At 70.1% G+C, this 57,671-nt stretch carries 46 protein-coding genes; 30 read left to right on the top strand and 16 right to left on the bottom strand.

Translation table 11 applies throughout. The features are described 5' to 3' along the window. Window positions 1–202 precede the first annotated feature (202 nt). From ACWCPY_RS31630 to ACWCPY_RS31610, 5 genes are all read left to right on the top strand, one after another. A complete protein-coding gene (locus ACWCPY_RS31630; RefSeq protein WP_362438627.1) occupies window positions 203–955 on the top strand; it encodes a GntR family transcriptional regulator in 753 nt (250 codons plus the stop codon). A 433-nt stretch (window positions 956–1,388) separates the two neighbouring features. Beyond that, entirely contained in the window at window positions 1,389–1,571 is a 183-nt protein-coding gene (locus ACWCPY_RS31625) for an SPOR domain-containing protein (protein ID WP_451270722.1), read from the top strand. A gap of 129 nt (window positions 1,572–1,700) precedes the next feature. Further along, entirely contained in the window at window positions 1,701–2,105 is a 405-nt protein-coding gene (locus ACWCPY_RS31620; RefSeq protein ID WP_451270758.1) for an NUDIX hydrolase, read from the top strand. 418 nt (window positions 2,106–2,523) lie between these two features. After that, window positions 2,524–2,952: an ATP-binding protein gene (locus ACWCPY_RS31615; protein ID WP_451270720.1), complete on the top strand. Its 429-nt coding sequence runs from the start codon at window positions 2,524–2,526 to the stop codon at window positions 2,950–2,952. A gap of 193 nt (window positions 2,953–3,145) precedes the next feature. Further along, window positions 3,146–5,677 carry a SpoIIE family protein phosphatase gene (locus tag ACWCPY_RS31610; protein WP_451270756.1) on the top strand — a complete coding sequence of 844 codons (2,532 nt, stop codon included), beginning with the start codon at window positions 3,146–3,148 and terminating at the stop codon, window positions 5,675–5,677. A 29-nt stretch (window positions 5,678–5,706) separates the two neighbouring features. Here ACWCPY_RS31610 and ACWCPY_RS31605 read toward each other — a convergent pair whose 3' ends face one another. Continuing rightward, window positions 5,707–6,420, bottom strand: a complete 714-nt coding sequence (locus tag ACWCPY_RS31605) for a PspA/IM30 family protein (protein WP_451270718.1) — start codon at window positions 6,418–6,420, stop codon at window positions 5,707–5,709. Between the two features lie 92 nt (window positions 6,421–6,512). Next, entirely contained in the window at window positions 6,513–8,627 is a 2,115-nt protein-coding gene (locus ACWCPY_RS31600) for a TPM domain-containing protein (RefSeq protein WP_451270716.1), read from the bottom strand. 196 nt (window positions 8,628–8,823) lie between these two features. Here ACWCPY_RS31600 and ACWCPY_RS31595 point away from each other — a divergent pair, with 196 nt between their 5' ends. After that, window positions 8,824–9,861 (top strand): hypothetical protein, encoded by a 1,038-nt coding sequence (locus ACWCPY_RS31595; RefSeq protein WP_451270754.1) that lies wholly within the window; start codon window positions 8,824–8,826, stop codon window positions 9,859–9,861. 76 nt (window positions 9,862–9,937) lie between these two features. Here ACWCPY_RS31595 and ACWCPY_RS31590 read toward each other — a convergent pair whose 3' ends face one another. The 5 genes from ACWCPY_RS31590 to ACWCPY_RS31570 form a co-directional block, all read right to left on the bottom strand. Further along, a complete protein-coding gene (locus ACWCPY_RS31590) occupies window positions 9,938–11,410 on the bottom strand; it encodes a glucoamylase family protein (protein ID WP_451270714.1) in 1,473 nt (490 codons plus the stop codon). Between the two features lie 284 nt (window positions 11,411–11,694). Continuing rightward, on the bottom strand, window positions 11,695–12,897 hold the full coding sequence (locus ACWCPY_RS31585; protein WP_451270712.1) for a glycoside hydrolase family 1 protein: 1,203 nt from the start codon (window positions 12,895–12,897) through the stop codon (window positions 11,695–11,697). 104 nt (window positions 12,898–13,001) lie between these two features. After that, window positions 13,002–13,910 (bottom strand): carbohydrate ABC transporter permease, encoded by a 909-nt coding sequence (locus ACWCPY_RS31580; RefSeq protein ID WP_451270710.1) that lies wholly within the window; start codon window positions 13,908–13,910, stop codon window positions 13,002–13,004. Continuing rightward, window positions 13,907–14,896: a carbohydrate ABC transporter permease gene (locus ACWCPY_RS31575; protein WP_451270708.1), complete on the bottom strand. Its 990-nt coding sequence runs from the start codon at window positions 14,894–14,896 to the stop codon at window positions 13,907–13,909. Before ACWCPY_RS31575 ends, ACWCPY_RS31580 begins: the two co-directional genes overlap by 4 nt. A 5-nt stretch (window positions 14,897–14,901) precedes the next feature. After that, window positions 14,902–16,152 carry a sugar ABC transporter substrate-binding protein gene (locus ACWCPY_RS31570; RefSeq protein WP_451270706.1) on the bottom strand — a complete coding sequence of 417 codons (1,251 nt, stop codon included), beginning with the start codon at window positions 16,150–16,152 and terminating at the stop codon, window positions 14,902–14,904. 250 nt (window positions 16,153–16,402) lie between these two features. Between ACWCPY_RS31570 and ACWCPY_RS31565 the strand changes: the two genes are divergently transcribed. After that, window positions 16,403–17,398 carry an acetylxylan esterase gene (locus tag ACWCPY_RS31565; RefSeq protein WP_451270704.1) on the top strand — a complete coding sequence of 332 codons (996 nt, stop codon included), beginning with the start codon at window positions 16,403–16,405 and terminating at the stop codon, window positions 17,396–17,398. Between the two features lie 38 nt (window positions 17,399–17,436). Here the strand turns inward: ACWCPY_RS31565 and ACWCPY_RS31560 are convergent, their stop codons facing one another. Then, on the bottom strand, window positions 17,437–18,492 hold the full coding sequence (locus tag ACWCPY_RS31560; RefSeq protein WP_451270702.1) for a LacI family DNA-binding transcriptional regulator: 1,056 nt from the start codon (window positions 18,490–18,492) through the stop codon (window positions 17,437–17,439). A 171-nt stretch (window positions 18,493–18,663) separates the two neighbouring features. Here ACWCPY_RS31560 and ACWCPY_RS31555 point away from each other — a divergent pair, with 171 nt between their 5' ends. From ACWCPY_RS31555 to ACWCPY_RS31515, 9 genes are all read left to right on the top strand, one after another. Then, window positions 18,664–19,143 (top strand): MarR family winged helix-turn-helix transcriptional regulator, encoded by a 480-nt coding sequence (locus ACWCPY_RS31555; RefSeq protein WP_451270700.1) that lies wholly within the window; start codon window positions 18,664–18,666, stop codon window positions 19,141–19,143. An 86-nt stretch (window positions 19,144–19,229) separates the two neighbouring features. Continuing rightward, the gene (locus ACWCPY_RS31550; RefSeq protein WP_451270698.1) at window positions 19,230–19,787 is read left to right on the top strand and encodes an isochorismatase family protein; all 558 of its coding nucleotides are present in this window, start codon (window positions 19,230–19,232) and stop codon (window positions 19,785–19,787) included. Window positions 19,788–20,051: 264 nt separating this feature from the next. Continuing rightward, window positions 20,052–22,496 carry an ABC transporter family substrate-binding protein gene (locus tag ACWCPY_RS31545; protein WP_451270696.1) on the top strand — a complete coding sequence of 815 codons (2,445 nt, stop codon included), beginning with the start codon at window positions 20,052–20,054 and terminating at the stop codon, window positions 22,494–22,496. A 577-nt stretch (window positions 22,497–23,073) separates the two neighbouring features. After that, window positions 23,074–24,945, top strand: a complete 1,872-nt coding sequence (gene typA / locus ACWCPY_RS31540; RefSeq protein ID WP_403768427.1) for a translational GTPase TypA — start codon at window positions 23,074–23,076, stop codon at window positions 24,943–24,945. Window positions 24,946–25,474: 529 nt separating this feature from the next. Then, a complete protein-coding gene (locus ACWCPY_RS31535; RefSeq protein WP_451270693.1) occupies window positions 25,475–27,118 on the top strand; it encodes a peptide ABC transporter substrate-binding protein in 1,644 nt (547 codons plus the stop codon). A gap of 150 nt (window positions 27,119–27,268) precedes the next feature. After that, window positions 27,269–28,195: an ABC transporter permease gene (locus ACWCPY_RS31530; protein WP_266414763.1), complete on the top strand. Its 927-nt coding sequence runs from the start codon at window positions 27,269–27,271 to the stop codon at window positions 28,193–28,195. Continuing rightward, window positions 28,188–29,138: an ABC transporter permease gene (locus ACWCPY_RS31525; protein ID WP_451270691.1), complete on the top strand. Its 951-nt coding sequence runs from the start codon at window positions 28,188–28,190 to the stop codon at window positions 29,136–29,138. Before ACWCPY_RS31530 ends, ACWCPY_RS31525 begins: the two co-directional genes overlap by 8 nt. 14 nt (window positions 29,139–29,152) lie before the next feature. After that, the gene (locus tag ACWCPY_RS31520) at window positions 29,153–30,211 is read left to right on the top strand and encodes an ABC transporter ATP-binding protein (RefSeq protein WP_451270689.1); all 1,059 of its coding nucleotides are present in this window, start codon (window positions 29,153–29,155) and stop codon (window positions 30,209–30,211) included. Next, window positions 30,204–31,355, top strand: a complete 1,152-nt coding sequence (locus ACWCPY_RS31515; RefSeq protein ID WP_451270687.1) for an ABC transporter ATP-binding protein — start codon at window positions 30,204–30,206, stop codon at window positions 31,353–31,355. Before ACWCPY_RS31520 ends, ACWCPY_RS31515 begins: the two co-directional genes overlap by 8 nt. A 191-nt stretch (window positions 31,356–31,546) precedes the next feature. On the opposite strand, the gene ACWCPY_RS31510 is transcribed toward ACWCPY_RS31515, so the two are convergent. The 5 genes from ACWCPY_RS31510 to ACWCPY_RS31490 all read right to left on the bottom strand — a co-directional run bounded on the left by ACWCPY_RS31510 (window position 31,547) and on the right by ACWCPY_RS31490 (window position 37,648). Beyond that, entirely contained in the window at window positions 31,547–32,632 is a 1,086-nt protein-coding gene (locus ACWCPY_RS31510; RefSeq protein WP_451270685.1) for an ABC transporter ATP-binding protein, read from the bottom strand. A gap of 26 nt (window positions 32,633–32,658) precedes the next feature. Further along, the gene (locus tag ACWCPY_RS31505) at window positions 32,659–33,624 is read right to left on the bottom strand and encodes an ABC transporter ATP-binding protein (protein ID WP_451270752.1); all 966 of its coding nucleotides are present in this window, start codon (window positions 33,622–33,624) and stop codon (window positions 32,659–32,661) included. A 71-nt stretch (window positions 33,625–33,695) separates the two neighbouring features. Continuing rightward, window positions 33,696–34,676 carry an ABC transporter permease gene (locus ACWCPY_RS31500; RefSeq protein ID WP_451270683.1) on the bottom strand — a complete coding sequence of 327 codons (981 nt, stop codon included), beginning with the start codon at window positions 34,674–34,676 and terminating at the stop codon, window positions 33,696–33,698. 87 nt (window positions 34,677–34,763) lie between these two features. Continuing rightward, window positions 34,764–36,545, bottom strand: a complete 1,782-nt coding sequence (locus ACWCPY_RS31495; RefSeq protein WP_451270681.1) for an ABC transporter substrate-binding protein — start codon at window positions 36,543–36,545, stop codon at window positions 34,764–34,766. 74 nt (window positions 36,546–36,619) lie between these two features. Continuing rightward, window positions 36,620–37,648 carry an ABC transporter permease gene (locus ACWCPY_RS31490; protein ID WP_451270679.1) on the bottom strand — a complete coding sequence of 343 codons (1,029 nt, stop codon included), beginning with the start codon at window positions 37,646–37,648 and terminating at the stop codon, window positions 36,620–36,622. A 471-nt stretch (window positions 37,649–38,119) separates the two neighbouring features. On the opposite strand from ACWCPY_RS31490, the gene ACWCPY_RS31485 reads away from it, so the two are divergent. The 6 genes from ACWCPY_RS31485 (at window position 38,120) to ACWCPY_RS31460 (ending at window position 45,193) form a co-directional block, all read left to right on the top strand. Then, window positions 38,120–39,751: a peptide ABC transporter substrate-binding protein gene (locus ACWCPY_RS31485; RefSeq protein WP_451270677.1), complete on the top strand. Its 1,632-nt coding sequence runs from the start codon at window positions 38,120–38,122 to the stop codon at window positions 39,749–39,751. A 116-nt stretch (window positions 39,752–39,867) separates the two neighbouring features. Continuing rightward, window positions 39,868–40,791 carry an ABC transporter permease gene (locus tag ACWCPY_RS31480; protein ID WP_451270675.1) on the top strand — a complete coding sequence of 308 codons (924 nt, stop codon included), beginning with the start codon at window positions 39,868–39,870 and terminating at the stop codon, window positions 40,789–40,791. Next, window positions 40,784–41,758, top strand: a complete 975-nt coding sequence (locus tag ACWCPY_RS31475; RefSeq protein ID WP_451270673.1) for an ABC transporter permease — start codon at window positions 40,784–40,786, stop codon at window positions 41,756–41,758. Before ACWCPY_RS31480 ends, ACWCPY_RS31475 begins: the two co-directional genes overlap by 8 nt. 13 nt (window positions 41,759–41,771) lie before the next feature. Further along, the gene (locus ACWCPY_RS31470; protein ID WP_451270671.1) at window positions 41,772–42,749 is read left to right on the top strand and encodes an ABC transporter ATP-binding protein; all 978 of its coding nucleotides are present in this window, start codon (window positions 41,772–41,774) and stop codon (window positions 42,747–42,749) included. Continuing rightward, complete coding sequence (locus ACWCPY_RS31465; protein WP_451270669.1) at window positions 42,739–43,968, top strand: ABC transporter ATP-binding protein; 1,230 nt, start codon at window positions 42,739–42,741, stop codon at window positions 43,966–43,968. The genes ACWCPY_RS31470 and ACWCPY_RS31465 overlap by 11 nt, the downstream gene beginning before the upstream one ends. Window positions 43,969–44,164: 196 nt before the next feature. Beyond that, on the top strand, window positions 44,165–45,193 hold the full coding sequence (locus tag ACWCPY_RS31460) for a hypothetical protein (RefSeq protein WP_451270667.1): 1,029 nt from the start codon (window positions 44,165–44,167) through the stop codon (window positions 45,191–45,193). A 17-nt stretch (window positions 45,194–45,210) separates the two neighbouring features. On the opposite strand, the gene ACWCPY_RS31455 is transcribed toward ACWCPY_RS31460, so the two are convergent. Then, window positions 45,211–47,343 (bottom strand): alpha/beta fold hydrolase, encoded by a 2,133-nt coding sequence (locus tag ACWCPY_RS31455; protein WP_451270665.1) that lies wholly within the window; start codon window positions 47,341–47,343, stop codon window positions 45,211–45,213. 166 nt (window positions 47,344–47,509) lie between these two features. Here ACWCPY_RS31455 and ACWCPY_RS31450 point away from each other — a divergent pair, with 166 nt between their 5' ends. The 8 genes from ACWCPY_RS31450 to ACWCPY_RS31415 all read left to right on the top strand — a co-directional run bounded on the left by ACWCPY_RS31450 (window position 47,510) and on the right by ACWCPY_RS31415 (window position 55,099). Continuing rightward, window positions 47,510–47,704, top strand: a complete 195-nt coding sequence (locus ACWCPY_RS31450; RefSeq protein WP_329818050.1) for a hypothetical protein — start codon at window positions 47,510–47,512, stop codon at window positions 47,702–47,704. 66 nt (window positions 47,705–47,770) lie between these two features. After that, complete coding sequence (gene mshB, locus ACWCPY_RS31445; RefSeq protein WP_451270663.1) at window positions 47,771–48,670, top strand: N-acetyl-1-D-myo-inositol-2-amino-2-deoxy-alpha-D-glucopyranoside deacetylase; 900 nt, start codon at window positions 47,771–47,773, stop codon at window positions 48,668–48,670. Then, window positions 48,667–49,104: a DUF6113 family protein gene (locus ACWCPY_RS31440; protein ID WP_451270661.1), complete on the top strand. Its 438-nt coding sequence runs from the start codon at window positions 48,667–48,669 to the stop codon at window positions 49,102–49,104. The genes mshB and ACWCPY_RS31440 overlap by 4 nt, the downstream gene beginning before the upstream one ends. Window positions 49,105–49,444: 340 nt before the next feature. Continuing rightward, window positions 49,445–51,457 (top strand): peptidoglycan binding domain-containing protein, encoded by a 2,013-nt coding sequence (locus tag ACWCPY_RS31435; protein ID WP_451270659.1) that lies wholly within the window; start codon window positions 49,445–49,447, stop codon window positions 51,455–51,457. A gap of 180 nt (window positions 51,458–51,637) precedes the next feature. Next, on the top strand, window positions 51,638–52,573 hold the full coding sequence (locus ACWCPY_RS31430; protein ID WP_451270657.1) for an ABC transporter ATP-binding protein: 936 nt from the start codon (window positions 51,638–51,640) through the stop codon (window positions 52,571–52,573). Further along, window positions 52,570–53,310, top strand: a complete 741-nt coding sequence (locus ACWCPY_RS31425) for an ABC transporter permease (protein WP_329818045.1) — start codon at window positions 52,570–52,572, stop codon at window positions 53,308–53,310. Before ACWCPY_RS31430 ends, ACWCPY_RS31425 begins: the two co-directional genes overlap by 4 nt. Further along, a complete protein-coding gene (locus ACWCPY_RS31420) occupies window positions 53,307–54,491 on the top strand; it encodes a sensor histidine kinase (protein WP_451270655.1) in 1,185 nt (394 codons plus the stop codon). Before ACWCPY_RS31425 ends, ACWCPY_RS31420 begins: the two co-directional genes overlap by 4 nt. Continuing rightward, complete coding sequence (locus tag ACWCPY_RS31415; protein WP_451270653.1) at window positions 54,488–55,099, top strand: response regulator; 612 nt, start codon at window positions 54,488–54,490, stop codon at window positions 55,097–55,099. Before ACWCPY_RS31420 ends, ACWCPY_RS31415 begins: the two co-directional genes overlap by 4 nt. A 37-nt stretch (window positions 55,100–55,136) precedes the next feature. Here the strand turns inward: ACWCPY_RS31415 and ACWCPY_RS31410 are convergent, their stop codons facing one another. Next, complete coding sequence (locus ACWCPY_RS31410; RefSeq protein ID WP_451270651.1) at window positions 55,137–56,648, bottom strand: FG-GAP-like repeat-containing protein; 1,512 nt, start codon at window positions 56,646–56,648, stop codon at window positions 55,137–55,139. 121 nt (window positions 56,649–56,769) lie between these two features. Further along, a complete protein-coding gene (locus ACWCPY_RS31405) occupies window positions 56,770–57,489 on the bottom strand; it encodes a class F sortase (protein WP_451270649.1) in 720 nt (239 codons plus the stop codon). Between the last annotated feature and the right edge of the window lie 182 nt (window positions 57,490–57,671).

The following is a 57,671-nucleotide window of genomic DNA, read 5'->3' as shown; positions in this document are numbered from 1 at the left end:
GTGCGGGAGGGAAGAACGGTCGCGGTGAACCGGGGGAGGGGGCGGCACGTGAGAAGGGCTGAGATCCCTCTGGTGGCCGATGGCCGGATATGCATGGGGGCAGGACGAATCATCACTTCGGGTGAATCTTTGGCCTGTGCTTGCGGTACACAACCGACGGTTGTCAGGCTGTTGCAGACTGTCAACCTGTTGGGAGTGGCCTGTGACTTTCGGTGAGCAGCCCGCGTATCTGCGCGTTGCAAGCGATCTGAGAGAGAAGATCGTCAACGGTTCGCTGCCGCCGCATACGCGCCTGCCTTCGCAGGCCCGTATCCGCGAGGAGTACGGAGTCTCGGACACCGTCGCGCTGGAGGCGCGGAAGGTGCTGATGGCCGAGGGCCTGGTGGAGGGGCGCTCGGGCTCCGGTACCTATGTGCGCGAGCGCCCGGTCCCGCGGCGGATCGCCCGCTCCGGTTACCGGTCCGCGGCCGGCGCCAGTCCGTTCCGCCAGGAGCAGACGGCGGAGGGGGTGCACGGGACATGGGAGTCCCGCAGCGAACAGGAGGGGGCGAGCGCGGAGATCGCCGAGCGCCTGGGCATCGAGCCCGGCGACCGGGTGATGCGCACGGGGTACACCTTCCGCGAGGCCGGGGAGCCGATGATGCTCTCCACCTCCTGGGAACCGCTCGCCGTGACGGGGCGTACGCCGGTGATGCTGCCGGAGGAGGGCCCGCTGGGTGGCTGTGGGGTGGTCGAGCGGATGGCCGCGATCGACGTCGTCGTGGACAACGTGGCCGAGCAGGTCGGCGCGCGCCCGGGGCTGGCGGAGGAGCTCCTGGCGCTCGGCGGTGTGCCGGGGCATGTGGTGATGGTGATCGAGCGGACGTACTACGCCTCGGGCCGCCCGGTCGAGACGGCGGACGTGGTGGTGCCCGCCGACCGCTTCCGGGTCGCCTATCACCTCCCGGTCCGGTGACCGGCATGCGGGGAGCACCGTCCGGCGGGGGTGATGTCGCGTCGACGCCCGGCCGGTTCCCGTGACCGACGGGCGGTCACCGACTGTATGAGGTTGTCATGTCCCGCTCCTGTTGTCCGGTCCGCAGTCGCACACCGGGCGAGGGGCGGGTGACGGCGGGCGGCGGAGGCGGTGGGCCCGGCCCGGTCCGGCGCGATGACGCGTGCGGCGGCGCCGGACGCGGGGCAGCGGCAGCGGCGCCACGGGCGCAGGGGGCGCATCCAGTCGGATGCGCCCCTTCTTGTCGACCGGATCGGTATCTCTTTGTGTAATTACGTATCCGTTGAGTGAAGGTCAGGCGTACGCTCGGGCATATGCGTACTGCGGTTTCCTGGGGATCTTTAGTCACGTGCACGACGTTCGAGGGAGGGGCGCGATGCTGGGGAGGGACACGATGAGCGACAGTGCGGCCGCTCTTCCGTGGCTGGTGATAAGGCAGGACGACAACGGCAATCGCTACCGCGTCGGCAGGTACGCCACGCAGGGCGAGGCCCAGAAGATCGCCGACAAGCTCGATGAGCACGGACACAAGCAGCTCTACTGGGTGGAGCAGGCCGGGCGGAGCACCCGGCCGTAGCGCGGCGACGAGGAGTGCGGCGGGGGCGGCGGTCGCGCGCCGGCGCGTGACCGGGGGTGCGTCCGCCGGGCCGGTCGCCCCGCCCCGCTAAGGTCCTGTCCGTCCGGGTTGCACATGAACGAAGGCGGAATGATGTCGGTCCTGATCGACACGGTGGCATGGGTGCGGGTGGAGAACGGCAGGATCCTCTGCGCGCGGCCACGGGGCAAGGACGTCTTCTACATCCCGGGCGGCAAGCGGGAGGGCGCGGAGACCGACCTGCAGACCCTGCTGCGCGAGGTCGAGGAGGAGCTCGCCGTGGCCATCCTCCCGGCGACCGTCTCCCACATGGGTACGTACGAGGCGCAGGCGCACGGCCATCCGGACGGCGTGGTCGTGCGCATGAGCTGCTACGCCGGTGAGTACCGCGGGACGCTGGCCGTCAGCAGCGAGATCGAGGAGATGGCGTGGTTCTCCTACGCCGACCGGCCGCTCGTCCCGCCGGTCGACCAGTTGCTCTTCGACGACCTCAAGGCCGCGGGCGCGCTGGTCTGAGCCGGTTCCGGCCGTGACTTCCGCCGCCAAGTGACCCGGGGGCCGGGGCACTTCACCGGTGGCGCCGCCGGTCGCCGGTGATCCGCCCGGTCGCCGGCTCTCGTCGCGTGGCCGTCATGCGTACCTCAACTGCTCACGGCCCGAAGCGACTTCGGAGCCGGTTCGGCCGTCCGTGCGGCACTGCCGGAGCACCGGCGCGCGGCGGGGCGCCGGGGAGGTGGTTGAGCGGGGCAAACGCCGTGGTGGCGGCGCGTGCCGTTCGGCTCGTGCGCCCCTTCTTCTGATGCACATCTGTTCGTGTGCGCGGCCGTACACCCGTACGCCCCACGTGTCGATCCTGGCGGTAGTTCACCCGGAATATCGGGTATGTGCTGAATAACCGTTGTGAACGAGTGTTCCCCGCTGCCGGCCCTGGGAAGTGATCGGCGTGATCGACAGTGAAGGCGACTGCGCCGAGTGGACCTTTCCGGCTGTGCCGGGCGCCGTGCGATCCGCGCGGCATGCCGTCCATGAGGCGTTGAGCGCCTGGGGGCTCGACGCGGTTCTCGGGGATGTGACAGTTCTGCTGGTCAGCGAGTTGGTGACCAACTCGATGCGGTATACATCGGGCCCCATCGGCGTACGTCTGGTGCGTCCTCATCCCAATGGCGACGGCCCCGCGGTGCACCCCGGACTGCTCGTGGAAGTCTCCGATCCGCTTCCGGATCCGCCCACCGAACGCATGGCCGGTCCCGAGGACGAAGGCGGCAGAGGGCTGCAGCTGGTGGCGTGTTCCGCCCGCCGCTGGGGGACCAGACGGGGAAAGACCGGCAAGACCGTGTGGTTCGAGCTGGCCCTGCCTGGTTAGGAGTGGGGTGGGACGGACAGCGATCACCAGGGGTCGGCCAGAAGCTGGCTGAAAGGGACTGAGACCGTGCTGTGATCGTGAACGCCGTGTCGGTTGGGGCCGGAGTGCTGAATACTGCGGGCAGGACCGGTCCGGTGTGTGAGCTGGAGGGGACGGTCGCGTGAGCGAAATACCTGGGACAGCGGGCGAGATCGTGTGGCAGAGCAGCCCACCTGGCTCGATCTACGACTACATCAGGGTCGCCTCCTTCTCGATCGGCCCCGATGGCCTGATCGAGCAGTGGAGCCGCCGGGCCGCCGGCCTCTTCGGCATTGCCGCGGACAGAGCGGTGGGCCTGGACCCGGTCGAGGCGTTCATGCCCGCCGAACTGCGCACCGACGGCCGCCGCAGAGTCGGCGAGATCCTCGACGGCAAGGAGTGGACGGGCCTCGTCCCCTTCCGGATACCGGGCGAGGACGGCATGCGCGGGCTCGCCGAGATCTATGTGATGCCGAGCGGGACGGCGAGCGGCGAACGGGCCGCGGTCTGCATCGTCGTGGACGTCCGGGCCCTGCGCCACATCGAGACGGACCTCGCCGCCTCACAGGCCATATTCGGCCAATCTCCCTTCGGCTTCGTGCTGTTCGGTACGGACCTCTCGGTCATCCGCGCCAACCAGCGCTTCGCCTCCGTCTTCGGCGGCCGGGCCGAGGACCACCGCGGACGCACGGTCGAGGACTACCTCGCCGGACCCGAGGCCGACCGGCTCACCGCCACCATCGAACGCGTCCTGGAGACCGGGACCTCCGTCACCGACCTCCAGATCATCGGCACCGCACCCGGCGAACCCGGCAGCCGCCACTGGTCCATGAACCTCTACCGCGTGCACAGCGGCTCCGGCCGCCCCATCGGCGTCGCCGGACTGGCCACCGACGTCACCCGGAGGCACATCGCCGCCCGCGAGGCCGCCAGCGCCCGACGCAACCTCGCCCTGCTCAACGAGGCCAGCGCCCGCATCGGCAACTCCCTCGACCTGGAGACCACCGCCCGCGAACTCCTCGACGTCGCCGTGCCCGGCTTCTGCGACCTCGCCTCCGTCGACCTCTACCAGGGGCTGCTCACCGGCGACGACGCACCGCCCGGAAGCTGGGATTCACTCCGTCAGGAATCCGTCGGCACCTCCGCCGAACTGCGTCGCGTCGCCCTGGCCAGCGCGGTCTCGGACGCCCTGCCCGACATCGCCGCGGACACCGGCCAGCCCGAGCTCGGCTCCGTACACCGCTTCCCGTTCAACTCGCCGTGCGCCATCGCCCTGCGCACCGGCCACGTCGAGGACGTGCCCGGCGACGACCGGGGCTTCGTCCAGTCCACGCTCGCCGTGCCGATGGTCGCCCACGACACGGTGGTCGGCCTCGTGCAGTTCTCCCGTACGAAGGGCAGCGAGCCCTTCGGCGAGCGGGACCGGGCCCTGGCCACCGAGCTCGCCGCGCGCGCCGCGGTCTGCATCGACAACGCCCGCCTCTACCGGCGCGAGCACGAGCGGGCGCTGATCCTCCAGCGCAGCCTCCTGCCGCCCGGCGACCCCGTCGCCGCGGGCCTCGACATCGCCTGCCGCTACCTCCCCGGCAACACGGCCACCGAAGTGGGCGGCGACTGGTTCGACGTGATCGAACTCCCCGGCCACCGCACCGCCCTCGTCGTCGGCGACGTGATGGGCCGCGGGCTGCGGGCCGCCGTCGCCATGGGAGAACTCCGCACCGCCGTACGGACCCTGGCCCTCCTGGACCTGGAACCCGCCGAGGTGCTCTCCGCGCTCGACGAGGTCGCCCGCGGACTCGGCACCCCCGGCGGGGGCAACGCCTCCGGCGGCGGCGCCCAGTGGCCCTCGCGGGCCGCCCACAAGTCCCGCGAGGCGGACCTCTCCGAGGTCTACCTGGCGACCTGTGTGTACGCGGTCTACGACCCGGTCACCCGGCGGTGCACCTTCGCCAACGCGGGCCACCTCCCGCCCGCCGTGGCCGAACCCGGCGAGGCCCCTCTGCTGCTCGACGTCCCGCCCGGAATGCCGCTCGGCGTCGGCGGCGAACCCTTCGAGGAGGTCGAGGTGGAGCTGAAGGAGGGCTCCGTGCTCGCCCTCTACACGGACGGGCTCGTCGAGTCCCGCGACCACCCGCTCGACGAGGGGCTCGGCGCCCTGCGCGGAGCGCTCGCCAATCCGCACCGGCCGGTCGAGGACCTCTGCGACCACGTGCTGACGACCCTCGACACCCGGCACGGCGAGGACGACATCGCCCTGCTGGTGGCCCGTATCCAGGGACTGCCGGCCGACGCGGTCGGCGACTGGCGGCTGCCCCGCGAACCCCGCTCCGTCGGCCGCGCCCGCGAACTGGCCCGTGGCCGGCTGCTCGCCTGGGGCCTGGACGACCTGGTGGACACCACCGAACTACTGGTCAGCGAGCTGGTCACCAACGCCCTGCGGTACGGGGAGGGCGAGATCCGGCTCAGGCTGCTGCGCGACCGTACCCTGGTGTGCGAGGTGTGGGACTCCGGACTCGTCCAGCCCCGGCGGCGGCGGGCCCGCGACACCGACGAGGGCGGGCGCGGACTCCAGCTGGTCGGGCTGCTGAGCGTGGCCTGGGGGTCGCGGCGCACGCCGCGCGGCAAGACCGTCTGGTTCGAACTGGCCCTCCCCGACGGGGAGCCCGCCGCGGAACTCACGGTCGAGCAGCTGCTGAGCATGTACTGAGCGGGCCGCCGGGGCCCGTCCGGCAGCGGTCACGGAGCCGACTTCAGCGCCGCCAGCCGGGCATCGACCTCGGCGCTGTCGCCCAGGCTGTCCAGCTGCTCGAACTGGGCGTCCAGGGACGACGCGGCCAGCTCCTGCTTGCCCAGCGCCCTCGCCTCCTCGCGCCGCACCTTGTCCTCGAACCGGCTGAGCTCACTGGTCGGGTCGAGCACGTCGATGCTCTTGACGGAGTCCATCATCCGGTTCTGGGCCTCGGCGGACCTGGCGCGTGCCACCAGCTCGTCGCGCTTGGACTTCAGCTCCGACAGCTTGGCCTTCATCTGGTCCAGACCGGACTTGAGCCGGTCCACCACCTCGGTCTGCGCGGCGATGACCGGCTCCGCCGTACTCGCCTCCTTCTCCGACCGGAGCTGACGGCCGAGCGCGACCTTGGCCAGGTTGTCGAACCTGTCCGCCTCCGCACCCGACCCGGCCGCCCGCAACTCGTCGGCCTTGCGGCTCGCGGCGAGCGCCTTGCCGCCCCACTCCGCGGCCGCCTCCACGTCCTCCCGGTGGTCCTGTTCCATCAGCCGCAGATTGCCGATGGTCGCGGCGATCGCCTGCTCGGCCTCCGAGATGTTGGCCGTGTAGTCGCGGATCAGCTGGTCCAGCATCTTCTGCGGATCCTCGGCCTGATCGAGCAGTGCGTTGATGTTGGCCTTCGCCAGCTGGGTGACACGGCCGAGAACGGTCTGCTTGGTCATGGACCTCTCCTTGTACGAGTGCGGTTCTCCGGGTGGATCTCCGTATGCGTTGCCTGTGGACGAAGCCTTGGGCCGGTGCCCGAACCGGCAGTTCAGAAGCGGCCGCCGCCACCGCGCCGGCCGCGCGTGCCTCCGCCGCCGAAGCTGCCGGGTCCGGCAGCCCCTCCGTGCCCCCCGCCGCCGTAGCCTCCGCCGTGAACGCTGCCGCCGCGCCCGCCCCCGCCGCCCAGGAGGCCGCCGAGGATGATGCCGCCGAGCACCGCGCCGCCGACCCCGCCGCCCGTACCCCGCGCACCGCCCGGACCGTTCCGGTTCCCGTACGCGCGCACATCCTGTTCGGCCAGGCTCCGGGCCTGGCCGGCCAGCGAGTCCGCCTGCTGCGCCTCGGCCAGCGCGCCCTGCGGATCCCCCGCCCCGGCCAGTTCGCGGGACCGCTCCAGCCGCCGCTGGGCCTCCGCCAGACGGGTCCGGGCCTGGCTGCCCACCGCCCCCCGGTTCGTGGTGATGTGGTCGGCCGCGGCGGAGATCGCCGAACGCGCGGTGAGCACCGCCCCGTCCAGGAGGGAGAGCGCCCGCCGGTCGCCCGCTTCCCGCTCGCGGACGCCGGCCAGCGCCGCGTCGAGCGCCGCGTCCGCCTCCTCCACCCGGCGCAGCGCGTCGATCGGGTCGTACGGACCGGCCCGCATCTTGGCCCGCACATCGCCGAGCACCGAGCGCGCGCGGGCGATCCGGCCCCGCAGATCCGCGGTCGGGGCACCCTCCCCGGTGCCTTCGAGCAGCCCGCCCGCCTCGGCCAGATCGGTCTCCGTCCCGGTGAGGGCGGCGGGCAGCCGCCCCGCCGCCTCCGCGAGTTCCCGGCTCCGCCGCTCCACCGCGTCGACGAGGGTGGTCGCCTGGTCGACGGCGCCCTCGGCGGCCCGGATGTACACCGCCGCCGCGGAATTGCTGGTGCTGTCCACCGACTGCCGGCCCCGGTTGAGGCTCGACGTGGCGAAGACGAGCCGGTCCTTCGCCTGTTCGATGTCACCGGCGACCGCGGCGAAGGCCGACTCCGCGTATTCCTCGCGCATCGTGGCCAGGGCCGCCTCGGCCGCCGCGACCCGTCCGGCGAGCGCCCGGAACGCCGCCTCGGCGGTGGCCAGGGCCTGCGGGGCGTCGCGCTCCAGGGCGCGCAGCCGGTCGAAGTCCCCGGACACGGCGTCCAGGCGGGAGCCCGCGTCCGTGCAGCGGCCGATGATCTCGTCGAGCATCCGGCGCCTGGTCGCGTCGTCCTCGGGAAAGGCGTCGTCCAACTGCTGGCGCAGCCGGAACGCGGCCGTCAGCTCGCCCTTCGCGTATCCGACGGCATCCGTGAAGGGGACCGCTGCCTCCTCGCCGAACTGGGCGGTGGCGAAACCCAGTTCCTCCTCGCTGGTGCGGACCGCGTCGTCCGTCTCCACCAGCGCCTCCTTCGCGCGGGCGTCCAGCTCGGGCAGCGGAGTCGGCGCGGGCGAGCCGCCCGGCCCGGCGGAAGCGGGGCCCCAGCCCGTCGCGCCGGGCGTGGTACGGGTCGTGGCGCGCCGCCTGCGCCGGGTGTACGCGTAGCCGGCCGCCGCTGCCGCCCCGACCACGACGACCACCGGAAGGATCAGGTCCGTGGTGCTCGCCCCGCCGGAGCCGCCGCTTCCGGGATCGGCGACCCCGGGGGTGACGGCCGGGGTGGGCACGGCCTTGCCGGCCAGCACGGCCGAGTAGCCGTCCGCCGCGCCGATCGCCGCACCGGCCCAGTCGTTCTCCCGGAGCGCGGGCTCGATCGCCGTGCGCGCCACGTCGGCCAGCTGTGCGTCGGTGAGCCGGGAGCCCTGCTCGACCGTGTACGCGTACTGCCGGTCGTGGGTGGCGACGGCGAGCAGGGCGTCGTCGCGGCCGAGGCCGTTGCGGTCGGCCGTCGCATCGGCCCAGCTCTGCGCGGACCGCCCGGAGAAGTCCCGCACGTACACGACGAAGAGCTGGACGCGGCGCTGCTCGTACAGCCGGTCGAGTGCGGCGCGCACCTGGTCCCTGCGGTCGCCGAGCGCCCCCACCTTGTCGGTGATCTGCCCGTCCCGGGACAGCGTGACGGGACCGTCGGCGCGAGCGGCCTGCGCCGCGGGAAGGGCGAGCCAGCACACCGCCAGCAGCGCGGCGAGAAGGGCCCGGCCCGGTGCGGATATCCGGGTACGGCTCACGAGCGGAATCACCTTTGTGAGGCTATGTCCACCCTCCGTGACCCGCGACCCGGCGACCCGGCCCGCCGTCGCCCTCCGGGCGGTGCGCCATGATGCCCTCGTACGGCCGGGGCCCGTCCCGCGGATCAGGGGCGGACAGGCCCCGCGGCACACCGGCACACAGGGGGAGACGGACGTGTTCACAGGGATCGGGCGCATGGCCGGGGCGATACGGGGACGGGCGGCCCGGTTCCGGTGGACCTGGCCGAGACGCATCGGGCTGGCAGCCGTCCTACTGATCGTGGTGCCGGTCCTCACCGCGGGCGTCGCCCTGCGGCTCAACTACTCCGGCGACCCCGGCGACGGCACCCGCACCCGGGGCCGTGACGCCATCTGGCTCGGCCACGCCTGGGTCGACGGACGCAAGGACGACGCCGACCTCGCCGCCTTCGCCGCCCGGATCGAGGGCACCGGGATCAAGGACCTGTACGTCCACGCCGGTCCGCTGGAGCACGACGGCACCCTGCCCGTCACGGCCTGCCCGAGGGCCCGGTGGCTGATCGCCGCCGTGCACCGCACCCTGCCCGGCATCCGGGTCCAGGCCTGGCTCGGCGACGTACTCGCCACCGAGGGGCCCGACGGGCTGCGCCTGGAGCGGGCCGCGTCCCGCACCGCCGTGGTCGCCTCGGCCCGGCAGATCCTGGACGCCGGGTTCGACGGCGTCCATTTCGACCTGGAGCCGCTGCACTCCGGCGACCGCCACTACCTCTCGCTCCTCGACGACCTCGGCGCGCTCACCGGGGCGCGCGGGGCGCGACTGTCGGTCGCCGCCCACCAGATCGACCCGCTGCCCGCGGCGCACCGGGTGCTCGGCGTGGTCAGCGGCGGCAGCGAGAAGTGGTGGTCGCAGAAGTTCTTCGGCCAGGTCGCGCGCCGGGTCGACCAGATCGCCGTCATGTCGTACGACACCTGGATGCCCCTGGAGGGGATGTTCGGCGGCTATGTCGCCCACCAGACGGCGCTCGCCCTCGAAGTGACGCCGAAGGACACCGATCTGCTGATGGGGCTGCCGTTCTTCCACGAGAACGACCTCGGACACCACGAGTCGGCCGAGACGGTCGCGGCCGCGGTCCGCGGCACCCGGCTGGGACTGGGGCGCACGGACCGCGGCCGCGAACGGTTCGGGGTCGCGCTCTACGTCGACTTCGCCGCGCGGGACGGCGACTGGGCGGCGTACCGCGCGGGCTGGAACTGAGCGGTGGCGTACCGGGCCGGGGCCGGGCCCCGAGCGCTCCGCCCCGGACCGGTACGCCACCACGCTTCGAGGCGGTTCAGATGGAGAACCGCTCCTTGGCGAGCAGCGGTCGCACCTTCGACCGGAATCCACCGGTCCGGAACGGCCGCTGGAGCAGGCCGGGGCGGATCGCCTGGGCCAGCGCCGCGGCGATCATGCCCTGGTCGAGCGCGAGCAGATAGTCGCTGACCCGCCCGGTGCCGACGTTGACGGAGTCCCGGAAGCCGTACCCTGCGTGGTAGGCGCCGAAGTCGCGGTCGAGCGCGCGCAGGTTGGCGATCGCCTCGTCCGGGGCGTAGGGCAGGGCGAGGAAGGAGGCGTGCGGGGTGACCACACCGTTGGTGAACGCCGAGGCGGGCGGCAGCGGTTCGCCGTCCTTCGTGTACGTGCGGTCGGTGTTGGAGGCGTAGCCGTCGACCTGCATCCCGATCGCGTCGACGCCGTACTCCTGGTAGCCGCCCTCGGGGATGTTGGCGGGGGAGAAGCCCCAGTACCCGTACCCCGCCTCCGCCATGCCGTGCTCGATCTGGCTGCGGACGTAGCGGTGGTGCGTGAGGCCCCAGGACCTCGGCGACCACTCCGCCTCCGGCACGAACAGCGGCACCATCAGGGCCTCGAACATCGAACCGCCCCAGCTGGGCACGATCTTCCGGCCGCGGTGGGTGTAGTGCCCCTGCCAGACCCGTACGCCGTCCATGGCGACGTAGCTGCCCTGCGGGTGCTGCTCCTGCTCGTGCTCCGGGAGCATCGTGCGCAGCAGGTGCCAGTAGTGGTCGGCGGGCAGCGAGCCGTCCGCGATGCCCAGGTAACTGGCCATGCGCGGCTCGGTGTTGAGCGCGCCGTAGTGGTGGCCGGTGGGCTCCTCGGTGTCGGGCCAGAAGCCGCCGCGCAGCTGTCCGGGGCCGGCGACCGGGTCGGCCGGGTCGTACGGCGTGTAGTAGTACGACCAGTCGGCGGTGGCCAGGATCCGGGCGACGCGGGGGCGCAGGGCGGGCGCGGCGTCGGCGGCGATGCGCAGGCCGGTGATCAGCCAGGCGTTGTCGACGGAGGAGAGGAACGGGCGGACCGGGTCGCCGGTGCCGGGCCACTGGGTGAGGACCGAACCGTCGTGCGCGTCGTACCAGTTGAGCCAGAAGCCGTGGTGGCGCTCCAGCTTCTCGACGGCCCGCACGGTGTGCTCCAGCCGTCGGCGCATCGTGTCGTCGTCGATCACCCCGAGCCCGGCGGCGGCCACGGTCGACCAGAGGCCGCAGCCGATGTTGGTGGGGGAGGTCTGACGCGACTGCACGGGGGTGCCGGGCCCGCTGACGTCGATCTTGTCGACGGCGAGACCGAAGTCGGTCGTCATGGCCTCGATCGAGCGATACGTGTCGCGGAACCAGCGCAGGAGCAGCGGGGCGTGCGAGCCGCGCGCGGGCTGCGCGGCGCCCGCCGGGGGCGCGGCCACGGGGCCGAGCGACAGGGCGGCGGCCCCTGTCCCCGCTGCGGTGAGAAACGTACGACGGTCCATCAGAACCCCTCGAAGAAGAGCCACCGGCTGTGGGCGGTGGGCGGATTTCGTTCGTCGGTCGTGATTCGTGGGCGCGGGGCGCCGTGCCGTGTACGGCACCGGCGTGCGCCGCCGCTCGTGAGCAGGGCAGGACACGAGCGGCGCCGTACGCGGGCACAGGGTCGAAGGACCCTGCTGTACGGGAACCGGCGTCCGTCAGGTGTCGCCGGTTCCCGTACGGGCGGGAGCTGTCAGGTTGCTCCCGGTCCGGGGGAGCCGAAGTCGTTCGGCCCGGGGTGCCGGGGTCAGCCGGCGATGCGCGGCAGTGCGCGCGTGCGGCCCATCTCGCCCAGCCAGACGGCGGACGGCTTGGGCAGGCGCTCGAAGGTCTCCGGGTCCCAGCCGATCAGGCCGAAGGTGGGCTTGTAGGAGCCCCACTCGTAGTTGTCGAGCGCGCTCCAGGCCAGGTAGCCCTGGACGTTCAGGCCGTCCTGGATCGCGGAGGCGACCTCGTTCAGGGCGCCGGTGTAGTAGTCGACGCGGCGGCTGTCGTCGTCGGTCGCGATGCCGTTCTCGGTCACGATCAGCGGGATGCCGTTGCCCAGCACCTCGGCGGTGTGACGCAGCGCGTAGCCGACCGCGGAGGGGTAGTACTCCCACTGCGTGAGGGTGCGCTCGACGCCCTCGGCGGTGGGTATCGGGCCGTCGGTGCCGATCTTGGTCCGGGTGTAGGACTGCACACCGATCCAGTCGTCGCCGCGGGCGGCCTCGATGAAGACGTCCTCGCGGGGGTGACGGTAGGCGGCGGTGACCTCCTCGGCGCCGGGCAGGGCCTGGTAGACCTGGTTGGCGATGGTCCAGCCGACCTTGATGTCCGGGTCGATCGCGCGGACCTGCTCGACGGCCGCGTGGTGCGCGGCGATGACGGCCTCGGTGGTCTCGTCGTCGGGGGTCGGCAGCCCGGCGGGCGGGAAGCTGTTGTCGCCCCGCTTGGCCTGGCCGGCCATCACGGCGATCATGTTCGGCTCGTTGATGGTGCAGACGTGGCTGACGCCCTCGGCGATCACCGGCGCGCAGGCCGCGACGTAGCGGGCGAAGAGCTCGGTCGCGCCCTCGGCGGTCCAGCCGCCGCGCGCCTCGAACCACTGCGGCACGGTGAAGTGGTGCAGGGTGATCATGGGGCGCAGGCCGCGCTCGACGGCGCCCTCGACCATGCGGCGGTAGTGGGCGATCTCGGCCCGGGAGAACGTGCCCTCGACCGGCTCGATGCGCGCCCACTCGATGGAGAACCGGTAGTCGGTGAAGCCCAGACCGGCCAGCACGTCCATGTCCTCGTGCCAGCGGTGGTAGCTGTCGCAGGCGTCCAGGCTGGGCTCCTGGATGTGGGTGCCCGCGGCGTGCTCCTTGACCCACCAGTCGCTGTTGATGTTGTTGCCCTCGATCTGGTGGGCGGCCGTGGAGGCGCCCCACAGGAAGCCTTCGGGGAACGGGACCTGGGTGTGCGTCATCGCAAACCGTCTCTCTGGTGATGAAGGGGTGTGGCCGACGGGGGTGGGGCCGTGGCCTCGTACGTTTCGGTGGGCCCGCGGGGGCGGGCCGGGGCCCGGCCGGCCTACTTCATGCCGGCCGTGGCGATGCCCTGGGTGAAGTGCCGCTGGAGCGCGATGAACAGGACCACGACGGGCAGGACGACCAGCAGGGAGCCGGCCATCAGCATGCCGTTGGAGCCGCCCGCCTTGTTGGGGTCGGTGGCGAAGGTGGCCAGCGCGACCGGCAGGGTGTACTTGTCGGGGTCGTTGGTCGCGATGAGCGGCCAGACGAAGTTGTTCCAGGAACCCAGGAAGGTGAAGATCGACAGCGTCGCCAGAGCGGGCTTCACCAGCGGCATCACGATGCGCCAGAAGATGTACCACTCACCGGCACCGTCCATCCGGGCCGCCTCCAGCAGCTCGTCCGGGATCGACTGCATGAACTGCCGCATCAGGAAGACCCCGAAGGCTCCGGCGGCGAACGGCAGCACCAGACCGGCGTACGAGTCGATCAGCTGCAACTTGCTCATCAGCACGAACAGCGGCAGCAGCATCAGGTTGCCGGGCACCATCAGGGCGCCGAGCACCAGGCCGAAGATCTTGTTGCGGCCGGCGAAGTTCAGCTTGGCCAGGGCGTACCCGAGCATCGAGCAGAACACCAGGTTCGAGACGGTGACGAGCACCGCCACGATCACCGAGTTCATGAAGTACAGCGGCAGATCGAGCTTGTCGAGCAGCTCCCGGAAGTTCTCCAGGGTCCACTCGGTCGGGATCCACACGGGCGGGCTGGCCGTCAGGTCCTGTTGCGTCTTGAAGGCGGAGATCGCCATCCACAGGAACGGCGCCGACATGATCAGCAGGCCGGCCGACAGCAGGACGTAGACCAGGACGCGCTTCGGGTTGCGGGCCTTCTTCGGCACGGACGGCCGCGTGTCCCCGGGCTTCTTCGACGGCGCCGTCGAGACGGCGCCCGGTGCACTGGTGGCGCTCATTTCGTGTTGTCCTTCAGCAGTCGGAGCTGCAGCACCGTGATGCCCATGATCACTACGAAGAGGACATACGCCATGGCACTCGCATAGCCCATGTGGAAGAAGTTGAAGCCCTCGCGGTACATGTTCAGCGAGACGGTGAGCGTGGAGTCCGAGGGACCGCCCTGGGTCATCACGAACGGCTCCTCGAAGACATTGAGGTAACCGATGGTCGTGATCACCGTGGCGTAGAGCAGTGTCGGCCGCAGCAGGGGCACGGTGATGCCCTTGAACTCCTGCCAGGCACCGGCCCCGTCCAGCCGCGCGGCCTCCCGCACCTCGGTGGGGATGGCCTGCAGACCCGCGATGAAGAGCACCATGACCGTGCCGAGGTTGCGCCAGACCGCCATCGCGATCATCGAGGGCATGGCGAGCGTCTCGGAGCCCAGGAAGTCGGGCGAGGTGAGGCCCACTTCGGAGAAGAGCCCCGCGATGAGCCCGTCGCTCGGGTCGAGTACGAACCGCCACACCACGGCGACCGCGACGATGGTCGTGACCACCGGGGCGTAGAAGCCGACGCGGAAGAAGGTCCGCGCCCGGTCGATGCCGTTGTTCAGCAGTACGGCGACGACCAGCCCGAGGAAGATCGTCAGCGGTACGCCGATCACCACGAAGTACGCCGTGTTGAACAGCGACTTGAGGAACTTGTCGTCGCTGAACAGGTTGACGTAGTTCTCGAAGCCGATGAAGTTCGCGTCCATCGGGTGCGTGACATTGCGCAGCCCGAAGTCGGTGAAGCTCATCACCAGCGTGGCGACGATCGGGAACGCCATGAAGACGAGGAACAGGACGAGGAAGGGGGTGGAGAACAGCCAGCCGGCCACGTTCTGCACGCCCATCGACTTCCTGCGGCCCCGGCGACCCGCGGGCCCGGCGGCCGGGGTCCCGGAGGCCCCCGGCCCGGCCTGCACCTTGGCCGTCTGCGCGGCCTTTGAGGTCATGGTGCGCATGACTCCTACTTCACGAGGCCTTCGATTTGGGACTGGGCCGTCTTGAGCGCGTCCTCGGCGGACGCCTTGCCCTGGGTGACCTTGGCGATGGCCTGGTCGACCTTGTCGGTGATCTCCGTCCAGTTGGACAGCGACGGCGACGACTTGGCGGTGTCCATCTGCTTCTTGAACACCTGGAGGTTGGTGTCGTCGGCGAGATCGCCGGAGGTCCAGGCGGAGGTGTTGGCCGGCAGGTCCTTGGTGCGCTTGTACCAGTCGGCCTGGCCCTTGGTGTCCGTCAGGTACTTGATGAACTCGGTGGCGGCGGCCTTGTGCTCGCTGTCCTTGGAGATCACCAGGGAGGAGCCGCCGGCCATGGAGACGGAGGACTTGTCGGCGGGCACGTTGGCCACCGCCCACTTGCCCTTGAGCTGCGGCTGGCCCTCGTTCAGCAGGGTGACGTGCCAGGGGCCGCCGAAGAACATCGGGACGCGGCCGTTGCCGAAGTCCTTCACCACGTCGTAACCGGGCTGCACGGACTTGTTGGAGAGGCCCTTGTCGAAGTACGAGCCGTACTCCTTGAGCGCCTTGACGGCCTCGGGGCTGTCGATGACGACCTCGCCCTTGTCGTTGACGATCTCGCCGCCGGCCGAGTACAGGAACGAGTAGAAGTTCTGCACCGTGTCCAGGCCGCTGGGCTGGATGGACAGGCCCCACTTGGTCCCGGCCTTCTTCTGGTAGGCCGTGGCGAGGTCCTGCATCTCCTTCCAGTCGGTCGGAGCCTTGGTGATGCCGGCCTTCTCGGCCAGGTCGGTGCGGTAGTAGAGGACGCGGGTGTCGACGTACCACGGCACGCCGTACGCCTGGCCGTCGACCTCGCCCTGCTTCCAGCCGGACCGGAAGAAGTCCTTCTCGTCGAAGGTCTTGGTGTCGACCGGCTCCAGCACACCGAGCTCGGCGAACTCGCCCATGTAGCTGCCGCCCATCTGCGCCACGTCCGGCAGCGTGCCGGCGGCGGCCGCGGAGACCAGCTTCTGGTGGGCGACGTCCCAGCCGACCGGGGTCACCTTGACGGTGATGTTCGGGTTGGCCTTCTCGTACACCTTGGCCACATCCGCGAGCTTCTCGCCCTCGGCCCCCATGGCCCAGACAGTGAGCGTCTGCTTCTTGTCCGCGGCGACGTCGTCGCCACCGGAGCTGCCGCACGCGGTGAGACCGAGTGTGAGCGCAGCCGTGACTGCGATACCGATCGAGGCGTTTCTGGCGGTGCGGGACATGGAGGGCTCCTCCTCGAGCAATCCGGATGTATGCGCTGCCTGTAAGCGCATACATCACTCTGCGGCAGAGATTCAGGAATCCGCAAGAGGGTGCTAGGTCACACTCGTGCAACGTGCTGGACATCTGAATGTTCAACTTGGCACGGTAAGTGTGTTGTTTGCGAAATTGGGGATGATGTGACCGATTTCGCTGAGAGGTCCATGATCATCGGCCTGTACCGCCGGGGACGGGGCCGATACGGTCGGGGCCATGGCTTCGTTCGAACACGACTTCCCCTTCGATCCCACGTACGGGCGCACGCTCCAGGACCTGCTGGAGGTCCCCGCTCCCGCCGCTCCGGACGACTTCGACACCTTCTGGCAGGCCCGCTACGCGGAGGCCCGCAAGGTCGCCACGGAGCCGGAGCTCGGGCCGCCGGAGGAGGAGCGCGACGGGGTGCGGATCCACGGCGTGACCTTCACCTCGGTGGGCGGGGTGCGGCTCGGCGGCTGGGTGGCGCTGCCCGTCGAGGGGCCGGCGGAGTACGGATTCGTCATCGGACACGGCTACGGCGGCCGGGAGGAGCCGGGCCCCGACGTGCCGCTGCCGCTGCCCCGGGCCGCGGCGATCCTGCCGTGCGTACGGGGCATGAAGTCGCGCGGACTGCACCCGGGCATCCCGGACGTGTCCGCCGCGCACGTGCTGCACGGCATCGAGTCGCGCGACACGTATGTCATCGGCGACTGTGTGGCGGACCTGTGGTGCGCGGCGTCGGCGCTGGGCGAACTGGTGCCGGAACTGGCACCGGGGGAGGGCGGCCCCGGACTCGGGTACCTCGGGGAGAGCTTCGGCGGCGGGCTGGGCGCGCTGGCGCTGCCCTGGGACGACCGCTTCGGCGCCGGGCAGCTGACGGTGCCCACCTTCGGCAACCACCCGCTCCGGCTCACCCTGCCGTGCATCGGCAGCGGGGAGGCGGTGCGGGAGTACCGCCTCGGCCACCCCGAGGTCACCGAGGTGCTGCCGTACTTCGACGCCGCCACGGCCGCGACGCGGCTGGAGACGCCCACGCTGGTGGCCGCGGCGCTCTTCGACCCCTCGGTGCCGCCGCCGGGGCAGTTCGCCGTGCACAACGCACTGGCCGGTGAGCACGAGCTGCAGGTGCTGGACGCGGGGCACTTCGAGTACGAGGGCACGGCGGCGGAGGCGGCGGAGCTCCGGGCGGCCCGGCAGCGCTTCTTCGGGGAGCGGCTGGGCCGCCGGGCCTGAGGGACGGTACGGGGCCGGCCCGCCCGGGCCGGTTCCCGTCAGCCGCAGCCGCAGCTGGCGCGGCGGATCAGGGACACCGGAAGCGTGAGCGACACCGGCTCGCCGCCGCTGTTGCCCAGCCGCTGCACCAGCAGTTCCACCGCCTGCTCGCCGAGCCGGCGGATCGGCTGGCGCACGGTCGTCAGCGGCGGCCGGACGATCCGGCTCAGCGGAATCCCGTCGAAGCCGGTCACCGCGATGTCCTCGGGCACCCGCACCCCGCGCCGCTCCAGTGCGCGCAGCGCGCCCACCGCCATCTGGTCGTTGGCGAAGAGCACCCCCTGAGGCCGTTCGCCGGGCCGGTCGAGCAGCGCCTCCGCGGCCCGCGCGCCCTCGGCCTGCGTCATCATCTCGGCCCGCAGATCGGGTTCGTCCGGCACCGGGAGTCCGGCGTCGCGGCACGCCTGCCGGAAGCCGAGGAACCGTGCCCCGGCGTCCGGCGACTCGGCCTCGCCGCCGACGAAGGCGAGTCTGCGCAGGCCGTGGTCCTCGATCAGGTGGCGCGCCAGTTCGCGCTCGCCGTCGGCGTTGGCGACGACGATGTGGTCGAGATGGTCGATCTCGCGGGGGCCGGCGATCATCACCACCGGAAGCCGGCGCGATATCACTTCGAGGTCCTCGGTCGGCACGGTCTGCGCCAGCACGGCGAAACCGTCGACCCGCCCCGCGACCTTCGCGACGAGGCTCTCGGGACCGCCCTCCAGCGAGGCGGCGATCAGCAGCGCGTAACCGTGCCGCCGCGCCGCCCGTTCCATGCCGCGGATGATCTGGTCGGAGTAGAGCATCACCGCGTCGTCGGCGTCGCTGTCCGCCTCCGCGTCGGCCTCGGCGTCGGGGTCGGCGTAGTCGGGGAAGCAGAGCCCGAGCACGCCGGTGGTCCGGCTGGCCAGGCCCCGGGCATTCCCGCTGGGTACGTAACCGAGCTGGCGGGCGGCTTCGAGGACCCGCTCACGGGTCTGGGCGCGTACCGAATCGGGGGTGCGGTAGACCCGCGAGACCGTGGCAATGGAGACGCCCGACCGCTCGGCGACGTCGTACACCGTTGGCGCGCTCACTCGACCGACCGTCCGCTTCTTCTTCTGTACCGGAGCACCTGCTGTTGCAAGTACCGACCCTCTTCTGAAAGCGCATTCACCCTAGATCGCACGCCGCGTGACGGGCAAGACCGCCCAGAGGAATGACAGGTAATCTTGCAAGGTTGCCTGTGCATCTTTTACGTTGAGGGCATGCCGGAACCGACTGGAACCACCCCCGCCGGGCGTCGCCCCGCCCCGTCCGCCGGGCCGGACGCCGAGCAGCTGGCGACGGAGCTCGCCGCCGTGGTCGGCCGGCTGCTGCGGCGGCTGCGCAGTACGTCCTCGGGGAGCCGGCTCACGCCGACGCAGCGCTCGGTGCTCGCCCGGCTCGACCTCGACGGCCCGGCCACCACGGCCGCGCTGGCCCGCGCGGAGTACGTGCGTCCGCAGTCCATGCGGCTGACCCTCGGCGCGCTGGAGGGTCAGGGTCTCGTCGAGCGGGCACCCGATCCGGCGGACGGCCGCAAGTCGGTGATGTCGCTCACGGAGTCCGGGGCCGCGGCGCTCGCCGAGGTCCGGGCCGCCAAGCACGACTGGCTCGCGCGGGCCGTGGCGGCCGAGCTCGACGGCGCCGAGCGCCGCACCGTGGCCGAGGCCATCGAGCTGCTGGACCGGCTGACCGGGCACTGACGTCCGGCGCCGGCCGCGACCGGCACGCCCCCGCCCCGCACCCGTATGAACCGAACCGTTCACCCACACCACCCAGGAGCACCAACGTGACCGCCACCACGCTCGACCCGAAGACCGCCCTGGTCGTCGTCGATCTCCAGAAGGGCATCGCCGGTCTGGACACCGCCCACCCCGCCGCCGACGTCGTCGCCAACTCCGTCGCCCTCGCCGACGCCTTCCGTGCCAAGGGCCTCCCGGTCGTCCTGGTCCATGTCGTCGACGGCGCGCCCGGCCGCAACGAGACGTCGATGGGGGCGGGCGGCGCGCTGCCCGCGGACTGGGCCGACATCGTGCCCGAGCTCGGCCCGCGCGAGGGCGACATCGTGGTCACCAAGCGCACCTGGGGCGCCTTCCACGGCACCGACCTCGACCTCCGGCTGCGCCGCGAGGGCGTCACCCAGGTCGTCCTCACCGGCATCGCGACCAGCATCGGCGTCGAGTCCACCGCCCGCTCGGCGTACGAGCACGGCTACCACGTCACGATCGCCACGGACGCGGTCACCGACATGGACGCCGATGCCCACCGCAACAGCGTCGAGAGGATCTTCCCGCGCCTGGCCGAGACGGACACGACGGAGGCGATCGTGGCGCTGCTCGGCCGATAGGCCGCCAGGTGGCCTCCGATCCTCCCGGCCGGGCCGGTCCCCGTGGCCGGCCGGTCCTCCTCACCCGTGCGGCGCGGCAGCCGGGGCCGCTGCGCCGCACGGGTGAGGTTTCGGGCCGCCGCGCCGTGTCTGCGCCGCCTCTCGCGCGGGGGCGCCTTCAGTGGATGGACGGAACCAGTGTGATCAACTGCAAATGCCACCAAAAACGCTCAATCCGGCACATCCGCTGACGGGTGGGCCGGGCCGGCCCCGGAGGTATCAGCCATGTCCCACGTCGGCGTCCCGCGGGGGACGGCCCGAAAGCGCCGCTCTCTCGCGCTCCTCACGACGGGTGTGCTGACACTCCCTGTGCTGGCGGGCTGCAGCTCCGGCGACGACGGCTCCTCCGCCGGGTTCGCACCCCAGGACATCGCGGTCACCGGCCGTGACCTGGTCACCGAGGGCGGCACGGTCGACTGGGCGATCGACTCCGTGCCCGCCACCCTCAACGCCTTCCAGGCGGACGCCGACAGCTCCACCACCCGGATCACCGGCGCCCTGCTGCCGACGCTCTTCCCGCTGGACGCCACGGGCAGGCCGCAGCTGAACCGGGACTATCTGGAGTCCGCGAAGGTGGTCGAGAGCGAGCCCAGGCAGGTGGTGCTCTACCGGCTCAACCAGCAGGCGGTGTGGAGCGACGGCCGGGAGATCGGGGCGCCCGACTTCGTCGCCCAGTGGCGGGCGCTGAGCGGCCGGGACTCGGCGTTCTGGACCGCCCGCAACGCCGGCTACGACCGCATCGAGAAGATCGAGCGCGGCGCCGACGACCTGGAGGTACGGGTCACCTTCGCCAAACCGTACGGGGACTGGCGCTCGCTGTTCTCCCCGCTGTACCCGAAGGAGGTGACCGGTTCTCCGAGCACCTTCAACGACGGAGCCCGGACCACCCTCAAGGCCACCGCCGGCCCCTTCCGGCTGGGCGGGGTGGACAAGAAGAAGGGCGAGGTCACGCTGGTCCGCAACCCGCGCTGGTGGGGCAGCCCGGCCAAGCTCGACTCACTGGTCTTCCGGGCCGTGGCACCGCAGGACCGCACCGCGGCGCTGGCCGCGGGCAAGGTCGATGTGGCCGATGTCGACGCCGCGGCCGCGCACCGGATCACGCAGGCGGCCGGCGGCAAGGCCGCGAACGGGCAGCCGCTCGCCCAGGGGCCCGGTGCCGCGCCGGATCCGGCGGCCGCCCTGCGTTCCTGGGCCGAGGCACACGGCTCGAACGCCGAGCAGGCCGCCGCCGCGCAGGCGGCCAGGGAGAAGAGCCGGGCCGCCGCCGAGGCGTACGCCGCCGAACAGGGCGGGCTGAGCGCCTACGCGGTGCGCAAGTCGCTGGAGCCCGCCTACACCCAGCTCGCGCTGAACGGCGAGTCCGGGCCGCTCGCCGACGACCGGGTGCGCCGGGCGGTGGCCCGTGCCCTGAACCGCCAGGAGCTCGTCGACACCGTGCTGGGGCCGCTCGGTCTGCCCGCCCGGCCGCTCGGCAGCCACCTGGCCCTCGCCGGACAGCCGGCGTACGAGGACAGCAGCGACGCGCTCGGCGGCCAGGACACCGAGGAGGCGCAGGCGCTGCTGGCCGACGCGGGCTGGACGCCGGAGGGCGCGGTCAGCAAGTCGGACGGCACCAAGGCGGGCAGCGAGGCCGGGAAGAAGAGCGGGAAGGACGCGGAGAAGAAGAGCACGGGCCCGGCGGCCGGGAAGGCGGGCAGCACGGACGGCAAGACGGGCGACGCCGCGGACCGGCGCGAGCCCGCCCGTGACGACGGCCTGTACATCGTCGGCGACGACGACAAACCCGGCGACCGCGACGAGCCCGGCGACGGCGACGAGCCCGGCGACGGCGACGAGCCCGGCGACGGCGGCCCGGTGGGCGGCGCCGCCACCCATGTACTCGCCCCCGCCCCCGCCCCCGCGGCCGGGTTCCACCGCTCCGTCCTGCTGCGCCGGGCCGGATACCTCTCCGAGCCCGGTACGTCGGAGGACGTGCCCTCCCGGGTCTCCGCCCAGGACAGGCGGCCGGGCGGCGCCGCCGGCGCGTACGCACCCGCGGGCACCGCGGCTCCCGCCCAGGGGGCCGACGGGCGCCGCGGCCCGCTCGGCAAGGACGGCAAGCCGCTGACCCTGCGCTTCGTCCTGCCGTCCGGCCCCGGGGCGGAGCCGCTGCGCAGCGTCGGGGACAAGATCTCGGCGATGCTCGACTCGGTCGGCATCCGTACGGAGATCACCAAGGTGTCCGACAAGAGCTACTTCCAGGACCACATCGCCTCCGGCGACTACGACCTGGCCCTGTACTCCTGGCCCGCGACCGCCTACCCGGCGACCGACGACCGCCCGATCTTCGCCAAGCCGGTACCCGCCACCGACGGCTCGCTGCTCGTCGAGCAGAACTACACCCGCGTCGGTACGGACCACATCGACCAGCTCTTCGACCAGGCGGTCTCGGAGCTGGACGAGGGCACCGCCCGGGATCTGATGAAGCAGGCCGACGCCCGGATCTGGGCCGCCGCAGGATCGATTCCGCTCTATCAGCGCCCGCAGCTCGTGGCGGCGAACCGGAAGCTGGCGAACGTCGGCGCCTTCGGTTTCGGGGCACCCCGCTACCAGGACATCGGTTTCAAGGCTCCGCAGGCCGCCGGAGCCCCGGCGAACCGGAAGAAGCACACGTACGAGAAGCTGCGGTAACGAGAAAGAACCAGCAGGTCACAACAGCGCCGGAAGCTCAGAACTGGCTCAAATCCCTTGCCCGCCGGATTGCCCGGCGGGCAAGGTCGCTTCTGCCCGTCGACCCGGGTGGCCGCTCAATCCCCCACCTCCGAGCCCCCACCTCGGAGCCCCCGGGGGCTGTCCTGCCCTGATCCGCCGGACAGGCCCTGCTCCGGTTCTCCCGGAGATTCCGTTTCGGAGCCCCACCTCCGAAGCCGCGCGATCCCGCGTCCGCCTCCGCCGCCTGCCGTGCCGCGGCCGTGCCACCGGTGAAATTCACCGGAAGAACCGGCCACGGGGGCAGGAACGCGAGGCGGACGCGGGCTTTCACCGTTGCGACCGGGCTCGTCGGCGCTCGGTGCGACCACCGCCCGCCCCCACGCGGCGGACCCGGGAAGAGCCCCTCCCGAGGCCGGTGGATCTCGCCCGGGAAGCCGCTGCGGCGCCAGCCCCGTACCATTGGACAAGCCGTGGCGTGTCCGCCCGGCGGGCGTACGAGGACTTGAGACCGACTTAGACGCCTGATCCCACGATCCGAGAGAAGCGCAAGCCACCCATGCCCACGCGCCACGACATCCGTAACGTAGCCATCGTCGCCCACGTCGACCACGGCAAGACCACGCTGGTCGACGCCATGCTCAAGCAGGCCGGTGCCTTCGCCGCGCACGCCGCCGAGCACCTCGACGACCGCATGATGGACTCGAACGACCTGGAGCGTGAGAAGGGCATCACGATCCTCGCCAAGAACACGGCGGTGAAGTATCACCCCAAGGACGGCGGGGACCCGATCACGATCAACATCATCGACACCCCCGGCCACGCCGACTTCGGCGGTGAGGTCGAGCGAGGTCTGTCGATGGTGGACGCGGTCGTGCTCCTGGTCGACGCCTCCGAGGGCCCGCTCCCGCAGACCCGTTTCGTGCTGCGCAAGGCGCTGTCCGCGAAGATGCCGGTCATCCTCTGCATCAACAAGACCGACCGCCCGGACTCCCGGATCGCCGAGGTCGTCGACGAGACGTACGACCTCTTCCTGGACCTCGACGCGGACGAGGACCAGATCGAGTTCCCGATCGTCTACGCCTGCGCCCGTGACGGCGTCGCCTCGCTGACCAAGCCGGAGGACGGCACCGTCCCGGCCGACAGCGACAACCTGGAGCCGTTCTTCTCCACGATCCTGGCGCACGTCCCGGCCCCGGAGTACGACGAGGACGCCCCCCTCCAGGCCCACGTCACCAACCTGGACGCCGACAACTTCCTCGGCCGTATCGCGCTCTGCCGCGTCGAGCAGGGCGAGCTGCGCAAGGGCCAGACCGTCACCTGGATCAAGCGCGACGGCACCATGTCCAACGTCCGCATCACCGAGCTCCTGATGACCGAGGCGCTCACCCGCAAGCCGGCCGAGGTGGCGGGCCCGGGCGACATCTGCGCCATCGCCGGTATCCCGGACATCATGATCGGCGAGACCCTGGCCGACCCCGAGAACCCGATCGCGCTGCCGCTCATCACGGTCGACGAGCCGGCCATCTCGATGACCATCGGTACGAACACCTCGCCGCTGGTCGGCAAGGGCGGCAAGGGCCACAAGGTCACCGCCCGCCAGGTGAAGGACCGCCTGGACCGCGAGCTGATCGGTAACGTCTCGCTCCGCGTCCTGGACACCGAGCGCCCCGACGCCTGGGAGGTCCAGGGCCGCGGTGAGCTCGCGCTGGCCATCCTCGTCGAGCAGATGCGCCGTGAGGGCTTCGAGCTCACGGTCGGCAAGCCCGAGGTCGTCACCAAGCAGATCGACGGCAAGACGCACGAGCCGATCGAGCGCATGACGATCGACTCCCCCGAGGAGCACCTCGGCGCGATCACCCAGCTGATGGCGACCCGCAAGGGCCGCATGGAGACCATGACGAACCACGGTTCGGGCTGGGTCCGCATGGAGTGGATCGTTCCGTCCCGCGGCCTCATCGGCTTCCGTACGGAGTTCCTGACGCAGACCCGCGGCACGGGCATCGCGCACTCCATCTTCGAGGGCCACGAGCCGTGGTTCGGTGAGCTGCGCACCCGTCACAACGGCTCGCTGGTCGCCGACCGCGCCGGTTCCGTGACGCCGTTCGCCATGGTCAACCTCCAGGAGCGCGGTGTCATCTTCACCGAGGCCGGCACCGAGGTCTACGAGGGCATGATCATCGGCGAGAACTCCCGCGCCGACGACATGGACGTGAACATCACCAAGGAGAAGAAGCTCACCAACATGCGTGCGGCTTCCGCCGACACCACGGAGAACGTGGTGCCGGCCCGCAAGCTCTCCCTGGAGCAGTCCCTGGAGTTCTGCCGCGAGGACGAGTGCATCGAGGTGACCCCGGAGACGGTCCGTATCCGCAAGGTCGTCCTCGACCAGAAGGAGCGCGGCCGCGCCGCGTCGCGCGCCAAGCGCTGATCCGGTACCGGGCGCCGGGCGCGCCCGTATGAACAACGGGGCCCGGCCTTCCGTCAGTTGACGGGAGGCCGGGCCCTGTCGTGCGATGGTCCGGGGGGTCGTCCGGGAGCACGGTGTTGCATCCGGTGTTGCTTCAGCAACCGCACGGAACCGACGTCGCGTTGTCAAGCAGGCGGATCAGGCCTCTGTCCAGTGGTTTTCTCCGGCGATCCGTCCGCATATCGATCGTCGCTCTCCGAAAGCTGCGTTAACGGTCCGTTTCGAGCGTGTCTGTCTGAGATCACTTTGTCCGGATTTCGGGCAATCGGGCTTCCTCGATGTTGTCAAAACGAGACCCCTTAAGTGTGGTTTACAGCCCGGTCGTACTTAATAGTTGGCTCCATTGAGCTCGGGTCAATGGGTCACGCACTGTGGGGAGTGCCGACTCACGAGCACACTAGGGGCACTGAAACGATCACCGTCAGGGGTGTCGGTGTATCACTCCAGTGCCCTTCTTGTAGTCAAAAGTGGACTCATGAGGAGGAAACCCATGCGTGGTGCCAAGAGCGCCAAGTGGGTCGCGGGAGCGGCCATCATCGCCCTGGCCGCGACCGCCTGTGGTGGTAACGACAAGGGCAGCGACAGCGGCATGAAGTCCGGCAAGGCGGACCCGAACGGGATCCTGACCGCCCAGCTCGGCGAGCCGCAGAACCCGCTCCAGCCGGCGAACGCCAAGGAGAGCCAGGGCAGCCGTGTCCTGCGCACCATCTTCTCCGGCCTGGTCGACTACGAGCCCGGCACCGGCAAGCTCACCTACGTGAACGCCGAGTCCGTGACGCCCAACGCGGACTCGTCCGTGTGGACCGTCAAGCTCAAGCCGGGCTGGAAGTTCCACGACGGCACCACGGTCACCTCCAAGTCCTTCGTGGACTCCTGGAACTGGTCGGCCAACGTCAAGAACAACCAGACCAACTCCAGCTGGTTCCAGGACATCAAGGGCTACGAGGACGTCCACCCGGCCAAGGGTGCGCCGAAGGCCGACAAGATGTCCGGTCTGAAGATCGTTGACGACAACACCTTCACGATCAGCCTGGTCGGCCCGGTCTCGTACTTCGCGTACAAGCTGGGTTACGACGTCTGGGCGCCGCTGCCCGAGTCCTTCTTCAAGGACCCGGCCGCCGCCGGCCAGAAGCCGATCGGCAACGGCCCCTACAAGTTCGTCTCGTGGGACCACAAGAAGCTGATCAAGGTCCGGAAGTTCGACGGTTACCAGGGCCCGAACAAGGCCAAGAACGGTGGCATCGACTTCAAGAACTACACCACCGCCGACGCCGCCTACTCGGACCTGCGGTCGAACAACCTCGACTGGATCGAGCAGATCCCGACGACCGCGCTGACCAGCTACAAGCAGGACCTCGGCGACCGTGCCATCGACGCCGAGTACTCCGCGGTGCAGTCGATCGTCCCGGCGTTCTACACCAAGCAGTTCAAGAACATCAACCCCAAGGTCATCCAGGGTCTGTCGATGGCGATCGACCGTGACACGATCACCAAGACCGTGCTGCACGGCACCCGCACCCCGGCCGACTCGTTCGTCGCCCGCGGCGTGCTCGGCTACAAGCCCGGCGCCCTCGGCGACATCGTGAAGTACGACCCGGCCAAGGCCAAGGCCCTCATCACGGAGGGTGGCGGCGTCCCGGGCAACAAGATCTCGATCCAGTTCAACGCCGACCAGTCCCACAAGCCGTGGGTCGACGCGGTCTGCAACAGCATCCGCAAGGCGACTGGCGTCGAGTGTGTCGGCGACTCCAAGCCGGACTTCCAGGCCGACCTGAACGCGCGTGACAACCACCAGGTCAAGTCCATGTACCGCGGTGGCTGGGTGCTCGACTACCCGGTCAACTCGAACTTCATGCGCGACCTGTACGGCTCCACCGCCGCGGGCAACACCTCGGGCTACTCCAACAAGGAGTTCGACGCCCTCGCCGCGAAGGCCGACAAGGCGAAGACGCTCGACGAGACCGTCAAGATGTACCAGGACGCCGAGCAGCTCCTGAAGAACGACATGCCGGCCATCCCGCTGTGGTTCTACAAGGTCAACTCCGGTCAGTCGACGAACGTGTTCGGCAAGATCGTCTACGGCCAGGACGGTGACCCGATCTTCACCGACGTCCAGGTCAAGGCCAAGAAGTAACTTTCGGGATCCGACGGCCGGTTCCGCCGCTCCTCTCCGGAGGGGCGGCGGGGCCGGCCCGTAGGCGTCGGCCCCGGGGCTCTCCCCCCACACCCCGCGGCGGAGACCACTGACAAGGCCATCGCCGACCCCTCACGGCATGGAGGCATGATGGGGCGTTACGTCGCAAGGCGACTGCTCCAGATGATCCCGGTATTCATCGGGACCACTCTGATTATTTTCCTCATGGTCCACATCCTTCCCGGTGACCCAATCCGGGCGATGTGGGGAGACAAGGCGGCAGACCCCGCACAGGTCGCGTCGCTGCGCCATGAGTTCGGGCTCGACCAGCCCCTGTGGAAGCAGTACATCGACTACATGGGCAATCTCTTCCAGGGCGACTTCGGCAAGACCTTCGGTGGCCGCGAAGTCATCGACGAGATGTCCGAGTCCTTCCCGGTGACCCTGCGGCTGACCGCCGTGGCGATGCTCATCGAGATCATCGTCGGTATCGGGCTCGGTGCCTGGGCGGGTCTGCGGGCCGGCAAGGCCGCCGACACCGGCGTACTGATCTTCACCCTGATCGTCATCTCGATCCCGGTGTTCGTGCTCGGCTTCCTCGCCCGCTTCGTCCTCGCGGACCAGCTCGGCTGGGTGGCCCCGAACGTCCAGGACTCCACGGACTACGCGCAGTTGTTCCTACCGGGCTTCGTGCTCGCCATGCTCTCCATGGCGTACGTGGCACGGCTGACCCGCACGACCTTCGCGGAGAACCTGCGCGCCGACTACATGCGCACCGCGATGGCCAAGGGCCTGCCGCGACGCCGCATCATCGGTGTCCACCTGCTGCGCAACTCGCTGATCCCGGTCGTCACCTTCCTCGGTACCGACGTCGGCGGCTTCATCGGCGGCGCGGTCGTGACCGAGGGCATCTTCAATGTCCAGGGTGTCGGAAACCTGCTCTTCAAGGCGCTGCAGCAGCGCGAGGGTTCGACGATCGTCGGCGTCGTCACGGTCTTCGTCCTCGTCATCCTTGTGATCAACCTGCTCGTCGACCTGCTGTACGCGGTCCTGGACCCGAGGATCCGGTATGCCTGACGCGACCAAGACCCAGACCGAAGCGGTGGTGGACGCCACCGCCGCACCCTCGGCCGCCGAGGGCCACAAGGAGCAGGGCAAGCCGCGCAGCCTCTGGGGCGACGCGTGGTTCGACCTGCGCCACCGCCCGATGTTCTGGATCTCCTCGATCCTGCTTCTCATCCTGCTGGTCGTCGCGGCGTTCCCGGGGCTCTTCACCGGTGCCGACCCGCGCGACGGCGACCTGACCAACCACTTCCTGACCAAGCCGGAGCTGGGGCACTTCTTCCAGGCCGACTGGTTCGGCTACGACGGCCAGGGCCGCTCGATCTACGCGCGTGTCATCTACGGCACCCGCGCCTCGATCCTGGTCGGCGTCGGCGTCACCGCCGCGGTCACCCTGGTCGGCGGGCTGTTGGGCATGCTGGCCGGCTACTTCGGTGGCTGGCTGGACTCGATCATCTCCCGGGTCACCGACATCTTCTTCGGCATCCCCTTCCTGCTCGGCGCGATGGTCGTCCTGAACGCCTTCACCGAGCGCAAGGTGTACGTGGTGATCCTGGCCCTGGCCTTCCTGGGCTGGACCTCGATCTGCCGTGTGATGCGGGCCTCCGTGATCACCGCCAAGCAGGCGGACTACGTGACGGCGGCGCGCGCGCTCGGCGCCGGCACCCCGCGGATCCTCTTCCGGCACGTCCTGCCGAACGCGCTCGCCCCGACGATCGTCGTGGCCACCATCGCGCTGGGCGGGTACATCTCGGCCGAGGCGACGCTCTCGTTCCTCGGACTCGGGCTCGCGGACCCGACGATCTCGTGGGGCATCGACATCGCCGAGGGCAGCCAGGCCATCCGGGACAACCCGCACGCGCTGCTGTTCCCGGCAGGAATGCTCAGCCTCACGGTCTTCGCGTTCATCATGCTCGGCGACGCGGTACGCGACGCCCTCGACCCGAAGCTGCGCTGAGGAGGGCGTACGACGTGACCATCATGGACAAGACAGCAGACATCCCGGCGCCCCGCGCCGGGGGGACCGACGACGCACCGCTCCTCGAAGTGCGCGACCTGCACGTGGAGTTCCACACGCGTGACGGTGTCGCCAAGGCCGTCAACGGTGTGAACTACAACGTCGACTCGGGCGAGACCCTGGCCGTGCTCGGTGAGTCCGGTTCCGGCAAGTCCGTGACCGCTCAGGCGATCATGGGCATCCTCGACATGCCGCCCGGCAAGATCCCGCAGGGCCAGATCCTGTACCGCGGCCAGGACATGCTCACCATGAGCTACGAGGAGCGGCGGAAGATCCGCGGCCAGAAGATCGCGATGATCTTCCAGGACGCGCTCTCCTCGCTCAACCCCGTGCTCTCGGTCGGCTACCAGCTCGGCGAGATGTTCCGTGTCCACCAGGGACTCTCCAAGAAGCAGGCCAAGCTCAAGGCCATCGAGCTGATGGAGCGGGTCAAGATCCCCGCCGCCAAGCAGCGGGTCAGCGACTATCCGCACCAGTTCTCCGGCGGTATGCGCCAGCGCATCATGATCGCCATGGCGCTGGCGCTGGAGCCGGACCTGATCATCGCGGACGAGCCGACCACCGCGCTCGACGTGACGGTCCAGGCGCAGGTCATGGACCTGCTCAAGGAGCTCCAGACCGAGTTCAACATGGGTCTGATCCTGATCACCCACGACCTCGGCGTCGTCGCCGACGTCGCGGACAAGATCGCGGTCATGTACGCGGGCCGGATCGTCGAGACCGCACCGGTGCACGAGCTGTACAAGCGGCCCGCGCACCCGTACACCCGCGGTCTGCTCGACTCGATCCCGCGCCTCGACCAGAAGGGCCAGGAGCTCTACGCGATCAAGGGCCTGCCGCCCAACCTGCTCAAGATTCCGTCCGGCTGCGCCTTCAACCCCCGCTGCCCCAAGGCGGAGGACATCTGCCGCACGGAGATCCCGGTCCTGGTGCCGGTCTCCGAGCAGGACGGCAGCGAACTGCCCGGACGCGGCAGCGCCTGCCACTTCTGGAAGGAGACGATCCATGGCTGAGCTCGACAAGACGGACGGTTCCATGGACGCCACCCCGAACGTCACCGAGGTCGTGGCGGTCGACGCCGTCGACGAGTCGGCGGCGGTCGCGGCCATCGAAGCCCCGGTGGAGCGCGGTGAGCCGATCCTCCAGGTGCGCAATCTGGTCAAGCACTTCCCGCTGAGCCAGGGCATCCTCTTCAAGCGCCAGGTCGGCGCGGTCAAGGCCGTGGACGGGGTCTCCTTCGACCTCTACCAGGGCGAGACGCTCGGCATCGTCGGCGAGTCCGGCTGTGGCAAGTCCACGGTCGCGCGGCTGCTGATGGCGCTGGAGACGGCCACGTCCGGCGAGGTCTTCTACAAGGGCCAGGACATCACCCGGCTGTCCGGCCGCGCGCTGAAGGCGGTCCGCCGGAACATCCAGATGGTGTTCCAGGACCCGTACACCTCGCTGAACCCGCGCATGACGGTCGGCGACATCATCGGCGAGCCCTTCGACATCCACCCCGAGGTGGCCCCGAAGGGCGACCGGCGGGCCAGGGTCCAGGAACTGCTGGACGTCGTCGGCCTCAACCCGGAGTACATCAACCGCTACCCGCACCAGTTCTCCGGCGGTCAGCGCCAGCGCATCGGCATCGCCCGCGGCCTCGCGCTCAACCCGGAGATCATCGTCTGCGACGAGCCGGTCTCCGCGCTCGACGTGTCGGTGCAGGCACAGGTCATCAACCTGATGGAGAAGCTCCAGGACGAGTTCAACCTCTCCTACCTCTTCATCGCGCACGACCTGTCGATCGTCCGGCACATCTCCGACCGGGTCGGCGTGATGTACCTCGGCAAGATGGCCGAGATCGGTACGGACGCGGAGATCTACGACCACCCGACGCACCCCTACACCCAGGCGCTGCTGTCGGCGGTCCCGGTCCCGGACCCCGAGGCCCGTGAGCGCGGCGAGCGGATCATCCTGACCGGTGACGTCCCGTCGCCGGCGAACCCGCCGTCGGGCTGCAGCTTCCGCACTCGGTGCTGGAAGGCCCAGGACAAGTGCTCCACGGAGGTGCCGCTGCTGGCGATCCCCGAGCGCTTCAAGGGCTCGGACGGCCCCGCGGCGCACGAGTCGGCCTGCCACTTCGCCGAGGAGAAGGACGTCGTCGGCGCCGCTTCGTAGGACGTCCCGAACGACGCGGAAGCGCCCGGAACCGATCGGTTCCGGGCGCTTCTTCCTTTTCCCGGAGCCGGGCGCGCAGGTGGCTCGGGTCAAGGGGCTCACGTGCTCGGCTCCGCGGGACCGGGGAGCCCCGCGTCCGGGGACCGGTCGGGTCCCTGTCGGCGAGGCGCCCCGGGGGCCGGGGCGGGGTGTCAGGCCCCGGCCTCGGGGTCTTCGGTGGTCTTGTCGGGCTTCGGCCCGGACGAGGCGTCACGGGGCTTCGGGACGGCCGTGACGGTCTGCGCGTCCTCGGGGTAGTGGCAGGCCGTCAGATGGCCTTCCCGGCTGCCCTCCACCCGTACCAGCGGCGGGGCCTCGCTCGCGCACTTGTCCGTCGCCTTCCAGCAACGGGTACGGAAGCGGCAGCCCGACGGCGGGTTGACCGGGGAGGGCACGTCGCCGGCGAGACGGATGCGCTCACGGGCCGGTGTGTCGTCGGCGGTCGCCTCGGGCACGGCCGAGAGCAGCGCCCGGGTGTACGGGTGACGCGGGTTGCCGTACAGGTCCTCGCGATCGGCGATCTCCACGATCTTGCCGAGGTACATGACCGCGACGCGCTGCGAGAAGTGGCGCACGATCGCCAGGTCGTGGGCGATGAACAGGAACGCGATGCCGAGTTCCTTCTGCAGCTTCTGCAGCAGGTTCACCACCTGCGCCTGGATCGACACGTCCAGCGCCGAGACCGGCTCGTCGGCCACGATCAGCTTCGGCTCCAGGGCGAGCGCGCGGGCCACCCCGATGCGCTGGCGCTGGCCGCCGGAGAACTCGTGCGGGAAGCGGTTGTAGTGCTCCGGGTTGAGCCCGACGGTCTCCAGCAGCTCCCGCACCCGCGCCTCGCGGCCGCCGGCGGGGTTGATGTCGTTGATCTCCATCGGCGCGGTGATGATCTTGCCGACGGTCTGCCGCGGGTTCAGGGAGGCGTAGGGGTCCTGGAAGATCATCTGGATCTCGGAGCGGACCGGCGCCAGCTGCTTGCGCGTGGCGTGGGTGATGTCCTGCCCGCGGTAGGAGATCGTGCCGGCCGTCGGCTCCAGGAGCCGGGTGATCAGCCGGCCGGTGGTCGACTTGCCGCAGCCGGACTCGCCGACCAGGCCCAGGCTCTCGCCCTCGGCGACGCTGAAGTCCAGCCCGTCGACGGCCTGGACCGCGCCGACCGTCCGCCGGATCGGGAAGCCGCCCTTGATCGGGAAGTGCTTGGTGAGTCCGGAGACGTCCAGGAGGGGATCTTTGCTGCTCATGGTGGGGAAGTCCCGTCTCTTGTACGTCAGTTGGGCCGGGTGCCGGCGAAGTCCGCGAAGAACTCGGCGCGCTGCTCGGCGGTGAGGTGGCAGGCGGCACCGCGCCCGGCGGTGAGCTCCAGCGGCGGCTGGTCCGTCGCGCAGAGATCGCCGCCGACCTGCTCGGTGAACGTGCACCGGGGGTGGAAACGGCAGCCGCTCGGCGGGTTGAGGAGGCTCGGCGGGGAGCCGGGGATCGGCGACAGGGGTACGTCCACCGGCCCTTCGAGGCTCGGCATGGAACCCAGCAGGCCCCAGGTGTACGGGTGCTGGGGAGCCCGCAGCACCTCCCTCTTCGTACCGCGCTCCACACAGCGGCCGCCGTACATCACCAGCACGTCGTCCGCGATGTCGGCGATGACACCGAGGTCGTGGGTGATGAAGATGATCGAGGTGCCGGTCTCCTGCTGGAGGTCCTTGAGCAGGTCCATGATCTGGGCCTGCACGGTGACGTCCAGCGCGGTGGTCGGCTCGTCCGCGATCAGCAGTTCCGGGTCGCAGACCAGTGCCATGGCGATCATCGCGCGCTGGCGCATACCACCGGAGAACTGGTGCGGATAGTCGTCCACCCGCAGATCGGGCTGCGGGATGCCCACCCTGGTGAGCATCTCGACCGCCCGCGCCCGCGCCTCCCGCTTGGAGGCGCCGGTGTGCTTGCGGTACGTCTCGCCGATCTGCCGGCCGATGGTGTGGTACGGCGAGAGCGAGGCCAGCGAGTCCTGGAAGATCATCGCCATCTTGTTGCCGCGCAGCCGCTCCAGCTCCCGCTCCGAGGCGTTCAGCAGATCCTGCCCGTCGAGCAGGATCTCGCCCTCGATCTCGGTGTGGTCGGGGTGGTGCAGGCCGAGGATGGTCAGGTTGGTGACGGACTTTCCGGAACCGGACTCGCCGACGATGCCGAGCGTCTTGCCCTTCTCGATGTCGAAGGACAGCCCGTCGACGGCCTTGACCATGCCGTCTTCGGTGGAGAAGTGCACGCGCAGATCGCGTACGGAGAGGAAGGGGGTGCTCACTGGATCTCTCCCTAGGCGAGGCGGACGCGCGGGTCGATGAGGGCGTAGACGGCGTCGACGATGATGTTGAAGACGACGATCGCTCCTGCCGCGACCAGGACGACTCCGAGCAGCAGGGGCAGGTCGTTGTCGTTCACCGCCTTGACGGAGAGCGCGCCGATGCCGTGCAGGCCGAAGGTCTTCTCGGTGATGATCGCGCCGCCGAACAGCACACCGATGTCGAGGCCGAAGATGGTGACGATCGGGCCCATGGCCCCACGCCAGGCGAATCTGAAGAACACCGTCCGCCGGGAGAGGCCCTTGGCGCGTGCGGTGCGCACGTAGTCCTCGCTCAGCGTCTCGACGAGCTGGGAGCGTGCCATACGGGTGTAGTTGGCGGTGAAGATCAGCGCCAGCACCAGCCAGGGCAGCAGCAGCCCGGAGGCCCAGGCGGCCGGGCTCTCGGTGAAGGGGACTTCCTTGGGCCGGCTCAGGATGTGCCACTGGTCCGCGAGGTAGTACATGGCGACGACGCCGACGATGTAGATCTGCATCGAGGAGCCGATCAGCGACGCCGAGGACGCCACCTTGTCCAGTGCCTTGCCCTGCTTGACCGCGGCGAGCATGCCGGTGCCCACACCGAAGATCACGAAGACGACCGCGCTGCCGAGGGAGAGGGAGAGCGTCGTCGGGAAGCGGTCCAGGATGGTGCCGAGGACCGGCTCACGGTTGTGGAAGGAGTAGCCGAGGCACGGCGCGGGGCAGTGCCCGAACGACGAGTAGTCCCTCCCGACGAACACCGCCTGCAGCCAGTGCCAGTACTGCACCGGCAGTGGGTCGTCGATGCCGAGGTTGCGCTTGACCAGTGCCAGCGTCTCGGGCGTGCACACCTTGCCGCAGGCCACACGAGCTGGGTCGCGGGGCGCGACGTAGAAGAGGACGAAAGTGATGGCACTGATGATCAGCAGGATGACCAGTGCGCCGATTGCCCGGCGGATGAGGAAGCGGAACATGGCGATGGATTTCCCTGGCAGACGCCGACGAGGGGGAGTGGAGCGGGCGGGGCGCCGCAGGGGCGCCCCGCCTCAGGAGTGTCGGCGTCAGGCCTTCACGAACAGCTTGTAGAAGATGGCCGAGGAGTACTGCGGGTGGAACATCGCGCCGCCGACCTTCTCGCCGTAGAGGTAGAAACGGCGCTGGAACGTCTCGGGGATGATCGGCGCCTCCTCCGTCATGATCCGCTTGTCCAGCGCGGCCCAGGCCTTGCCGGCCTCCTTCGGGTCGGCGATGACGACGTTCTTCTTGATCGCCTCGTTGACCCAGTCGACGTTCAGCTGCGAGATGTTGTTGGCGCCGTTGGCGATGGTGCCGCCGTCGAACAGCGGCTGCATCAGCGTGTAGCCGGTCGGCCAGTCCGGGGACCAGCCGAACCACATCACGTCGAACTGGTTGTCGATCTGCTGGATCTGGTCGTAGTAGCTGGTGGAGTCCAGCGGCTTCATGACCGGGGTGAAGCCGGCCGCCTTGAGGGCGTTCTCGATGACGACCTTGGTCTTGTTGTAGGTGTTGCTCGTGGGGAAGGCGTAGACGACCTTCTGGCCTTCCTTGCCGGCCTCCTTCAGCAGCTTCTTCGCCGCCTCCGGGTCGCCCTGCGGCTTCTTCAGCTTGCCGTAGACGTCGTCCTTGGCGTAGCCGAGGATGTCGGGGCTCAGGATGGACGTCGCGTAGTCACCGGCCGAGGGACCACCGTAGATCTTGCGGATCTGCTCCAGCGGCCAGGCGTGGATGAGCGCCTGACGGACCTTCAGGTCAGTGATCCGCTTGGTGTTGATCGCGTAGTAGTAGATGCCGGTCAGCAGGCCGTTGAAGGTGCGCTTCTTCAGCTCGGGGTCGGTGAGGACCTTCTGGATACGCTCGGCCGGGACACCGCTGTACGCCATGACCGCGTACTTGTCGTCGCCGTCGTCGGCGATCAGACGGTCGGCGGCCTGGAGGGACTCGGGGCCGAACTCGTAGACGAAGCTGTCCGGGTAGGCGTTGCGGATCGAGTCCAGGTTGGGGTCCCAGTGCGGGTTGCGGACCAGCGTCATCGACTTGTCGATGGAGTGCGCCTTGATCCGGTACGGACCGCAGCTCATCGGGTCCTTGTCGTACTTCTCCTTGGTGTCGCCCTTGACCGGGACGGCGCCGTAGGAGGTCATCGCCAGGGTGAAGTTGAGGTCCGGGCGGGCCTCGGCCAGCTTGAAGGTGATCGTCTTGGCCCTGTCATCGGTCACGACCGAGTCGAGGTGCTTGCCCCCGAACGGGCCCTTGTACTTCGAGCGGTAGTCGGCCGTACCGGTCAGCGCGGTCTGGGCGTAGCCCGCACCCTCGGTGGTGAAGCTGGCGAAGCCGCGCTCGATGCCGTGGCGCACGTCCTCGATGGTGAGTTCCTTGCCGTCCTCCCACTTCAGACCGTCCTTCAGGGTGAAGGTCCAGGTCTTGCCGCCGTCGGACATGGTGCCCGCGTCGGTGGCGAGGTCGCCGACCAGCTTCATCGTGCCGTCCGCCGCGATCTTGTATCCGGTGAGGCAGCGGATGAAGAGGTCACCGACCGCGGAGTTCCACGAGAAGTAGATGCGCTGCGGGTCCAGGTGCGAGAAGTCGTCCGGGGCGATGCCGCGGATCGTGCCGCCCTTCTTCGCCCCCGGTATCTCGGCGGCCGGACCCGTGGAGTCGGCCTTCGTGCCGACCACGACCGAGCCGGTGTACTTGTCGGCACCGCCGTGTCCGGCGCTGCCGCCCTTCTTGGTCGTGCTGCCGCTGCTGCACGCGGAGAGGACCATCGAACCGCCGGCCGCGACCGACGTGGCGATGACGAAGTTTCTGCGGGAAAGGGACATGGCTTCCTGCTCTGGTCGATGGAGAGTAACGATCGATCCGGTGGGCCCCGTCGCCCGGCCGGAGGAAGTGCGGTTCAGCGCTTGGTCTTCGGGTCCAGTGCGTCACGCACCGAGTCACCCAGCAGGTTGAAGGCGATGACGAAGACCACCATCGCGACGCCGGGGAAGAGCATGAACGTGATGTCGCTCTGGTAGACGTCCGATCCGCGCTGGATCATCACGCCCCAGTCGGGAGTCGGGTCGCTGAGACCGACACCGAGGAAGGCGAGGCCCGCTTCCGCCGTGACGTAGGCGGGCAGCGCGAGCGTGGCCTGGATGAGGATCGGCGTCCAGAGGTTGGGCAGCAGTTCCTTGAAGATGATCCGCGCCGGGGAGGCGCCGGTCACCTTCGCCGCCTCGACGAACTCGCGCTCGCGCAGGGCGAGTACCTCGCCGCGCAGCAGTCGTGCGATGGACGCCCAGCCGAAGGCCGTCATGACCGAGATGAGGCTGACGACGGTCAGCCAGACCGGGGTGTTCTCGTCCGGAGCGACCAGGATCGAGAGCATCACCGGCCAGAAGGCGATGAAGAAGAGGGTGGAGGGGAAGGCCAGCAGGATGTCGATGACCCGGCCCACGAGGTAGTCGGTCTTGCCGCCCAGGTAACCCGCGGTGATACCGATGATGATGCCGATCACCGTCACCAGCAAGGTGGTTGCCGCAGCGATGAGCAGGGAGTTGCGGATTCCGTAGAGCAGGAAGGTGAAGACGTCCCGGCCGAGCGAGGGCTCGATGCCGAACCAGAAGTCGCCGCTGATACCGCCGTTGGGCAGCATGGGGGAACCGAAGTCGTCCAGCAGGCCGGGTTCGTTCTGCCCGTACGTCGTGTACGGGTCCTTGCCGTACAGCTTCGCGATCAGCGGCGCACAGATGCCGACCACGAAGAAGAAAATGACCACATAGGCCGAAATCACGCCCGTATGGTCGCGCTTGAAGCGCAGCCAGGCCATCTTGCCCGGCGAGCGGCCGTTGCCGCCTTTGGCCGCGGAGGGGCCGGATACGGACTGCGGCTTCGCGTCCTCCACCTCAACGGGGGTGGCGGCTTGCGGCGTTGGAATCGTCATGGTGCTCCTGGCCCGGAGGGTCGAAGGACTCCGCAGGGCAACACCTACGGGCTACCCGGACTTTTTCAACGCAATTCATGCAGGGTCAATGAATGTCCGACGCCCTTGGCATGCTCTTTGGAAATTTGACCAAGCCATGACCTTTTCGTGGGCGTGGCTTTGCTTCCGTTTGGCTTTTCCGAAGGCGCATTCGCGACTTAACGGGTGAAGTCCGGCAATGAGTCCGATATGCGGGCGGGGTTGTCTCGGAATTCGTACATTCGATCAGACCGGTTCGCGGTCGATGCGCATTCGATGCGTGGCCGTTATCGCTCCGGTGTCTGTCAGGTTCACGTCCGGATCTTCCCTGCCCGCGAAGTGCCACTCGAATCGGCTCCGGCGCGCCCGAATGGGTGGAGTAAATGTGCGTCATGTCCCTTGTGCGGTGATATTTGACCGTAAGTGAGACGGAGCACTACGAGGAGGCACTCCATGCGCGGAGCCACACAGGCCAGGTGGGCCGCATGTGCGGTGGTCGTCGCCCTGGCGGCGACGGCATGCGGCGGCGGGGGCAGCAGCGGTGGTGGCAGTGGGGCGAACGGAATCGTGAGCTCTTCCTGGGGTGACCCGCAGAACCCGCTCGAACCCGCGAACACCAATGAGGTGCAGGGCGGCAAGGTCCTCGACATGATCTTCCGGGGGCTCAAGAGGTACGACCCGAAGACCGGCGCGGCCACCAACATGCTCGCGGAGAAGATCGAGACCAAGGACAACCAGAACTTCACCGTCACCGTGAAGGACGGCTGGACCTTCAGCAACGGCGAGAAGATCACCGCCAAGTCGTTCGTGGACGCGTGGAACTACGGCGCCCTGCTGAAGAACAATCAGAAGAACGCCTACTTCTTCGGCTACATCGACGGCTACAACAAGGTCCACCCGGACACCGGCAGCGCCACGGCCGACAAGCTCTCCGGTCTCAAGGTCGTCGACCCCAGGACGTTCACCGTCAAGCTGTCGCAGAAGTTCTCCCTGTGGCCCGACACCCTCGGCTACCCGGCCTTCGCCCCGCTGCCCCAGGCCTTCTTCACCGACCACGCCGGCTGGGTGTCCAAGCCGATCGGCAACGGCCCGTACACCATCGACAAGTACACCAAGGGCTCGTCGATGAACCTGCGCAAGTGGGACAAGTACCCCGGGACCGACAAGGCGCAGAACGGCGGCATCGACCTCAAGGTCTACACCGACAACAACACCGCCTACACCGACCTGACGGCCGGCAACCTCGACCTCGTCGACGACGTGCCCGCCTCGCAGTTGAAGAACGTCAAGGCGGACCTCGGCGACCGGTACATCAACACCCCGGCCGGCATCATCCAGACCCTCGCCTTCCCCTTCTACGTCAAGAAGTGGGACACCCCCGGCGGCATCAAGGTCCGTCAGGGCCTGTCGATGGCGATCAACCGTCAGCAGATCACCGACCAGATCTTCCAGAAGACCCGCACCCCCGCCTCCGACTGGACCTCCCCGGTCCTCGGCGAGGCGGGCGGCTTCAAGAAGGGGCTGTGCGGCGCGCCCTGCGAGTACAACGCGGCGAACGCCAAGAAGCTGATCCAGGAGGGCGGCGGCATCCCGGGCGGCCAGCTCAAGATCGCGTACAACGCCGACACCGGCTCCCACAAGGAGTGGGTCGACGCCGTCTGCAACAGCATCAACAAGGTGATGGGCAACAACAAGGCGTGCGTCGGTGCCCCGGTCGGCACCTTCGCCGACTTCCGCAGCCAGGTCTCGCAGCAGAAGCTGACCGGCGCCTGGCGGGCCGGCTGGCAGATGGACTACCCGCTCATCCAGAACTTCCTCCAGCCCGTGTACTACACCGACGCCTCGTCCAACGACGGCAAGTGGAGCAACAAGCAGTTCGACGGGCTCGTCGACAAGGCCAACGCCGAGTCCGACAAGGCCAAGGCCGTGACCACCTTCCAGGACGCGGAGAAGGTCCTGGTCGCGCAGATGCCCGTCATCCCGCTCTGGTACCAGAACGGCAGCGCCGGCTACTCGGACCGGATCACCAATGTGTCGCTGAACCAGTTCAGCGTTCCGGTGTACGAGCAGATCAAGGTCAAGTGACTCACCGAGGCCGGGTGGCCGGTGCGTTCCTGGCACCGGCCACCCGGCTTCCCCGTCCCCCGACGTGTCACTCCCCAGCCCCGAGCCTCTGACCCCCGCGACCCCCGGAGCCCTGCATGGGACGTTATGTGATCCGGCGGCTGCTGCAGATGATCCCGGTCTTCTTCGGCACCACGCTGCTGATCTTCCTCATGGTGAACGTGATGGGCGACCCCATCGCGGGTCTCTGCGGCGAGCGCCAGTGCGACCCGGCGACCGCAGCCCGACTCCGTGCGGATTTCGGCCTCGACAAGCCCGTCTGGCAGCAATACCTCACCTACATGGGCAATGTCTTCACCGGCGACTTCGGCACCGCTTTCAACGGGCAGAAGGTCACCGAGCTGATGGCCACCGCCTTCCCCATCACGATCCGGCTCACCGTCGTCGCGATCGTCTTCGAGATCGTCATCGGCATCAGCCTCGGTGTCGTCACCGGCCTGCGCCGCGGCCGCCCCGTCGACACCACCGTGCTCATCCTGACCCTGGTCGTCATCTCCATCCCGACCTTCGTCACCGGCCTGCTGCTCCAGCTCCTCCTCGGAGTCGAGTGGGGCGTCATCAAGCCCTCCGTCTCGCCGGAAGCCCCCTTCAACGAGCTGCTGGTGCCCGGGCTCGTCCTCGCCTCGGTCTCCCTGGCCTACGTCACCCGGCTCACCCGGACCTCGATCGCCGAGAACGCCCGCGCCGACTACGTCCGCACCGCCGTCGCCAAGGGGCTGCCCGGGCGCCGCGTCGTCATCCGGCACCTGCTGCGCAACTCGCTGATCCCGGTCGTCACCTTCATCGGTACGGACGTGGGCGCCCTGATGGGCGGGGCGATCGTCACGGAGCGGATCTTCAACATCCACGGCGTCGGCTACCAGCTCTACCAGGGCATCCTGCGCCAGAACTCCCAGACCGTCGTCGGCTTCGTCACCATCCTCGTCCTCGTCTTCCTGGCGGCGAACCTGATCGTCGACCTGCTGTACGCCGTTCTCGACCCGAGGATCCGCTATGCCTGAGCAGACACCGGACGAGGCGATCTCGTCGGCCGGAGCGGGAGGTGTGATGGATCTCGCGCTGGAGGAGGGCACGACCCTCGAAACGACACCGGGCGGCCCCCGGGGCACCGGCCCCGCCGAGAAGCCGCGCAGTCTGTGGTCCGACGCCTGGCGGGACCTGCGCCGCAACCCGGTCTTCATCATCTCCGCTCTGATCATCCTCTTCCTGGTGATCATCTCGATCTGGCCGTCGCTGATCGCCGACCAGGACCCCCTCGACTGCAACCTGGGCAAGGCCCAGGAGGGCTCCCAGCCCGGACACCCCTTCGGCTTCGACGGACAGGGCTGCGACGTCTACACCCGCACCGTCTACGGAGCACGGAACTCGGTGACCGTCGGCGTCTGTTCCACCCTCGGCGTCACCCTGCTCGGCGGTGTCCTCGGCGGCCTCGCCGGGTTCTTCGGCGGCTGGTGGGACTCGATCCTCTCCCGCCTCACCGACGTCTTCTTCGGCATCCCGGTGGTCCTCGGCGGACTGGTCTTCCTCTCCGTGGTCACCAGCTCCACCGTCTGGCCGGTGATCGGCTTCATCGTGCTGCTGGGCTGGCCGCAGATCGCCCGCATCGCCCGCGGCTCCGTGATCACCGCCAAACAGAACGACTACGTACAGGCGGCACGGGCGCTCGGCGCCTCCAACACGCGGATGCTGCTGCGCCACATCACCCCGAACGCCGTCGCGCCGGTGATCGTCGTCGCGACCATCGCGCTCGGTACGTACATCTCGCTGGAGGCGACGCTCTCGTTCCTCGGCGTCGGCCTGAAACCGCCGGCCGTCTCCTGGGGCATCGACATCTCCGCCGCGTCCCAGTACATCCGCAACGCCCCGCACATGCTGCTCTGGCCCGCCGGAGCCCTGGCGGTCACCGTGCTCGCCTTCATCATGCTCGGCGACGCGGTGCGCGACGCCCTCGACCCCAAGCTGCGCTGAGGAGCCCGCTGCCATGTTGCTCGAAGTGCGCGATCTGCACGTGGAGTTCCACACCCGCGACGGCGTCGCCAAGGCCGTCAACGGGGTCAACTACTCGGTGGCCGAGGGCGAGACGCTGGCCGTCCTCGGCGAGTCCGGCTCCGGCAAGTCCGTCACCGCCCAGGCCGTCATGGGCATCCTCGACATGCCCCCGGGGAAGATCAGCGGCGGCGAGATCCTCTTCAAGGACCGCGACCTGCTGAAGATGAAGAAGGACGAGCGCCGGAAGATCCGCGGCCAGGAGATGGCCATGATCTTCCAGGACGCGCTCTCCTCCCTCAACCCCGTGCTCAGCGTGGGGGAGCAGCTCGGCGAGATGTTCGTCGTGCACCGCGGGATGTCCCACAAGGACGCGAAGGCGAAGGCCGTCGAACTGATGGACCGGGTCCGCATCCCGGCGGCGAAGGAACGCGTCGGGAACTTCCCGCACCAGTTCTCCGGCGGCATGCGCCAGCGCATCATGATCGCCATGGCGATGGCGCTGGAGCCCTCGCTGATCATCGCGGACGAACCCACCACCGCCCTCGACGTGACCGTCCAGGCCCAGGTGATGGATCTGCTCGCCGAGCTCCAGCGCGAGCTGAACATGGGCCTGATCCTGATCACCCACGACCTGGGCGTGGTCGCGGACGTGGCCGACAAGATCGCCGTGATGTACGCGGGCCGGATCGTCGAGTCCGCCCCGGTCCACGAGATCTACCGGGCGCCCGCCCACCCGTACACCAAGGGCCTGCTCCGGTCGATCCCGCGCCTGGACCAGAAGGGGCGGGAGCTGTACGCGATCAAGGGCCTGCCGCCCAACCTGCTGCACATCCCGCCCGGCTGCGCCTTCAACCCGCGCTGCCCGATGGCCCAGGAGATCTGCCGGGGCGAGGTACCGCCGCTGTTCGAGGTGGCCGAGCACCGCGAGAGCGCCTGCTACTTCTGGAAGGAGACGCTCGATGCACGCTGACCACTCGGGGCGCAGGGAAGCGCGCGAGGAGGGCGAGAAGGCCCGCGCGCTGCTCGCCGAGTCACGGGCCGGGTCCGCCGCGGCGGCCGGCGAGCCGATCCTGGAGGTCCGCGACCTGGTCAAGTACTACCCGCTGACCCAGGGCATCCTGATCAAGAAGCAGATCGGCGCGGTCAAGGCGGTCGACGGAGTCTCCTTCGACCTGGCGGCGGGCGAGACGCTGGGCATCGTGGGGGAGTCCGGCTGCGGCAAGTCGACCGTGGCGAAGATGCTGGTGCATCTGGAACAGCCGACGTCCGGTGCGATCAGGTACAAGGGCGAGGACATCACCAAACTGTCGGGGCGCGCCCTGAAGGCCGTGCGCCGCAACATCCAGATGGTCTTCCAGGACCCGTACACCTCGCTCAACCCGCGCATGACCGTCGGCGACATCATCGGGGAGCCGTACGAGATCCACCCCGAGGTGGCCCCGAAGGGGGAGCGGCGCCGCAAGGTCCAGGACCTGCTGGACGTGGTCGGACTCAACCCGGAGTACATCAACCGCTATCCGCACCAGTTCTCCGGCGGCCAGCGCCAGCGCATCGGCATCGCCCGCGGGCTGGCCCTGAACCCCGAGATCATCGTCGCCGACGAACCCGTCTCCGCCCTCGACGTCTCCGTACAGGCGCAGGTCGTCAACCTGCTGGACCGGCTCCAGGCGGAGCTCGGGCTCGCCTACGTCTTCATCGCGCACGACCTCTCGATCGTCCGGCACATCTCCGACCGGGTCGGGGTGATGTATCTGGGCCGGATCGTCGAGACCGGCTCCGACGAGCAGATCTACGACCACCCCACGCATCCGTACACCCAGGCGCTGCTCTCCGCCGTCCCGGTACCGGACCCGACGGCCCGTGAGCACCGGGAGCGGATCATCCTGCACGGCGACGTCCCCTCGCCCGCCAACCCGCCCTCCGGCTGCCCCTTCCGCACCCGCTGCTGGAAGGCGCAGGAGCGGTGCGAACTGGAGGTGCCGCTGCTGGCGGTGCCGGCCGTCTTCCGGCTGGCGGACACACCGGCCGGGCACGACTCGGCCTGCCACTTCGCGGAGGAGAAGCAGGTGGTGCCGCCGGAGGGGCTGCTGGAGGCGCCGGGGGAGACCGCGACGGAGGAGGACGGTCCGTCGCGGGGAGCGGACGGGGAGAACGGGCCGGGCCCGTCCGGGAGCACCCGGGCCGGCTGACCCCGGGCACGTTAACGCGTGGGCAACCCGGCCGCCCCACGTCCGACACACGGACCGGCCACCATGGCCGGGTACGGCCGTGCGGGTGCCGTGTACCGGCCGGGAGGCCGCCAAGTCCTCCCGGCCGGTTGCCCGTTCGAGCACCACGCCGGTGAACCCCTTGTCCGGCGGACAGGCACGGTGGAGTATCGCTCGGGTGATACTCACTCGGGGGGCAAGGGGCACCGGTGCCGTTCTCTGCGCCGTGCTCGCGCTGATCGTCGCGGGCTGGCTCGTACGGGACATCAGGGCGGCCGACGACATCGGGGCGCTGTGGCGCTACTGGGCCGGCTACTACGACGCGCGGCTCCCGATTCTGCCCGCCACCTCGGCGTACGACCTGGTGCTGCTCGTGGTGTATCTCTTCGCCTTCGTCGCGGCCCTGCGCTCGTCGGCGGCCGCCGCGGTGCTGGCCGCGACGGGAGTGGTCACGATCGTCCTGCGGCTGCCCGGGCTCTGGAACATCGGCGAGTCCCGGATGGATGCCCGGTTCACCGACGACCTGCGCACCCGCGCCCTGCTCTGCGCCTTCGTGGCGCTCGCGGCGGGCATCGCGCTGATCATCACCGCGGGGGCCGGCCGCAGGCCGACCCGTGACTTCTCCGAGCGCCTCCCGGCCCGGCCGGGGCAGGGCGCGGGCGTGATCGCCTTTCTCCTCCTCGGCGCGGCGGGAGCGGTCGTGATCGCCTGGGAGATCCGCCAGGCGGTGCGGATCCCCGACATCTACCCCGACTGGTTCGTGGGCGGGGACAGGATCATGCAGGGGCTGATCGACCCGCCGCCCGGCTGGTTCTCGGCGGTCCTGATGCTGCTCTGTCTGTTCGCGGGCGTGAGCGGACTCCCGCGCGCCGTGCACGCGCGGCCGTTCGGCCTGATCGCCGCCGCTCTGCTGCTGTTCGGCGGAGTGCTGGGGGTGGTCCGCGCGGTGCACTACGAGCTGCTGGACCACTTCGGTGATCTGCACGTCGAGGACCAACTCACCGTACTGACCGGGTTCTTCGAGGTGATCGCCGGAGCCGTGGTGCTGCTGGTGCTGGCCCGGCCGGGCCCCCAGGAGCCCCCGTCCCCGCCCGGCCAGGGCTACGGGCAGGGCTACGGGCCGGGGTACGGACAGGGCTACGGTCAACCGCAGCCCGGCGCCTTCGGGCCGCCGCCACCCCCGTCCCAGCCGCCGCCCGGCTGGTGACGGGGAGGCCGGCCTGATCAGCCGTCGAGCCCCAACGACCGCTTCAGGAAGTCGACCTGGAGCAGCAGCAGGTTCTCCGCCACCTGCTCCTGCGGCGTCATGTGCGTCACCCCGCTGAGCGGCAGCACCTCGTGCGGGCGCCCGGCCGAGAGCAGCGCCGACGACAGCCGGAGCGAGTGCGCGACCACCACGTTGTCGTCCGCGAGACCGTGGACGATCATCATCGGCCGCACCTGCTCGGCGGCCTCCGAGAGACCCTCGTCCGTGATCACCGAGTTGTGCGCGTACACCTCGGGCTGCTCCGCCGGGTCGCCGAGGTAGCGCTCGGTGTAGTGGGTGTCATAGAGCCGCTGGTCGGTCACCGGGGCGCCGACCACTCCCGCGTGGAAGACATCGGGCCGCCGCAGTACGGCCAGGGCCGCCAGGAATCCGCCGAACGACCAGCCGCGGATCGCGACCTTGCCGAGGTCCAGCGGGAACCGGTCCGCGAGTGCGTGCAGCGCGTCGACCTGGTCGTCCAGGGTGAGCGCGATGTTGTTCTTGACCTCCTTCTCCCAGCCCGGCGAACGGCCCGGTGTGCCCCGGCCGTCCGCGACCACGACCGCGAAGCCCTGGTTCGCGAACCACTGCGACGTCAGATGCGGATTGTGCGCGGCGACCACCCGGCGGCCGTGCGGTCCGCCGTACGGATCCATCAGCACCGGAAGCGGGCCGTCCGACTCCTTGTACCCCTCGGGGAGCAGCACGGCGCACGGAATTCGCCGTGCGCCCCCCTCGGTGAGACGCGCCCGCGCGGAGAGCACCGGCTCCTCGGCGTGGCTCGCCACGGTGGCGACCGGCTTGCCGTCCCGGAACACCTCGGCACGGGCCCCCGGCCGTTCCGGGGAGTGGCTGACCAGCACCGTCACCGCGCCCGCGCGGACCGCCGAGTGCACCCCGGCCCCTTCGGACACCCGTTCCACGCCCAGTTCGTTGACGCGGTAGACATGGGTCTCGCCGATCTCCGGTTCCGCCGCCTCCTCGCCGGCCGTGGCCGCCACCAGGATGTCCGACTCACCGATGTCGAGCACCGCCCGGAGCTGCAACTGCGCCCCGGTCAGCAGCCGGTCGCCGACCGCGAGCACCCGCGCCCCGCCCTCGTCCGCGATCCGCACCAGCCGTCCGTCCGGGGTCCAGGCGGGCACCCCGGGGAAGATTTCCAGCCAGACCGGGTCCTCGTCGGCATGCACCGTCCGCGTCGAACCGGTCTCCGTGTCCACCGCGAGGAAGAGGTGGCTCCGCTGGTCGCGGGACTGCACCAGCAGCAGCGGCGCCCCGTCCGACGACCAGTGCACCTGCGCCAGATACGGGTGGCGTACCCGGTCCCAGACCACTTCGGTACGGGTGCCGTCCAGGCCGAGCACGAAGAGCCGCACCTCGGCGTTGGGCGTCCCCGCCGCCGGGTACGCGACCTCGGCCGGCCGGCGGTCCGGATGCGCGGGATCCGCGATCCACCAACGCCGCACCGGGCTGTTGTCGACCCGGGCGACCAGCAGCCGGTCCGACTCCGGCGACCACCAGAAGCCCCGCGAACGCTGCATCTCCTCGGCCGCGATGAACTCCGCGAGACCGTACGAGACGTCCTCGGCCTCCGGCTCGGCGAGCGCCCGGTCCCCGTCGCCCTCCGCGCCCACGACGCGCAGCGCACCCTTGGACACATATGCGATGTGTCGTCCGTCCGGTGAGGGCCGCGGGTCGATCACCGGGCCCGGAACCGGCAGCGCACGTGCTGTACCCGCCCGCAGTTCGGCGACGTACACCTTCCCGGAGAGCGCGAAGGCGGCCAACTCGGCCGCCGCGTCGACCGCGTAGCCGACGATCCCCGAGGAGCCCTCGCGGCTGCGCTCGCGGCGGGCCCGCTCCTGCGCCGACAGCCGCTCCGCCGAACCCCCCAGCAGCGCCCCGGGATCCGCCACCACCCGCTCCTGCGGCGATCCGTCCTTGGGCAGGTCGAGCACCCACAACCGGCCCGACCGGTCGGTGCCGGAGCCCGACCGCAGGAAGATCACCCGCTCCCCGTCGGGGGAAACGGTGAACGACCGAGGAGCGCCGAGAGTGAATCGCATGGTCCTGGCGTGCTGACGGGGAAAAGAGATCTGCTGCGAAGTCATGTGTCGAACCTAGTCCCCGACCGCCCGGTCGTGCGCCCCTCGTGCTGCTGTGCCCCGATCAATGCGTTACGACGGATAGTTATGATCCGTAGCGCTCGGTGGGTATGAAACCTGCTGGCTCCATGTGTGCTGCCCGTCCCGACCGTACCGATGGAGGTGAACCGCCGTGGCACTCAAGATTTCGGCGGTGGTGCTGCTGGCGATCGTCGTCTTCCTGCTGATCCGGAAATCCGGACTGAAGGGCGGACATGCGGTGGTCTGCGCACTGCTGGGTTTCTATCTTGCCGACTCGTCGATCGCGCCGAGCATCTCGAACCTGACCACGAACGTGGCGGGCATGATCGGAAGCCTCAAGTTCTGAGGCCCGGCTCGTCGGCGAAGGGAGCACGGGCGGTGTTCGGTGCGCCCGGCTCGTAGGGTGGTCCCCATGACGGACCACCCCGCCCGGCGCCTCCTCCTGGTGCACGCGCACCCCGACGACGAGTCGATCAATAACGGCGCCACCATGGCCAAGTACGCGGCCGAGGGTGCCCAGGTCACCCTGGTGACCTGCACACTCGGTGAGGAGGGCGAGGTCATCCCGCCCTCCCTCGCCCATCTCGCGGCCGACCGGGACGACACCCTGGGCCCGTACCGCCGGGGCGAACTCGACGCGGCGATGAAGGAGCTGGGGGTCACCGACCACCGGCTCCTGGGCGGCCCCGGCCGCTTCCGCGACTCCGGGATGATGGGCGCCGAGCAGAACCACCGTCCCGGCGCCTTCTGGGCCGCCGACGTGGACGACGCCGCCGGGCACCTGGTGGAGGTCATCCGCTCGGTGCGCCCGCAGGTCCTGGTCACCTACGACCCCGACGGCGGTTACGGACACCCCGACCACATCCAGGCGCACCGCGTCGCGATGCGCGCCGCGGACCTCGCCGCCGACCCCGCGTACCGCGCCGGGTCCGGCACCCCGCACCGCATCGCCAAGATCTACTGGAACCGCGTGCCCCGCACCGTCGCCGAGGAGGGCTTCGCCCGCCTCCGGGCCACCGCGCCGGACGCCTTCCCGGGCATCGCCGCCATCGACGACGTGCCGGGTGTCGTCGACGACTCCAGGATCACCGCACAGATCGACGGCGCCGCCCATGCCGCCGCCAAGAGCGCGGCGATGCGGGCCCACGTCACCCAGATCGCCGTGGACGGCCCCTTCTTCGCCCTCTCCAACGACCTCGGCCAGCCCGTCTTCACCACCGAGTACTACGAGTTGGTGCGCGGTGACTCCGGGGCCCCTCAAGGCGTCCGGGAGGACGACCTGTTCGCGGGTGTGGCGGGGGCCGAGCGATGAGCGGCGGCAAGCAGGGCGCACCGCGCCCCTCCAGGGACGTCGCGGCCACCGGCCTCGCCGCACCCCTCAACCCCGGGCGGATCGCCGCCTATGCGGGCCTCGCCGTGCTGGGCGCGCTCGTCGGGATCGCCGGGACGCTCGTCCAAGCCGCCTGGTTCCCCGCCGGGTTGCTGCTCGCGCTGGCGGCCGCCGCCGGGCTCTTCTACGGCGGCCGCCTGGTCTTCGGCACCCAGCTCGGCGCCCTGGCACCCGCTGCGGGATGGCTGATTTCGGTCGTCGTTCTGCTCGGTGGACGGCCGGAAGGCGACTATGTCTTCGGCGACGAACTGGGTCTCACTCTTTTTATGCTGGGCGGGATGGCCGTCGCTGTGATCTGTGCCACCGTGTCGCGGGTGCCCCAACAGGGCGCCGACAGCGGGCGACCCGGCAAGTGACGTGCCACGTCCGCGCCTGTAATGCCCCATGTCCGTTCGGCGGTCGCACAGTCGTTTCCCCCGGTCGCGGGGTGTCCGTCTGCGGCGGCCAGTATGGTGGTTCGCGCGCCTAGTCGGGTGCTGAAGATCTTGGCCGGGCTCGGGACGCCTGGCACGCACATCTGCGGCGTTACCGAAACGCCCTAATAGCTCCGCTATGAGGACGCTCCGGCGCCTCGCAGCGGCACGCGCCAGGCGCCGCTCCCTGATCCGGCCAAGATCTCCAGCACCTTCCTAGCCGTCCCCAGGCCTGTGGCGTGGGGGGAAGTACGGGCGGCGGAGCCAATCGGGAGAACCTGCTTTGAGTCGTGAAACTGACAGTTCGTCCTCCGGGCCCCAGGGGCGCGGAGGAGCCGCGTACCCCTCGGGGACACCGCCGTACGGATCCCGCCAGTATCCGTCGCTGCACCCTTCGCACGATGCCCCGGAGGAGGCCCCGGAGCCCGCGGACCCGTCCCGGTCCGAGGAGCCGAGGACCGAGACGACGCTGACCACGCGCATCCGGATCAACATTCCGGGCTCGCGTCCCATCCCGCCCGTCGTCATGCGTACGCCCATGGGCGACACCGACAACGCCGACGCCGAGCGCACGGGCAGCATCCCGCGGCCCGGTTCGCCCGCGACGGACGGTGCGCCCTCCGGCCCGGACGGCGCACCGTCCGCCGAGGCCCGGACCGAGTCCGCGGACCCGGCCGCCGAGAAGCCGGCCCGGGAGAAGAGCGGCAGCGACTGGTTCGCCCCGCGCAAGGCCCCCACGAGCACCTCGGTCGCCGGTGGCGGCACGGCCGGTGGCGCCGAGGGCATCAGGGGTGCCGCGCCCACCGCGCCCCGCCCCGACCTGCCGTACTTCTCGGACGGTCCGCAGCGCACGGGCGACCAGGACGCGCCCCGCCCCGACGACTTCGGCGGCCCCGCCTCCGGCGGCTCGCGTCCCACGCCGAACCTCGGAGTGCGTACGCCCGGCCCCGCCGGACCCACCACGGGCCCGGCCACCGGCACTTCGTCCCTGACGCCGGACCTCGGCGGACCGGGCGGTTCCGCGGGCCCGCAGGGTCCCGGTGCCCCCGGCGGCCCGCCGCGGATGTCCGACGACACGGCGGTGCTGACACCGCAGTTCGCGGGCCCGGCGCCCTCCGGCCCCGGCGGCAACGTCTCCGGTGACACGCTCACCAGCGGCATCCCCGTCGTCCCGTCGGAGAACCGGCCGGCGTCCCTGTTCCCGGGTACGCCTCCGGGCGGGCGCCCCGATCCGGCGTCCCGTGTCCCGGGCGACCCGATGGGCACCGGACCGGCGGGACCCGGCGGCCCCGCCGCCGCGTCGGCCCCGCGCCCCGAACCGGCGTCCGCGTCCGCTCCCGCGAAGAAGCAGGGCCGCTCCAAACTGGCCCTCCTCGGCGTCGGTGTCGTCGGGCTGCTCGGTGTCGCCTACGGCGCCGGGCTGCTGATGAACCACTCGGACGTCCCCAAGGGGACCACCGTCCTCGGCGTCGACATCGGCGGCGGTACGAAGGAGGAGGGCGTCACGAAGCTGGACGCCGCCCTCGGCAAGCGCGCCGTGACCCCGCTCCAGCTGTCCGTGGACGGCAAGAAGACCCAGCTCGCGCCGGACAAGGCCGGGCTCGCCCTGGACAGCCAGGAGACCGTCCGCTCGGCGGCGGGCAGCGACTACAACCCGGTCTCCGTCATCGGCTCCCTGTTCGGCGGCAAGCGCGCCGTCGACCCGGTGATCCCGGTCGACAAGGAGAAGCTCGGCGTCGCGCTGACGGACCTGGCCGGTGTCTCCGGCTCGGCCAACGACGGCACGATCAAGTTCGAGCCGGGCAAGGCCGTCGCCGTACCCGGGAAGTCGGGCAAGGCGCTGGACGTCGACCAGTCGATGTCCTCGGTGCGCGACGCGTACCGCGCCCAGGTGCAGACCGGCCGGACGAAGGTCGTCGAGCTGCCCGTCACCACCCGCGAACCCACCATCGGCCAGGCCGAACTGGACCGGGCGATGAAGGAGTTCGCGAAGCCCGCGATGTCCGGCCTGGTCACCATCAAGGCGGGTACCAAGCAGATCCAGTTCGGCCCCGCCAGGTCGCTGCCGCAGATCCTCTCGATGGTGCCGGTCAACGGCCGGCTGGTCGAGCACTACGACAAGAAGGCCATCGAGACCCTCTGCGACGGCGTCTTCGACGGCATCATGATCACCAAGGGTGACGGCAAGAAGCACCAGCTCAGCGCGGACGACGTGGCACACGCCATGCAGAGCGCACTGCTCGGGAAGACCACGGCCGAGCGGACCGCCACCATCGGCCTCAACGGCAACGGCTGACCGCAGCCGCACCGCCGAGCACCGCACAGCACCGCCCCCGACCGCATTCCGGCCGGGGGCGGTGCCGTTTCCGGACACCGCCCCGACAGCTGAGTCATGCGCCCGGCATGACATCTGTCATCCCGTTTACACGATCCTCGGCCCTGCCGCGAGCACCCCGCCCTCCCTCACGCTTGACGCATGACAACGACAGCCGCCGAGGCCACCGGGGCGAAGACCGCCGCGGTCCGCTTCGAACAGGTCAGCAAGGCATACGGAGCGGTACGCGCCGTCGACGGGCTCACCCTCGATCTGCACCCCGGAGAGACGGTGGCGCTCCTCGGCCCCAACGGTGCCGGGAAGTCCTCCACCCTGGATCTGCTGCTGGGCCTGCGCACCGCCGACTCCGGCACGGTCCAGGTCTTCGGCACCACCCCGCAGGACGCCATCGCCGCGGGCCGCGTCGGCGCGATGCTCCAGACCGGCGGCCTGATGGAGGACGTCACGGTCAAGGAACTGGTCGCCCTCGCCTGCGATCTGCACCCCAGGCCCTACCCGGTGACGGAGGTGCTCTCCCGCGCCGGTGTCGCGCAGATCGCCGACCGGATGGTCAACAAGCTCTCCGGCGGCCAGGAGCAGCGCGTCCGTTTCGCGCTCGCCACCGCGGGCGCCAACGACCTGATCGTCCTCGACGAGCCGACCACCGGCATGGACGTCACCGCCCGCCAGGCCTTCTGGGCCACCATGCGGGAACAGGCCGAGCAGGGCCGTACCGTCCTGTTCGCCACCCACTACCTCGAAGAGGCCGACGCCATCGCCGACCGCGTCCTGGTCCTCCACAAGGGCCGGCTGCTCGCCGACGGCACCGCCGCCGAGATCAAGGCGAAGGCCGGAGCCCGCCGGATCTCCTTCCGGCTGGAGGGCCCGGCCGACGAGGCGGCCCTGCGCGGCCTGCCGTTCCTGGCCGCGCTCGACATCACCGGCAACCGGGTCCGGATCCAGTCGCACGACGCCGACGCGACGGTCCACGCCGTCTACGGACTCGGCCTCTTCCCGCGCGAACTCGAAGTCGCGGGACTCGGCCTGGAACAGGCCTTCGTCGCCATCACCAAGGCCGAGGAGGCCAGGACCTCATGAAGACCCTCATCAGGCTCGAAGTGACCCGCACCCTGCGGAACAAGAAGTTCATGTTCTTCTCGATCATCTATCCGTCGGTGATCTACCTGCTGATCTCCAACACCCAGAACACCTCCGACCGGATCCCGCACACCGATCTGACCTTCCAGGCCTTCTTCATGGTCTCGATGGCTTCCTTCGGCGCGCTGACCGCCGTCCTCATGGGCAACAGCGAACGCATCGCCAAGGAGCGCGAGAAGGGCTGGGTCCGCCAGCTGCGGCTCACCGCACTGCCCGGCCGCGGCTACGTCCTGGCGAAGATCGCCAGCGCGGCGATGGTCACCCTGCCCTGCATCGTGGTGGTCTTCCTGGTCGCCGCCGCAGTCAAGCACGTACGGGTGGAGACCTGGCAGTGGTTCGCGCTGGCCGGGGTCATCTGGGCCGGTTCACTGGTCTTCGCCGCGCTCGGGGTCGCCATCGGCTACCTCGCCAGCGGTGACGCGGTCCGCCCGCTCACCATGATCATCTACTTCGGGCTCTCCATCCTCGGCGGTCTGTGGATGCCGAGCGCGACCTTCCCGCAGTGGCTCCAGAACATTTCCGAGTGGCTTCCCACGCACGCGTACGCTTCTCTCGGCCAGGCGATCGAGATGGGCGGTTCGCCGCACGCCAAGGACGTCGCCATCCTCTGCGCCTACTTCCTGGTCTTCGCGGGCGGCGCGGCCTGGCTCTACCGGAAGGACACCCTGAAGGCGTGAACGACGACGAGACGTCCGTGGGCGTCGGGCGCCCGCCCACGAACCGCAAGCAGGTCTGGATCAAACTGCTCTGGATCGGCATCTGGCTCGCGTTCATGAGCGCCCCGGTCACGGACCTGACCGGGGGCAACCACACCCCGTGGGCGACGGTGCTCGGCGCGCTCGGCCTGGTGACCTTCGTCGCGGCCTATCTGGTCCTGGTCTTCCGCCACACGTCCAAGCCCCTGGACAGCCGTCTCGTCCACTCCGCGATCGCCTTCCTCGGCGCCCTGTCCGTCGTCCTCATCCTGACGCTCGGCACCTCGTGGCTGGTCCTCTTCGTGTACGTCGCGGTCTCCGTCGGTGCCACCCTGCCACTGCGGACGGCCCGTTGGCTGATCCCCGCCGTCACGGGGGTCATGGTCCTCATGGGCCTGGCCGGTGACCACCCCCGCGAGGTCATCACCGCCCTGATCTTTCCCGCGCTGCTGGGCGGGTTCTCGATGACGGGGGTGAGGCAGCTGATCCGTACGACGATCGAGCTGCGCGAGGCCCGCGCCACCGTCGCCCAGCTCGCCGCCAACGAGGAACGGCTCAGGCTCGCCCGCGATCTGCACGATCTGCTCGGCCACTCGCTCTCCCTGATCACGCTCAAGAGCGAGCTGGCCGGCCGGATGCTCCCCGACCACCCGGAACAGGCCGCCGCCCAGGTCGCGGACATCGAACAGGTCAGCCGCCAGGCCCTGATCGACGTACGCGGCGCCGTCACCGGCTACCGCCGCCCGACCCTCCCCGGCGAACTCGCGGGCGCCCGCACCGCGCTCGCCGCCGCGGGCATCACCGCCGACGTCCCGGCCGAGTCCCCCGAAGGCCTCCCCGAGAAGCCGGAGGAGGTGCTCGCCTGGGCGCTGCGGGAAGCCGTCACCAACGTCGTACGCCACAGCGGGGCCCGCCACTGCACGGTCACCCTCGCCCCGCGCCAGACCCTGGACGGCAAGGTCCTCGAACTCACCGTCTCCGACGACGGCGTCGGCCCCTCGGGCACGAAGCCGGGCAACGGCCTCACCGGCATCGGCGAACGCCTCGCCACCGTCGACGGCACGCTGATCACCTCGGGGGGCAACCCCGGCTCCGGTTCCGGCAAAGGCTTCACCCTGGCCCTGACCGTTCCGCTCGATTCCGGCCTAGGATCCACGGAATGAGCATGATCAGACTCCTCCTGGCCGAGGACCAGTCCATGGTGCGCGAGGCCCTCGCGGCACTCCTCGGCCTGGAACCCGACATCGAGGTGGTGGCCCAGGTCGCCCGCGGCGACGAGGTGCTGGCCGCCGCCCGCGAGCACGACATCGACGTGGCGCTCCTGGACATCGAGATGCCGGGCATGACGGGCATCGAGGCGGCGGCGGTCCTGCGCCGCGAACTCCCTGCCGTGAAGGTCGTCGTCGTCACCACCTTCGGCCGCCCCGGCTACCTGCGCCGGGCCATGGAATCGGGTGCCGATGCCTTCCTGGTGAAGGACGCCCCGGCCTCCCAGCTGGCCGCGGCGGTACGGAAGGTGCTCGCCGGCGAACGCGTCATCGACCCCACCCTCGCGGCAGCGGCCCTGGCCGACGGCGCCAGCCCCCTGACCGACCGCGAACGCGACGTACTGCGCACGGCGGCGGACGGCTCCACCAACGCGGAGATCGCGACCGCCCTCCACCTCTCCCAGGGAACGGTCCGCAACTACCTCTCCATGGCCATCCAGAAACTGGCCGCCCGCAACCGCGCGGAGGCGGTCCGCATCGCCCGCGAGAAGGGCTGGCTGTAGCCCGCTCCGCCACCCCTTTTGTGCCGTCGCCGGTCCGTCAGTCCGTCAGTGTCTCGCTGAAGCGGGACCGGCCGGTCGGGGCGCCGATCGTGGCCGCGCCGAACGAGACGGAACCCTTGGCGATGACGCCCGCGGCATCCGTACCGAAGATCCACAGGGCGCCCCTGCTGTTGTTCTCCGTCGGGGCGCCGACCACCATCTCCGTACGGCCCTTGCCGTCGTAGTCGCCCAGCGCGAGGGCCTGGCCGAACTGGTCGCCCGCCTCGGCGACCCCCGGAACCCCGGCCGTGTACTGGCCGAACTCCTTGGAGCCCGCACCGCTCACGCCCTTCGGGCCGCCCTTGAGCACCAGGACCCGGCCCGCGTCGGCGATGCCCTTGATCTTCTCGTTCGGCAGACCCACGGCGATGTCCGGGTAGCCGTCGCCGTCCGTGTCGCCCAGCGCCAGGCTGTAGCCCATCCGGTCGTGGAACTCGGCCGTGCCCGAGACACCCTCGGTGTCCTGGTTGATCCAGACGGGCTTGCGGGCGGTGCTCTGCCCCCCGGGGCCGCCGTAGGAGATGAAGAGCGCGCCGCCCTTCTTCACGGGGGTGTCCTGCCCCGACCACTCGTCGCCGCGCCCGATCACGATGTCCCCGTGGCCGTCCTTGTCCAGGTCGGCGATGCCCACGGAGGTGCCGCCGACGCCGGCGCCGTCCGCGTCCTTGATCTCGACGGGGGCGGCGAAACCGGTGCGGCTGCCCTTCAGCAGATACGTGTGCTGCTGCCACGGGTCGTCCGGGCCGAAGCCGAGGATCACCAGATCGCCCACGCCGTCGCCGGTCACATCGCCCACAGCGATCTCCGAGGTGTCGAGGACCGCCGTGCCGTCGACCGTGAAGGAGCTGACCCTGTTCCACTGCCCGGTGCGGCCGATCGGGCCGTGCAGGACGTGGCCGCCGCGCCGTACGTCGCCCACCGCGATGTCGGCGATGCCGTCACCGTCCACGTCGCCCACGTCCAGGTCGCCGGTGGCGTCGCGCTGGTCGCCGGGGACGGGCTTCAGGATCGTGACGTTCTTCGAAAGGCCGGACGCGCCACCCCAGTTGACGGCCAGCACCGTGCCCTGGTCGCCGTCCGTCGTCGTCCCCCAGAGGCGGCTGACGAGATCCGCGTAACCGTCGCCGTCCAGATCGGCGCTGCGCAGGGTCATGCCGTAGCGCGCGTCCCCCGGATTGTTGAGGCCCGAGCGGTCCGGCCAGGTCAGCACCTGCTTGCGGGCGGAGGACAAGCCGCCGGGGCCGCCGAAGAGGACGCTCACGGCGCCCGCACCCTCCGAGCCGCCGACGGTGGCCATGGGCGCGCCCACGGCCACGTCCGGGTATCCGTCACCATTGAAGTCGTCGCGCAGCCGCTTGCCGCTCGGCGCGCTCGCCGCCCGGACCGACGACGGCGCCGCCTGGGCTGACGACGGCGCGGCGGCGTGGCCGGCCGGAGCGGCCACGGCTCCGGCGACCAGGGCGATTCCGGTGGCGATCGCCAGCCGGCGGCGTTGGGAAAGAACGGGCACGTCGATCAACTCCGGTGCTCGGGAAGCCATTCGGGGCGGTACGGAATCGGCTTCCGTACCGCCCCGTACGACCTCGCGGCCCGGCGGATGGTTGTGTCGCACCGTTGACGAGTGCCGGTGCTCAGCCGTTCTTGAAGGAGTCGAGATGAGCGAAGGCCACCACGTTGTCCTCGTAGTCCTTCGCGGTCTTGTTGTACGGGCCTCCGCAGGTGATCAGGCGCAACTGGGCGGAGTTGGTCTCGGCGTAGACCCGGTCGTCCGGGAACTTCGCCTTGCTGAACTGCTCGACGGAGTCGACCTTGAACGTGGCGACCGAGCCGTCCGCGCGGGTGATGTCGACCTGGGCGCCGGGCTTGAGGTACTGGAGCTGGAGGAAGACGGCCGGACCGGTCATCGTGTCGACGTGGCCCGCCACGATCGCGGCACCGCGTTCGCCGGGGGTCACACCGTCCTTGTACCAGCCGACCAGGTTGGTGTCGTTGGGGGGCGGCGGGTTCAGCTGGCCGGTGGGGCCGAGGGACAGATCGGTGAACGGCGCGTTGACACCGATGGCCGGGATCCGCAGCCGCTGCGGGACGGAACGGGCCATCGCCGGGCCGACGGTGGCCTTCGACGAGGTGACGGGGGCGGGGGCGGCATGGGAGCCGAGCACCTCGGGGGCGGCGGACGAGACGGCGGCGGGCGGGGCCGGCGGTTTGTCGTCGGCCGCGGTGCCGAAGGAGTTGTAGATGAGAACCATGCCGAGCCCGGCTGTCACGGCGGGCCACATCAGGGCGCGGCCCAGTGTGGTTCGGGGGGCAGTCCGGGTGGGGGTGGAGCCGGTCGACTGCGGGGCGGCCATGGGAACGTGCCTTTCGGTCGTGCGGTGTTGAGGGGGAGGAGCAGAGGGAGCCGGTCCGGGGCTTATCCGGGGTTTACCGGGGGTGAAACGCATGTCGGTGGCGACGGCGGGCCCGCCCGGGTCTGCGAGGCCGGTGGCTCCTACGACCCCGCCGTGCGGCTGACGACGGTGACGGACCCGGC

This window comes from Streptomyces sp. NPDC002403 (assembly GCF_053593015.1).
This window is presented reverse-complemented; position numbering and strand designations above follow the sequence as displayed.

Excerpts from the sequence above, each read along its gene's own strand:
- ACWCPY_RS31625 (WP_451270722.1), top strand. The coding sequence starts at position 1,389 with ATGAGCGACAGTGCGGCCGCTCTTCCGTGGCTGGTGATAAGGCAGGAC.
- ACWCPY_RS31620 (WP_451270758.1), top strand. The coding sequence starts at position 1,701 with ATGATGTCGGTCCTGATCGACACGGTGGCATGGGTGCGGGTGGAGAAC.
- ACWCPY_RS31605 (WP_451270718.1), bottom strand. The coding sequence starts at position 6,420 with ATGACCAAGCAGACCGTTCTCGGCCGTGTCACCCAGCTGGCGAAGGCC.
- ACWCPY_RS31595 (WP_451270754.1), top strand. The coding sequence starts at position 8,824 with ATGGCCGGGGCGATACGGGGACGGGCGGCCCGGTTCCGGTGGACCTGG.
- ACWCPY_RS31590 (WP_451270714.1), bottom strand. The coding sequence starts at position 11,410 with ATGGACCGTCGTACGTTTCTCACCGCAGCGGGGACAGGGGCCGCCGCC.
- ACWCPY_RS31585 (WP_451270712.1), bottom strand. The coding sequence starts at position 12,897 with ATGACGCACACCCAGGTCCCGTTCCCCGAAGGCTTCCTGTGGGGCGCC.
- ACWCPY_RS31580 (WP_451270710.1), bottom strand. The coding sequence starts at position 13,910 with ATGAGCGCCACCAGTGCACCGGGCGCCGTCTCGACGGCGCCGTCGAAG.
- ACWCPY_RS31575 (WP_451270708.1), bottom strand. The coding sequence starts at position 14,896 with ATGCGCACCATGACCTCAAAGGCCGCGCAGACGGCCAAGGTGCAGGCC.
- ACWCPY_RS31570 (WP_451270706.1), bottom strand. The coding sequence starts at position 16,152 with ATGTCCCGCACCGCCAGAAACGCCTCGATCGGTATCGCAGTCACGGCT.
- ACWCPY_RS31565 (WP_451270704.1), top strand. The coding sequence starts at position 16,403 with ATGGCTTCGTTCGAACACGACTTCCCCTTCGATCCCACGTACGGGCGC.
- ACWCPY_RS31555 (WP_451270700.1), top strand. The coding sequence starts at position 18,664 with ATGCCGGAACCGACTGGAACCACCCCCGCCGGGCGTCGCCCCGCCCCG.
- ACWCPY_RS31545 (WP_451270696.1), top strand. The coding sequence starts at position 20,052 with ATGTCCCACGTCGGCGTCCCGCGGGGGACGGCCCGAAAGCGCCGCTCT.
- typA (WP_403768427.1), top strand. The coding sequence starts at position 23,074 with ATGCCCACGCGCCACGACATCCGTAACGTAGCCATCGTCGCCCACGTC.
- ACWCPY_RS31535 (WP_451270693.1), top strand. The coding sequence starts at position 25,475 with ATGCGTGGTGCCAAGAGCGCCAAGTGGGTCGCGGGAGCGGCCATCATC.
- ACWCPY_RS31530 (WP_266414763.1), top strand. The coding sequence starts at position 27,269 with ATGGGGCGTTACGTCGCAAGGCGACTGCTCCAGATGATCCCGGTATTC.
- ACWCPY_RS31525 (WP_451270691.1), top strand. The coding sequence starts at position 28,188 with ATGCCTGACGCGACCAAGACCCAGACCGAAGCGGTGGTGGACGCCACC.
- ACWCPY_RS31515 (WP_451270687.1), top strand. The coding sequence starts at position 30,204 with ATGGCTGAGCTCGACAAGACGGACGGTTCCATGGACGCCACCCCGAAC.
- ACWCPY_RS31510 (WP_451270685.1), bottom strand. The coding sequence starts at position 32,632 with ATGAGCAGCAAAGATCCCCTCCTGGACGTCTCCGGACTCACCAAGCAC.
- ACWCPY_RS31505 (WP_451270752.1), bottom strand. The coding sequence starts at position 33,624 with ATGGTCAAGGCCGTCGACGGGCTGTCCTTCGACATCGAGAAGGGCAAG.
- ACWCPY_RS31500 (WP_451270683.1), bottom strand. The coding sequence starts at position 34,676 with ATGTTCCGCTTCCTCATCCGCCGGGCAATCGGCGCACTGGTCATCCTG.
- ACWCPY_RS31495 (WP_451270681.1), bottom strand. The coding sequence starts at position 36,545 with ATGTCCCTTTCCCGCAGAAACTTCGTCATCGCCACGTCGGTCGCGGCC.
- ACWCPY_RS31490 (WP_451270679.1), bottom strand. The coding sequence starts at position 37,648 with ATGACGATTCCAACGCCGCAAGCCGCCACCCCCGTTGAGGTGGAGGAC.
- ACWCPY_RS31485 (WP_451270677.1), top strand. The coding sequence starts at position 38,120 with ATGCGCGGAGCCACACAGGCCAGGTGGGCCGCATGTGCGGTGGTCGTC.
- ACWCPY_RS31480 (WP_451270675.1), top strand. The coding sequence starts at position 39,868 with ATGGGACGTTATGTGATCCGGCGGCTGCTGCAGATGATCCCGGTCTTC.
- ACWCPY_RS31475 (WP_451270673.1), top strand. The coding sequence starts at position 40,784 with ATGCCTGAGCAGACACCGGACGAGGCGATCTCGTCGGCCGGAGCGGGA.
- ACWCPY_RS31470 (WP_451270671.1), top strand. The coding sequence starts at position 41,772 with ATGTTGCTCGAAGTGCGCGATCTGCACGTGGAGTTCCACACCCGCGAC.
- ACWCPY_RS31465 (WP_451270669.1), top strand. The coding sequence starts at position 42,739 with ATGCACGCTGACCACTCGGGGCGCAGGGAAGCGCGCGAGGAGGGCGAG.
- ACWCPY_RS31455 (WP_451270665.1), bottom strand. The coding sequence starts at position 47,343 with ATGACTTCGCAGCAGATCTCTTTTCCCCGTCAGCACGCCAGGACCATG.
- mshB (WP_451270663.1), top strand. The coding sequence starts at position 47,771 with ATGACGGACCACCCCGCCCGGCGCCTCCTCCTGGTGCACGCGCACCCC.
- ACWCPY_RS31440 (WP_451270661.1), top strand. The coding sequence starts at position 48,667 with ATGAGCGGCGGCAAGCAGGGCGCACCGCGCCCCTCCAGGGACGTCGCG.
- ACWCPY_RS31430 (WP_451270657.1), top strand. The coding sequence starts at position 51,638 with ATGACAACGACAGCCGCCGAGGCCACCGGGGCGAAGACCGCCGCGGTC.
- ACWCPY_RS31425 (WP_329818045.1), top strand. The coding sequence starts at position 52,570 with ATGAAGACCCTCATCAGGCTCGAAGTGACCCGCACCCTGCGGAACAAG.
- ACWCPY_RS31415 (WP_451270653.1), top strand. The coding sequence starts at position 54,488 with ATGAGCATGATCAGACTCCTCCTGGCCGAGGACCAGTCCATGGTGCGC.
- ACWCPY_RS31405 (WP_451270649.1), bottom strand. The coding sequence starts at position 57,489 with ATGGCCGCCCCGCAGTCGACCGGCTCCACCCCCACCCGGACTGCCCCC.